Source organism: Kribbella sp. NPDC050820 (genome assembly GCF_040653975.1).
Taxonomy (GTDB): Bacteria; Actinomycetota; Actinomycetes; order Propionibacteriales; family Kribbellaceae; genus Kribbella.
Window position 1 is genome coordinate 110,604 of sequence record NZ_JBFAHB010000013.1, and the last position, 51,153, is coordinate 161,756.

The 51,153-nt window shown below is 69.0% G+C and carries 43 protein-coding genes (1 of these 43 cut by a window edge); 23 read left to right on the top strand and 20 right to left on the bottom strand.

Annotated elements, in window-relative coordinates; all coding sequences use genetic code 11:
- Window positions 1–976: the 3' portion of an SMI1/KNR4 family protein gene (locus tag AB0H36_RS14810; RefSeq protein WP_360521971.1), read on the top strand. 182 nt of this gene lie to the left of the window's left edge; 976 of the gene's 1,158 nt are visible here — the last part of the coding sequence; its start codon lies beyond the left edge, outside the window; it ends in the stop codon at window positions 974–976.
- 1 nt (window position 977) lies between these two features.
- On the opposite strand, the gene AB0H36_RS14815 is transcribed toward AB0H36_RS14810, so the two are convergent.
- Window positions 978–2,507 carry an acyl-CoA carboxylase subunit beta gene (locus AB0H36_RS14815; RefSeq protein WP_360521974.1) on the bottom strand — a complete coding sequence of 510 codons (1,530 nt, stop codon included), beginning with the start codon at window positions 2,505–2,507 and terminating at the stop codon, window positions 978–980.
- Between the two features lie 7 nt (window positions 2,508–2,514).
- Window positions 2,515–3,678, bottom strand: a complete 1,164-nt coding sequence (locus AB0H36_RS14820) for an acyl-CoA dehydrogenase family protein (RefSeq protein WP_360521976.1) — start codon at window positions 3,676–3,678, stop codon at window positions 2,515–2,517.
- Window positions 3,679–3,746: 68 nt separating this feature from the next.
- On the opposite strand from AB0H36_RS14820, the gene AB0H36_RS14825 reads away from it, so the two are divergent.
- Window positions 3,747–4,151, top strand: a complete 405-nt coding sequence (locus AB0H36_RS14825) for a MerR family DNA-binding transcriptional regulator (RefSeq protein WP_360521979.1) — start codon at window positions 3,747–3,749, stop codon at window positions 4,149–4,151.
- A 78-nt stretch (window positions 4,152–4,229) separates the two neighbouring features.
- Here the strand turns inward: AB0H36_RS14825 and AB0H36_RS14830 are convergent, their stop codons facing one another.
- The 6 genes from AB0H36_RS14830 to AB0H36_RS14855 all read right to left on the bottom strand — a co-directional run bounded on the left by AB0H36_RS14830 (window position 4,230) and on the right by AB0H36_RS14855 (window position 13,831).
- Window positions 4,230–4,916 (bottom strand): CbiX/SirB N-terminal domain-containing protein, encoded by a 687-nt coding sequence (locus AB0H36_RS14830; protein ID WP_360521982.1) that lies wholly within the window; start codon window positions 4,914–4,916, stop codon window positions 4,230–4,232.
- The gene (locus AB0H36_RS14835) at window positions 4,913–6,040 is read right to left on the bottom strand and encodes a uroporphyrinogen-III synthase (protein ID WP_360521985.1); all 1,128 of its coding nucleotides are present in this window, start codon (window positions 6,038–6,040) and stop codon (window positions 4,913–4,915) included. Before AB0H36_RS14835 ends, AB0H36_RS14830 begins: the two co-directional genes overlap by 4 nt.
- The gene (nirD, locus tag AB0H36_RS14840) at window positions 6,030–6,353 is read right to left on the bottom strand and encodes a nitrite reductase small subunit NirD (protein ID WP_360521988.1); all 324 of its coding nucleotides are present in this window, start codon (window positions 6,351–6,353) and stop codon (window positions 6,030–6,032) included. Before nirD ends, AB0H36_RS14835 begins: the two co-directional genes overlap by 11 nt.
- A gap of 91 nt (window positions 6,354–6,444) precedes the next feature.
- Window positions 6,445–10,350, bottom strand: coding sequence for a nitrite reductase large subunit NirB (gene nirB / locus AB0H36_RS14845; RefSeq protein WP_360521991.1), 3,906 nt, complete (start codon window positions 10,348–10,350; stop codon window positions 6,445–6,447).
- On the bottom strand, window positions 10,347–12,467 hold the full coding sequence (locus AB0H36_RS14850) for a molybdopterin oxidoreductase family protein (protein WP_360521994.1): 2,121 nt from the start codon (window positions 12,465–12,467) through the stop codon (window positions 10,347–10,349). The genes nirB and AB0H36_RS14850 overlap by 4 nt, the downstream gene beginning before the upstream one ends.
- Window positions 12,464–13,831, bottom strand: a complete 1,368-nt coding sequence (locus AB0H36_RS14855) for an MFS transporter (protein ID WP_360521997.1) — start codon at window positions 13,829–13,831, stop codon at window positions 12,464–12,466. The genes AB0H36_RS14850 and AB0H36_RS14855 overlap by 4 nt, the downstream gene beginning before the upstream one ends.
- A gap of 179 nt (window positions 13,832–14,010) precedes the next feature.
- Here AB0H36_RS14855 and AB0H36_RS14860 point away from each other — a divergent pair, with 179 nt between their 5' ends.
- From AB0H36_RS14860 to AB0H36_RS14870, 3 genes are all read left to right on the top strand, one after another.
- Complete coding sequence (locus AB0H36_RS14860; RefSeq protein WP_360522000.1) at window positions 14,011–16,233, top strand: MMPL family transporter; 2,223 nt, start codon at window positions 14,011–14,013, stop codon at window positions 16,231–16,233.
- 218 nt (window positions 16,234–16,451) lie between these two features.
- Entirely contained in the window at window positions 16,452–16,892 is a 441-nt protein-coding gene (locus tag AB0H36_RS14865; RefSeq protein ID WP_360522003.1) for a YdeI/OmpD-associated family protein, read from the top strand.
- Window positions 16,893–16,978: 86 nt separating this feature from the next.
- Entirely contained in the window at window positions 16,979–18,418 is a 1,440-nt protein-coding gene (locus AB0H36_RS14870) for an Nramp family divalent metal transporter (RefSeq protein WP_360522006.1), read from the top strand.
- A 50-nt stretch (window positions 18,419–18,468) separates the two neighbouring features.
- On the opposite strand, the gene AB0H36_RS14875 is transcribed toward AB0H36_RS14870, so the two are convergent.
- Together AB0H36_RS14875 and AB0H36_RS14880 are read right to left on the bottom strand one after the other, a co-directional pair.
- A complete protein-coding gene (locus AB0H36_RS14875; RefSeq protein ID WP_360522009.1) occupies window positions 18,469–19,437 on the bottom strand; it encodes a hypothetical protein in 969 nt (322 codons plus the stop codon).
- A 117-nt stretch (window positions 19,438–19,554) separates the two neighbouring features.
- Window positions 19,555–20,484 carry an SMP-30/gluconolactonase/LRE family protein gene (locus AB0H36_RS14880; protein WP_360522012.1) on the bottom strand — a complete coding sequence of 310 codons (930 nt, stop codon included), beginning with the start codon at window positions 20,482–20,484 and terminating at the stop codon, window positions 19,555–19,557.
- A gap of 163 nt (window positions 20,485–20,647) precedes the next feature.
- Here AB0H36_RS14880 and AB0H36_RS14885 point away from each other — a divergent pair, with 163 nt between their 5' ends.
- Window positions 20,648–22,051, top strand: a complete 1,404-nt coding sequence (locus AB0H36_RS14885; protein WP_360522015.1) for a three-helix bundle dimerization domain-containing protein — start codon at window positions 20,648–20,650, stop codon at window positions 22,049–22,051.
- On the opposite strand, the gene AB0H36_RS14890 is transcribed toward AB0H36_RS14885, so the two are convergent.
- Window positions 22,052–22,957 carry an SMP-30/gluconolactonase/LRE family protein gene (locus AB0H36_RS14890; protein ID WP_360522018.1) on the bottom strand — a complete coding sequence of 302 codons (906 nt, stop codon included), beginning with the start codon at window positions 22,955–22,957 and terminating at the stop codon, window positions 22,052–22,054.
- A gap of 70 nt (window positions 22,958–23,027) precedes the next feature.
- Here AB0H36_RS14890 and AB0H36_RS14895 point away from each other — a divergent pair, with 70 nt between their 5' ends.
- The 3 genes from AB0H36_RS14895 (at window position 23,028) to AB0H36_RS14905 (ending at window position 26,567) form a co-directional block, all read left to right on the top strand.
- Window positions 23,028–23,474 carry an Lrp/AsnC family transcriptional regulator gene (locus tag AB0H36_RS14895; protein ID WP_360522021.1) on the top strand — a complete coding sequence of 149 codons (447 nt, stop codon included), beginning with the start codon at window positions 23,028–23,030 and terminating at the stop codon, window positions 23,472–23,474.
- Window positions 23,475–23,539: 65 nt separating this feature from the next.
- Entirely contained in the window at window positions 23,540–25,336 is a 1,797-nt protein-coding gene (locus AB0H36_RS14900; protein WP_360522024.1) for a biotin carboxylase N-terminal domain-containing protein, read from the top strand.
- Window positions 25,337–25,889: 553 nt separating this feature from the next.
- Window positions 25,890–26,567, top strand: coding sequence for a hypothetical protein (locus AB0H36_RS14905; RefSeq protein WP_360522027.1), 678 nt, complete (start codon window positions 25,890–25,892; stop codon window positions 26,565–26,567).
- Here the strand turns inward: AB0H36_RS14905 and AB0H36_RS14910 are convergent.
- Window positions 26,564–27,553: a WYL domain-containing protein gene (locus tag AB0H36_RS14910; RefSeq protein ID WP_360522030.1), complete on the bottom strand. Its 990-nt coding sequence runs from the start codon at window positions 27,551–27,553 to the stop codon at window positions 26,564–26,566. The two genes, AB0H36_RS14905 and AB0H36_RS14910, sit on opposite strands and share 4 nt — an antisense overlap.
- Window positions 27,554–27,650: 97 nt before the next feature.
- On the opposite strand from AB0H36_RS14910, the gene AB0H36_RS14915 reads away from it, so the two are divergent.
- From AB0H36_RS14915 to AB0H36_RS14925, 3 genes are read left to right on the top strand one after another with little or no spacing between them, the layout of a single operon-like run.
- Entirely contained in the window at window positions 27,651–28,046 is a 396-nt protein-coding gene (locus AB0H36_RS14915; RefSeq protein WP_360522101.1) for a RidA family protein, read from the top strand.
- A gap of 60 nt (window positions 28,047–28,106) precedes the next feature.
- Window positions 28,107–28,610 carry a DUF488 domain-containing protein gene (locus AB0H36_RS14920; protein WP_360522033.1) on the top strand — a complete coding sequence of 168 codons (504 nt, stop codon included), beginning with the start codon at window positions 28,107–28,109 and terminating at the stop codon, window positions 28,608–28,610.
- A 49-nt stretch (window positions 28,611–28,659) separates the two neighbouring features.
- On the top strand, window positions 28,660–29,211 hold the full coding sequence (locus AB0H36_RS14925) for a hypothetical protein (protein WP_360522036.1): 552 nt from the start codon (window positions 28,660–28,662) through the stop codon (window positions 29,209–29,211).
- Window positions 29,212–29,231: 20 nt separating this feature from the next.
- Here AB0H36_RS14925 and AB0H36_RS14930 read toward each other — a convergent pair whose 3' ends face one another.
- Window positions 29,232–29,921, bottom strand: a complete 690-nt coding sequence (locus tag AB0H36_RS14930) for a TetR/AcrR family transcriptional regulator (RefSeq protein WP_360522039.1) — start codon at window positions 29,919–29,921, stop codon at window positions 29,232–29,234.
- Between the two features lie 53 nt (window positions 29,922–29,974).
- On the opposite strand from AB0H36_RS14930, the gene AB0H36_RS14935 reads away from it, so the two are divergent.
- The 5 genes from AB0H36_RS14935 to AB0H36_RS14955 all read left to right on the top strand — a co-directional run bounded on the left by AB0H36_RS14935 (window position 29,975) and on the right by AB0H36_RS14955 (window position 34,375).
- Window positions 29,975–32,665, top strand: coding sequence for a LuxR C-terminal-related transcriptional regulator (locus AB0H36_RS14935; protein ID WP_360522042.1), 2,691 nt, complete (start codon window positions 29,975–29,977; stop codon window positions 32,663–32,665).
- 100 nt (window positions 32,666–32,765) lie between these two features.
- Complete coding sequence (locus AB0H36_RS14940) at window positions 32,766–33,446, top strand: hypothetical protein (protein ID WP_360522045.1); 681 nt, start codon at window positions 32,766–32,768, stop codon at window positions 33,444–33,446.
- Window positions 33,443–33,943, top strand: a complete 501-nt coding sequence (locus AB0H36_RS14945) for a DUF2306 domain-containing protein (protein WP_360522048.1) — start codon at window positions 33,443–33,445, stop codon at window positions 33,941–33,943. Before AB0H36_RS14940 ends, AB0H36_RS14945 begins: the two co-directional genes overlap by 4 nt.
- A complete protein-coding gene (locus tag AB0H36_RS14950; RefSeq protein WP_360522051.1) occupies window positions 33,940–34,140 on the top strand; it encodes a hypothetical protein in 201 nt (66 codons plus the stop codon). Before AB0H36_RS14945 ends, AB0H36_RS14950 begins: the two co-directional genes overlap by 4 nt.
- A 1-nt stretch (window position 34,141) precedes the next feature.
- Window positions 34,142–34,375, top strand: coding sequence for a hypothetical protein (locus AB0H36_RS14955; RefSeq protein WP_360522054.1), 234 nt, complete (start codon window positions 34,142–34,144; stop codon window positions 34,373–34,375).
- On the opposite strand, the gene AB0H36_RS14960 is transcribed toward AB0H36_RS14955, so the two are convergent.
- Together AB0H36_RS14960 and AB0H36_RS14965 are read right to left on the bottom strand one after the other, a co-directional pair.
- Window positions 34,372–35,316 carry an alpha/beta hydrolase gene (locus tag AB0H36_RS14960; protein ID WP_360522057.1) on the bottom strand — a complete coding sequence of 315 codons (945 nt, stop codon included), beginning with the start codon at window positions 35,314–35,316 and terminating at the stop codon, window positions 34,372–34,374. The genes AB0H36_RS14955 and AB0H36_RS14960 overlap by 4 nt on opposite strands.
- Before the next feature lie 114 nt (window positions 35,317–35,430).
- Window positions 35,431–35,985, bottom strand: a complete 555-nt coding sequence (locus AB0H36_RS14965; RefSeq protein WP_360522060.1) for a hypothetical protein — start codon at window positions 35,983–35,985, stop codon at window positions 35,431–35,433.
- 371 nt (window positions 35,986–36,356) lie between these two features.
- Here AB0H36_RS14965 and AB0H36_RS14970 point away from each other — a divergent pair, with 371 nt between their 5' ends.
- Window positions 36,357–37,205 carry a peptidylprolyl isomerase gene (locus tag AB0H36_RS14970; RefSeq protein WP_360522063.1) on the top strand — a complete coding sequence of 283 codons (849 nt, stop codon included), beginning with the start codon at window positions 36,357–36,359 and terminating at the stop codon, window positions 37,203–37,205.
- Between the two features lie 60 nt (window positions 37,206–37,265).
- Here the strand turns inward: AB0H36_RS14970 and AB0H36_RS14975 are convergent, their stop codons facing one another.
- From AB0H36_RS14975 to AB0H36_RS14985, 3 genes are all read right to left on the bottom strand, one after another.
- Window positions 37,266–38,417 (bottom strand): glycoside hydrolase family 76 protein, encoded by a 1,152-nt coding sequence (locus tag AB0H36_RS14975; protein WP_360522066.1) that lies wholly within the window; start codon window positions 38,415–38,417, stop codon window positions 37,266–37,268.
- Between the two features lie 77 nt (window positions 38,418–38,494).
- The gene (locus AB0H36_RS14980) at window positions 38,495–39,703 is read right to left on the bottom strand and encodes a SpoIID/LytB domain-containing protein (protein WP_360522069.1); all 1,209 of its coding nucleotides are present in this window, start codon (window positions 39,701–39,703) and stop codon (window positions 38,495–38,497) included.
- Window positions 39,700–41,103, bottom strand: a complete 1,404-nt coding sequence (locus AB0H36_RS14985; protein WP_360522072.1) for an N-acetylmuramoyl-L-alanine amidase — start codon at window positions 41,101–41,103, stop codon at window positions 39,700–39,702. Before AB0H36_RS14985 ends, AB0H36_RS14980 begins: the two co-directional genes overlap by 4 nt.
- A gap of 186 nt (window positions 41,104–41,289) precedes the next feature.
- Between AB0H36_RS14985 and AB0H36_RS14990 the strand changes: the two genes are divergently transcribed.
- Window positions 41,290–42,117, top strand: coding sequence for a hypothetical protein (locus tag AB0H36_RS14990; protein ID WP_360522075.1), 828 nt, complete (start codon window positions 41,290–41,292; stop codon window positions 42,115–42,117).
- A gap of 57 nt (window positions 42,118–42,174) precedes the next feature.
- On the opposite strand, the gene AB0H36_RS14995 is transcribed toward AB0H36_RS14990, so the two are convergent.
- Window positions 42,175–43,101: a hypothetical protein gene (locus tag AB0H36_RS14995; protein ID WP_360522078.1), complete on the bottom strand. Its 927-nt coding sequence runs from the start codon at window positions 43,099–43,101 to the stop codon at window positions 42,175–42,177.
- A gap of 358 nt (window positions 43,102–43,459) precedes the next feature.
- On the opposite strand from AB0H36_RS14995, the gene AB0H36_RS15000 reads away from it, so the two are divergent.
- Genes AB0H36_RS15000 through AB0H36_RS15010 form a run of 3 tightly spaced genes read left to right on the top strand, consistent with a single transcriptional unit; the run spans window position 43,460 to window position 46,125 of the window.
- Window positions 43,460–44,341: a hypothetical protein gene (locus tag AB0H36_RS15000; protein WP_360522081.1), complete on the top strand. Its 882-nt coding sequence runs from the start codon at window positions 43,460–43,462 to the stop codon at window positions 44,339–44,341.
- A gap of 10 nt (window positions 44,342–44,351) precedes the next feature.
- The gene (locus AB0H36_RS15005) at window positions 44,352–45,218 is read left to right on the top strand and encodes a hypothetical protein (RefSeq protein ID WP_360522084.1); all 867 of its coding nucleotides are present in this window, start codon (window positions 44,352–44,354) and stop codon (window positions 45,216–45,218) included.
- A gap of 10 nt (window positions 45,219–45,228) precedes the next feature.
- A complete protein-coding gene (locus AB0H36_RS15010) occupies window positions 45,229–46,125 on the top strand; it encodes a hypothetical protein (RefSeq protein ID WP_360522087.1) in 897 nt (298 codons plus the stop codon).
- Window positions 46,126–46,206: 81 nt separating this feature from the next.
- Here AB0H36_RS15010 and AB0H36_RS15015 read toward each other — a convergent pair whose 3' ends face one another.
- Window positions 46,207–46,494, bottom strand: a complete 288-nt coding sequence (locus AB0H36_RS15015; RefSeq protein ID WP_360522089.1) for a hypothetical protein — start codon at window positions 46,492–46,494, stop codon at window positions 46,207–46,209.
- 120 nt (window positions 46,495–46,614) lie between these two features.
- Here AB0H36_RS15015 and AB0H36_RS15020 point away from each other — a divergent pair, with 120 nt between their 5' ends.
- Complete coding sequence (locus AB0H36_RS15020; protein ID WP_360522092.1) at window positions 46,615–50,877, top strand: BTAD domain-containing putative transcriptional regulator; 4,263 nt, start codon at window positions 46,615–46,617, stop codon at window positions 50,875–50,877.
- Window positions 50,878–51,153 lie beyond the last annotated feature (276 nt).

Consider the following 51,153-nt stretch of genomic DNA (forward strand, 5'->3'; position numbering starts at 1 on the left):
GCGGTTCGACTACGGCGACTGGCTGAAGGACACGCATCGGCTCTGCCGGAGCTGGTCCCGTTCGGCGCCACCGAACACGCCGCCGCCGTTTCATCCGGAACCCGGTGGGTTGCTCGCCTGGGGTCACACGCGTCGATCGGCCTACCTGTTCTGGGACACGTCGGCCTCACCGGATCCGGACCAGTGGCCAGTCGTCGTCTTCGACGCGGACACGGCGCATGCGGGCAACAATCCCTGGCAGAACCTCGGCATGCCGCTGCTGGAGATGCTCGACGCAGCCATCCAGGAGTCGCTACCGCCGACGGCCCGACGCACCGCGTTCCTGCCGGACCCGCGTCCCTGGACGCCTCCGCCTCCGCCCGCACCGGTCGCCCCCTCACGCCGGGCCGCCCTCACCGAAGGCACGGGCCTCGACGCATTGCAGCAACTCGTACCGCCGCCGGCGACGCCGTACCTCGGCGACGACAGCTGGGAACGGCTCTACGAGCGTCTGGGCACGCGACTGCCCACCGAGTACGTCACGCTGATGGAGACCTACGGCGCCGGAAGCTGGCGGTCCTGGCTGGGATTCGTCACGCCACTCCGCGACCCCGAGACAGCACGATCGAACGGCTACCGCGGCCTGGCCGCCTACGTCACGGACATCCTCGACATCTATCGCGAGCTCCGGGCCGCGCATCCGGAGTTCCAGCCGCTGGCGGTCTGGCCCGAGCCGGGTGGTTTCCTGCCGTTCGCCGACTCGATCGACGGCGACGTGTTCGGCTGGCTGACGCTCGGCGACCCCGACGACTGGCCGGTCATCATCTATCCCCGGCACCACGACCAGGGACCACCGCTTCCCGACGGCCTGGTCGACACCCTGCTGGCCTGGCTGCGCGCCCAGCCGGTGTCCCCCGTGTTCGAGCGGCTCGACGAAGCCGACGATCCGCTCGAGTACGCGACCTTCGAGCCGTGGACGGACGAGTCGTACCTGTGACTCAGACCGGCGGGACGCCGTGCCGCCGGGTGCTGAAGTGGCGGTCCTTGGACTGGGCGGCGGCCAGCCGGGCGATCAGGTCGGTGCGCAGGTCCTCCGGCTCGACGATCGCGTCGATGACCAGGTCGGCGGCCAGCCGAAGGATGTCGATGTCGGTCTCGTACTCCTCGCGCAGCCGGGACACGTACTCGACGCGCTCGGTCTCGTCCGCGATCTCCTGGATCTTGTTGTAGTACACGGCGTTGATCGCCGCCTCCGGCCCCATCACCGCGATCTTCGCGGTCGGCAGCGCGACACACGCATCCGGCGAGAAACCGGGTCCACACATCGCGTAGAGCCCGGCGCCGTACGCCTTGCGGACGATCACCGACACCGTCGGCACGGTCGCCTCCGAGACCGCGGTGATCATCTTCGCGCCGTGCCGGATGATCCCGGCCCGCTCGACCTCGCTGCCGATCATGAAGCCGGGAACGTCGCACAGGTACACCAGCGGCACGTTGAACGCGTCGCACAACCAGATGAACCGGGCCGCCTTGTCCGCCGAGTCGACGAACAGCACGCCGCCCTTCACGGCCGGCTGGTTCGCGACGATCCCGACCACCTGCCCGGCCAGCAGTCCGAACCCGGTGACGAGTTCCGGCGCGTACGACGGCTTGACCTCGAAGAACGTGTCCGCGTCGACCAGCGCGTCGATCACGTCGTGGATGTCGAACCCGACACTCTCCTCGGCCGGCACCAGGTCCCGGGTGAAGTCGCGGGCCGGCGGCGCGGCGTCGTACGACGGCGGCCGGGTCTGCCACGAACCGGGCAGGTAGGAGAAGTACTGCTTGGCCAGGTCGATCGCCTCGGCGTCGTCGGTGGCGAGCAGGTCGCCGCAGCCGGACACGCTGGTGTGCATCCGGGCGCCGCCCATCTCCTCCAGCGTCACCTTCTCGCCGACCACCATCTCGGCCATCCGCGGCGACCCCAGGTACATCGAGGCGTTGCCGTCGACCATGATCACCAGGTCGCAGAACGCCGGGATGTACGCGCCGCCGGCCGCGGACGGGCCGAACAGGCAGCAGATCTGCGGCACCTTGCCGGACAGCGCGACCTGGTTGTGGAAGATCCGCCCGGCGCCGCGCCGGCCCGGGAACAGCTCCACCTGGTCGGTGATCCGGGCGCCGGCGGAGTCGATCAGCCAGAACACCGGCAGCTCGTCGCGGATCGCCACCTCGGTGATCCGGACGATCTTCTCCACCGTCCGGGCGCCCCACGACCCGGCCTTGACGGTCGGGTCGTTCGCGACCACCAGCGCCGGCCGGCCGTCGACCAGCCCGCGGCCGGTGACCACGCCGTCGGCGGGCAGGCCCGGGTTCAGCGCGTTCGCCAGCTGCGCGTCCTCGACGAAGCTGCCCTCGTCGACGAGCAGGGCGATCCGGTCCCGCACGTAGAGCTTGTTCTGACTCGCGAGCTTGGCCGCAGCCTTCTCGGGCGGGCCGAGGGTCGCCTCACGGGCTACCTTGACCTCGGTCCAGTGATCGTGGGTCATGCGGCCATCATTCCACCGGGAGCCCAAGGCTCCGGGCGATCAGCATCCGCTGCACTTCCGACGTGCCCTCGCCGATCTCGAGGATCTTGGCGTCCCGGTAGAACCGGGTGACCGGGTACTCCTCCATGAAGCCGTAGCCGCCGAACACCTGGGTCGCGATCCGGGTCGCGGTCACCGCGGACTCGGTCGCGTACAGCTTCGCCACCGACGCGGCCTGCTTGAAGTCGGCCATCGACGCCCCGGCGTCCTTCAGCGCGGCGGCCCGGTAGACCAGCATCTCGGCCGCGTCCGCCATCACCTTCAGGTCGGCGATCTGGAACGCGACCCCCTGCTTGCGGCCGATCGGGACCCCGAAGGTCTTGCGCTCACCGGCGTACTGGACCGACATCTCCAGGCAGGCGCGAATGCAGCCGAGCGCGACGGCCGCGATCGCGACCCGCCCGTCGTCGAGGGTGGCCAGGAACTGCGCGAACCCCTTGCCGCGCTCGCCTAGCAGGTTGGCCTCCGGCACCCGGCAGCCGACGAAGGACAGCGGGTGCGTGTCCGACGCGTGCCACCCGAGCTTGTCGTACGACGCCTCCGCCGTGAATCCCGGCGTCCCCGCCGGGACGATGATCGTGGAGATCTCCGCCTTGCCGTCCGGTTTCTCGCCGGTCCGCGCGGTCACCGTCACGCAGGACGTGATCGTCGAGCCGGAGTTCGTGATGAACTGCTTCGAGCCGTCGATCACCCACTCGCCGCCGTCCAGCACCGCGCGGGTCTTGGTCGCGCCCGCGTCCGACCCGGACTCCGGCTCGGTCAGGCCGAACCCGGCCAGCTTCCGGCCGGCCACCAGGTCGGGCAGCCAGGTCGCCTTCTGCTCCTCGGTGCCGAAGGTCAGGATCGGGTTGATGCCGAGCCCGACCGCCGCCTCCAGGGTGATCCCCATCGACTGGTCGACCCGGGAGATCTCCTCGATCGCCACGCACAGGCTGGTGAAGTCGCCGCCGGCGCCGCCGTACTCCTCCGGCGCGGTCAGCCCGAACAGTCCCAGCCGGCCCATCTTCTGCACGACCTCCACCGGGAAGTAGTGCTTGCGGTCCCACTCCGCGGCGTGCGGGGCGATCTCCGCCTCGGCGAAGTCGCGAACGCTGTGCCGGAACTCGCGGTGCTCCTCGGACAGTTCGAACATGAGCGGACTCCCTGTGCTTGACGCTTACGTAAACGTAAAGCAACCTGGGGTGTGTGCACAATATCCGGGTGCCCGCTGAGACCTGGTCGATCGCCGAACTGGCCGCCGAGTACGACGTCACGCTCCGGACGATCCGGTTCTACGAGGACCGCGGCCTGCTCACGCCCGAGCGCCGCGGCACCGTGCGCGTCTACCACCCCCGCGACCGCGTCCGCCTCGGCCTCATCCTCCGCGGCAAGCGCCTAGGTTTCTCCCTGGACGAGATCGCCACCATCGTCGACATGTACGACGCCGAACCCGGCGAGGAGGGCCAGCTCGTCTACCTCCTGGACCAGATCACCACCCGCCGGGCCGACCTCGAACAACGCCGCCACGACATCGACGAAACCCTCCGGGAACTGGCCGAGGTCGAAGCCCGCTGCGAGGCCGACCTGGCCGCGCTCCGCTCCGACCGACGTTTCGACAGGAGGTAGTCGGCCGGCGAGGGACGACACGCCGCAGGAAAGCGGTTGGCGGAGCCGAGTCCCGAGACACCTCCTGTCGAAATGCACCTAGACGGCGATCGAGGTCTCCAGGAGTGCGCTCTGGTAGCGGGTCAGGGCGAGGGTTGCCAGGCGGGGGTCGGCGCCCAGCGGTGGGGTAGCGGGACGGTGCGCGGACAGGCGGTGGACTTTGTCGGCGAAGTAGCCGGGGGCCAGGAGGTAGGTGGCTACGGCTACGCGGCCCGGGGTTCGGGCGAGGACGGAGGTGAGGTGTTCGCCGGCGCCGGAGACGTAGCCGACCTCGACGGGGCGGTCGATGCGGCGGGACAGCAAGCGGGCTGTTTGCCCGCAGTCGGCCAAAGCCCGGGGGGCGGAGGAGCCGGCGGCGGCCAGGACGACGCGGTCGATTCGGCGAAGGTCGCCGAGGTGGTCGGCCATGATGTCGGCCAGGACGGGGTCGGGGCCGAGGGCGGAGACGGCGTGGACGCGACCGGGGTACCGGGTCGACTCGGCGGCGATGTCGACGTGCACGTGGTAGCCGCTGGACAGCAGCAGGGGTACGACGACGGCCTCGCCGGCGTCGGCCATGACCCGGCCGACCAGACCGGGAAGAGCCGGTACGTCGACATCCACGAAACCCAGCGACATCGGGATGTCCGGCCGTTGACGCGCCATCTCGCGGACGAGTTCGTGCACGACCGCGATACCACGCGGGTCCGCCGTACCGTGGGCTGCTGCGATCAGGTCGATCGTCATGACGCCACTCCGGCGGGTTCCACGGCCAGGCGGTAGCCGCGTCGTACGACTGTCCGCACCAGCTCCGGCCTGCCGACCGCCGTACGCAGTCTGTTCACCGTGACCTCCACCGCGTGTACGTCCTCTGCACCAGGAAGCACCGCGAGCAGCTCCGGTCGCGACACCACATCACCACCGGCCGCGACGAGAGCGGCCAGTACGGCGCGGGGCCCCGGACCGAGTGGCAGCACCACCCCGTCCAGGACCGCAGCGCCACCACGAATCACGAGTTGCCCGAACTCCGTCTCGATCGAGCGTGCGTGGTCCTCGGTGAGCCGATCGGTGACGATCCGGATCAGCGCGCCGAGCCGGAAGCGGTCGGGCACCAGCGGCTCCATCCCCAACGCCGCAAACGGCGCGGCCGTGACCGGACCCACGCAGGCGTTCAGCACGCGCCCTGTTCGCAGTGACGTGAGCAGGGCGTCGTACTGCCCGGTCAGCGCCGCCGCGTCGAGCATCGCCTGCGCGCCAGGCGCCGACGTGTGGACCACAGCGTCCACCGCGCCCGAGCAGAGCTGGCCGATCATCCGCTCGACGAGAGCGGCGTCCGGCGCCGGACCCCAGCGGTACACCTCGAGCCCGCGTACGGACGCCCCAGCTCCCCGCAGCGAGTCCTGCAGGCCGGGGTCCGACAGTCCATGCAGCTGTACGACGATCTTCCGCCCGTCGACACCTTGGTCGCGGAGCCACTCCACCACCTCGGCGGTCGTCTCCGACCGGGCAGACCAGTGTTCGACCAGTCCGGCGGCCCGGATCGCGCCCCGAGCCTTCGGGCCGCGGGCGAGGATGCGTGACTGCTCCAGCGTGCCGAGCAGGTCCGCGGCCAGCCCGGCGGTGTCAGCGGCCTCGATCCAGCCGCGGAAGCCGACCGCGGTGGTGACGACGACGTCGTCCGGCGGGTTCGCGATCACCCGCCGGGTCGCCTCGATCAGCGCGTGGTCGTCGGCGACCGGCACGATCTGCAGGGTCGGCGCGTGCAGCACCTTCGCGCCGCGACGCTCGAACGAGGCGATCAGGTCCTCCGCGCGGCGGTGGGCGGTGATCGCGATCGTGCAGCCGCTCAGCGGCCCCGGCTTACTGTTCACCGATGAGCACCTGACCATCGACCACCTGCACCGCATAGACAGGCAGCGACACCGCGGGATCGTCCAGGCACACTCCGGTCCGCAGATCGAAGACCTGCTTGAACATCGGCGAGGCGACGGTCGGGACGTCGCCCCGGTTGCCGACGATCCCGCGCGACATCACGTTCGCGCCGCTGAACGGGTCCTGGTTGCCGAGGGCAAACACCGATCCGTCGTGCGTCCGGAACAACGCGATCTGCACTCCGCCGACCAAGGCGGCGACCCCACGCTCCGGCAGCAGGACGTCGTACTGGCAGACCACTGTCTGACTCATGGCAGTGATACTCATCCGCGTCCTCGCTTCGCTCCGGGCGCGGCTGAGGCACCAGGCACGCTGTGTTTGATGGTGAACTCGCTTCGCTCCTTCACTGGCGTACCTCCAATCGGGGACCGGCGAGCAGCACCGGCTCCAGCTGTCCGCGCTCGGCCGGGGTGGCGGGCCGCGGCTGATTGCGCTCGACCACGTACCGCAGGTCGGCGTCCGGCTGGTCCGGCGCGTTCACGAAGGAGACGAACCGGGCCAGCTTGTCGGGGTCGTTCAGGGTGGCGCGCCACTCGTCGACGTACGAGTCCACGTGCCGAGCCATCGCGGCGTCCAGGTCGCCGGCGATCCCGAGGCTGTCGTTCAGTACGACGTCCTTGACGTGCTCGAGACCGCCTTCGATCTCACTGATCCAGACCGAGGTCCGCTGCAGCCGGTCGCCGGTGCGGATGTAGTACATGAGGAACCGGTCGATCGCCTGGAACAGCTCGTCGTCGCTCAGGTCGGAAGCGAGCAGCTCGGCGTGCCGCGGGGTCATGCCGCCGTTGCCGCCGACGTACAGGTTCCAGCCCTTCTCGGTCGCGATCACGCCGACGTCCTTGCCGCGCGCCTCGGCGCACTCACGGGCGCAGCCGGAGACACCGAGCTTGAGCTTGTGCGGCGACCGCAGCCCGCGGTACCGCAGCTCCAGCGCGATCGCCATCCCGACCGAGTCCTGGACGCCGTACCGGCACCAGGTCGAGCCGACGCACGACTTCACCGTGCGCAGCGCCTTGCCGTACGCGTGCCCGGACTCGAAGCCCGCGTCGACCAGCCGCTTCCAGATCGCCGGCAGCTGCTCGATCCGGGCGCCGAACAGGTCGACCCGCTGGCCGCCGGTGATCTTGGTGTAGAGGCCGAAGTCGCGGGCCACCTCGCCGATCGTGATCAGGCCCTCCGGGGTGATCTCGCCGCCCGGGACCCGCGGGACGACCGAGTACGTGCCGTCCTTCTGCATGTTGGCCATCACGTGGTCGTTGGTGTCCTGCAGCGTCGCCCGCTCGCCTTCGAGCACGTGCCCCGCGGGGTCCAGGCTGGCCAGGATCGACGCGACCACCGGCTTGCAGATGTCGCAGCCGCGCCCGGTGCCGTGCCGCTCGACGATCTCGCTGAACGTGCGCAGCTCGGTGATCCGGACCACGTCGAACAGCTCGGCGCGGGACAGCGCGAAGTGCTCGCACAGCGCCTTGCTGACCTCGACACCGGCCTTGGCCAGCTCGGTGTTCATCAGGTTCTTCACGATCGGCAGGCACGATCCGCACGACGTGCCGGCCTTGGTCTTGCCGCACACCGACTTGATGTCGCTGCAGCCCTCGTCGCGTACGGCGCAGCGGATGGTGCCGGCCGAGACGTTGTTGCAGGAGCAGACCGGCGCGTCGTCGGGCAGCTCGAGCTTGACCGGCCCGGCGCCCTCGGGCAGCAGGAACGCCGCCGGGTCGGCGCCGAGCTCACGGCCGACCATCGGCCGGAGCCCGGAGTACGCCGATGCGTCGCCGACGAGGATGCCACCGAGCAAGGTCCGCGCGTCGTCGGACAAGACCAGCTTCTTGTAGACACCGGCGATCGGGTCGGCGTAGACGATGTCGAGCGCGCCTTCCGACGTACCGAACGCGTCGCCGAAGCTGGCCACGTCGACACCGAGCAGCTTCAGCTTCGTCGAGGTGTCCGCACCTGGGAACGTCGCCTCGCCGCCGAGCAGCCGGTCGGCCACGATCTCCGCCATCGTGTAACCGGGAGCGACCAGACCCCAGACCCGACCCTCGATGCAGGCGACCTCACCGATCGCCCAGACACCGGGCACCGAAGTCCGGCAGGCCTCGTCGACGATCACACCGCCGCGCTCACCGACGGCCAGGCCGGCCTCGCGGGCCAGCTCGTCACGCGGCCGGACACCGGTCGCGAACACCACCACGTCGGCCGGCAGATCGGGGCCGTCGGCGAGTGCCATCGCACGAGCCGCGCCCTGCGAGGTGAGCTTGACCCGGGTGCACTGCGTCGACACCATCACGTCGACGTCGAGTCCTTCGATCAGCCGGGCCAGCGCGGCGCCGCCGCCTTCGTCCACCTGCAGCGGCATCAGCCGCGGCGCGAACTCGACCACCTTGGTCGCCGCACCGAGGGCTCGGAGCGCACCAGCTGCCTCGAGTCCGAGCAGACCACCGCCGACCACGACGCCGTGGACGTCCTTGCCCTCGCTCTTCAGCCGCTCGACATACACCCGGAGCGCGGCCACGTCGTCGATGGTGCGGTAGACGAAGCAGCCCTGCGCGTCGTTGTTCTTCACCGGCGGCACGAAGGCCGACGAGCCTGTCGCCAGGACCAGTTCGTCGTACTCGATCTTCTCGCCGCGCGCGGTCGTCACGGTCTTGGCCGTGCTGTCGAACGACGTGACCTGAACGCCCTTGCGCAGTGTCACCGCCGGGTCGTCCCAGAGCTCCGGGTCACCCAGCGACAGGTCGTGCGGGTCGCGGCCGGAGAAGTAGCTGGTCAGCGCGACCCGGTCGTACGGCAGCCGCGGCTCCTCCGCCAGCACCGTGATCCGCCATTGGATCTCCGGGTCGCGGGACCGCAGCGCCTCGACCAACCGGTGAGCGACCATTCCTCCGCCCACCACCACTACGTGCCGGGCCTTGTTCAGCTCTGTCATCGTCGCCCTCCTGGTTGGTACTGGTTCGGTCTCGCCGCGGCGGAAGCGGTCGAGCAGATCGCCGACGGCGCCGGTGCAACTGCCGCACCCGGTCGTCGCCCGCGTCTTCGCGGCGATGCCGGCGACGCTGTCGGCACCTCCACGCCAAGCCGCCTCGATCGCGGCCCTGGTGACCCCGTTGCACCTGCAGACGGTGGCCACCTTCTTCTTCGGTACGTCGGGAGCCGCCAGCAGCCCCTCGGCCGCGACGGGTGTGCCCCGGTCGGCCAGCAGCACGAGCTCGGCGGCCACCTCGGGGGCGCCGACCGCGACGGCCGAGCGGACGATGCCGTCCCGCAGTACGGCGCGCACGTACCGCTCACCGTCCTCGAGCCGAACCACCTCCCCGTCATCCTCCTTGTCGCCGAGGACAAGCAGATCGAGGCCGCCCGCAGTCAGCCGAACCACCTCGAAGTCGGGTACGTCGAACTCCTCGCCGGACAGGTGCTGCGCGAGCGCCTCGGCCTGGGCCCACGCGGACGCGACCGTCCCGGTGACCCGACCGTCGATTTCGGCGCAGTCGCCGATCGCGTGCACTCGAGTGTCGTCCGGGCTCGTGAACGTGCGGTCGACGACGATGCCTGTCCGGACCGTCAGCCCGGTGGCGAGGTTGGCGCGCGGCTGCACTCCACAGGCGACGACCAGCAAGTCGCCGAATACCTGCCGACCGCCACGCAATCGCAGCGCCCGGAACCGCTCGTCGCGCAGGTCCGTGCCTTCGAGGGTCGTGTTGAGCAGCACCTCGACGCCGAGCTCACGCACCGCCCGGGTGACCCGCCGACCGGCAGTGAGCCGAATCGTCTTGTCCAGCAGGGTTTCCCCGTCATGCACGAGCGTCACCGCGACGCCGCGTTCACGCAGTGCGCAGGCCGTCTCGACGCCGAGCACGCCGCCGCCGAGCACGACGGCACGCCGTACGCGCGACGCCTGCTCCACAATCGCCCGTGCGTCGGCCGCGGACCGAAGCGTGTGCACTCCGGCCGCGTCCGGAATCCCCTTTGGAACAACGGGAGTTGCACCGGTCGCGAACACGAGCCGGTCGTAGGCCCACTCACGACCATCGGTGTCCGTGACCACTTGCCGCGAGCGGTCGACCCGGGCCGCGGTCGACACCAATTCCGAACCGATCACCGGCTCGGCTGCGCGACCGGCGACGTACTCGGTCAGCCGGCCGCGGTTGTAGGACCCCTCGTCGCCGAGGACGGTCACGTCGTACGACGGAAGCAGGCCAGCCAGCCGTCGGCCGGCCATACCGCCTCCGATGATCACCATTCGTTCGTTCATGCCGGAACTCCAGTCGCCGGGAGGCTGGCGGCTGTGACTTCGACGGCACAGGCCTTGAACTCGGGCATCCGGGACACCGGGTCGAGCGCGTCGTTGGTGAGCTCGTTGACCGCGCCGGCGCCGCCGTAGTGGAACGGCACGAAGACCGTGTCCGGACGGACGTCGGTGGTCACCCGGGCCAGGAGGACCATGGCGCCGCGGGTGGTGCGCAGCTGGACCGGGCGCCCATCGGAAACACCCAACTGCGCCGCCACCCGCGGGTGGATCTCGGCGAACACCTCCGGCTCGGCTTCGGCCAACTCCGGCACCCGCCGCGTCTGCGCGCCGCTCTGGTAGTGCTGCAGCAGCCGCCCGGTGACCAGGTACATCGGCGCCGCGGCGTTCAGGTCGTCCGCGACCGGGCGGTGGTCGACCGGTACGACGTGCGCGCGGCCGTCCGGCGTGCTGAAGGAGTCCGCGAACAGCCGCGGCGTACCCGGGTGGCCTTCGGCAGGCACCGGCCAGAACAGCGCCTCGCCGGCGTCGATGCGGTCCCAGGTGATGCCGGAGTAGTCCGCCTTGCCACCCTTGCTGGCGAGCCGCAGCTCCTCGAAGATCTCCGCCGGATCGGTCGAGAACGGAATGCTGTCCAGGCGCTCGGCGAGACCGGCGAAGATCGCCAGATCACTGCGAACCTCACCGGGCGGGGTGATGGCGGCACGACGGCGGATCACTCGGCCCTCGAGCGAGGTCATCGTGCCTTCCTCCTCGGCCCACTGCGTGACCGGGAAGACGACATCCGCGAGCAGTGCGGTCTCCGACGGCACGACATCCGCCACGACCAGCAGGTCGAGAGCGGCCAACCGCTCACGCACGGAGGAGAGTCGCGGTGCCGACACGAGCAGGTTGCTGCCGTGCACCAGCAGCGCCTTCGGGCCATCCGTCGTACCGAGTGAGTTGATCAGTTCGACCGCGCTCTTGCCCGGGCCAGGCAGGCTGTCCGGGTCCACGCCCCAGACCGACGCGACGTGAGCGCGGGCGGCGGGGTCGGCGATGCTGCGGTAGCCGGGCAACTGGTCGGCCTTCTGGCCGTGCTCGCGACCGCCCTGGCCGTTGCCCTGACCGGTGATGCAGCCGTAGCCGCTGCCCAGCCGGCCGGGCAGTCCCAGCGCCAGCGCGAGGTTGATGCAGGCCGTGACCGTGTCAGTGCCCTTGCTGTGCTGCTCTGCACCGCGCCCGGTCAGGATGAACGCTCCAGCACCTCCGTGCACGGGTGCCGCAGCCGCAAGTGCTCGCGCTGCCCGCCGGATCGTCGTGGCCGGCACACCGGTCACGCGTTCCGCCCGCTCGGGCCACCAGGAGGCGGTCGAGCGGAACAGCGCGTCCGGGTCGTCGGTGCGCTCGGTCAGGTACGCCGTGTCGGCCAGCCCCTCCTGCAGTACGACGTGAGTCAGCGCGAGCACTAGCGCCAGGTCGGTCCCGGGGGTCGCCTGGAGGTGGATGCCGGCGCCGTCCTCGGTCAGCGAGGCTGTCGCCGTACGGCGCGGGTCGACGACCAGAAGCCCACCCGAGCCGCGGACACCCTCGAGGTGCGAGACCGCGGGAGGCATCGTCTCGGCGATGTTGCTGCCGACCAGCAGGACGGCGCCGGCACCGGCCACATCGGCCAGCGGGAACGGCAGCCCACGGTCGATCCCGAAGGCGCGGTTCGTCGCGGCCGCCGCGGACGACATGCAGAACCGGCCGTTGTAGTCCACGTTCGCGGTCTTCAGCGCCACTCGGGCGAACTTGCCCAGCGCGTACGCCTTCTCGTTGGTCAGTCCCCCGCCGCCGAAGACCGCGACGGCGTCGTTGCCGTGTGCGGCCTGCAGCGAACGGATCCGGTCGGCGACGAAGTCGAGCGCCTCGTCCCAGCTGACCGGAACCAGGTCGCCGGCCGCGTCCCGCACCAGCGGAGTGGTGAGCCGGTCGGGCACGGTCAGCACCTCGGCCGCCGTCCAGCCCTTGCGGCACAACCCACCCTTGTTGGTCGGGAAGGCGCGTGGCTGCACCTCCACTGCACCCGGCCGAGCGGCCGGGTGCAGGGAGGTGGCGCACTGCAATGCGCAGTACGGACAGTGGGTGGGGACTGCCGTCACACGCGCTCCCGGCTGAGCGGGCCACCCTTGCGGAGGTAGCAGAAGTACGTCACGGCCAGGCAGACCAGGTAGAAGGCGCAGAAGACGTACAGCGCCGGGATCAGCGAGCCGTAGCTGCTCGTCGACATCGCGAATCCGCGCGGGACCAGGAAGCCGCCGTACGCGCCGACCGCGGAGGCGATCCCGATGCAGGCCGCCGCCTCCCGCTTGGCCCGGCCCGGGTCGTCCGGCGTGGTCAGCCGGAACACCGCGGGGATCATCCGGTACGTCGACCCGTTGCCGGCGCCGCTGGCGACGAACAGGACCAGGAAGCTGATCAGGAACGCCGGGAAGCTGCCCGCGTTCAGCGACACGATCGCCGACAGGATGCCCGCGCCCATCACCACGAACGCGCAGACCGTCACCCAGGCGCCGCCGAGCTTGTCGGACAGCTTGCCGCCGAACGGCCGCGCGATCGAGCCGACCAGGGCACCGAGGAAGACGATGTTGGACACCGTGATCTCGGGGAAGGTGGTCTTGATCAGCAGCGGGAAGGCCGCCCCGAAGCCGATGAACGAGCCGAAGGTGCCGATGTAGAGGAACGAGATGATCCAGGTGTGCGGCCGCTTCGCCGCCGCGATCGAGGTGAAGAACGAGGAGGTCGCGACGGACAGGTTGGACATCACCTTCCAGGCCAGGAAGGCAGCCAGCAGGACCAGCGGGATCCACAGCAGGCCGGCCCGGTTCAGCGACAGGCCGGCGCCGAGCACGATCACCACCGGCACCACCAGCTGGACCACGGCCACGCCCAGGTTGCCGCCGGCCGCGTTGATGCCGAGCGCGAAACCCTTCTCCTTCTCCGGGTAGAAGAAGGAGATGTTCGTCATACTGCTGGCGAAGTTGCCGCCGCCGACACCCGCGGTGGCCGCGACCAGCGCCATCAGCCAGAACGGCGTGTCCGGCTGGGTCATGAAGTAGGCCAGCCCGGTGGTCGGGATCAGCAGCAGCAGCGCGGACACGATGGTCCAGTTCCGGCCGCCGAACCGCGGCACCGCGAACGTGTACGGCAGCCGCAGCGTCGCGCCGACCAGGCTCGGCAACGCGACCAGCCAGAACAGCTGGTTGGTGGAGTAGCCGAATCCGGCCCTCGGCATCGAGACGACGACGATGCTCCACAGCTGCCAGACGGCGAAGCCGAGGAACTCGGCGAAGATGGACGGCCAGAGGTTGCGCCGCGCGACCGCACGTCCCTTCTCGGCCCAGAACGTGGCGTCCTCCGGGTCCCAGACATCGATCCAGCGCCCGCGCCTGGGCGCCTCGACTGTCCCCACTGCACCGCTGCCATCGCGGGTGGCGACGGCCTCAGGTCGTGCCTCGAGCGTCATGGCAAGTCTCCGATCATCCGACCTCACTGATTAGGCCAGGACGCTATGACCGGGGTGTTTCCGAGTAGTCATCTTGTTGTTACGCCGCCGAAACGGCTCCCGCACACCCATCGGCGGGCAGTGAGAGGACAACTGGCGCGGCTGGGTACTGTGCCCCTACCGACGCTGAGGGGACAACGTTGAAACAGACTGAGCAGACCACCGAAGAGGCAGGTCTGGAGACTGGGGACGGCGGCCAGGGCGGGCGCAGCGGCGGACGCACGGGTGGCCGCTGGGCGTGGCGCGCGGCGATCGCCGCCGTACTGATCGGGTGGCTCGTGCTGGCCTCGCTGGGCGGTCCGACGGTCGGGAAGCTGAGCGAAGTCCAGGAGAACGACAACGCCAATTTCCTCCCGAAACAAGCCGAATCCACGTTGGTCGCCAACGAGTCCGCGAAGTTCGTCGACTCCAACGCGCTGCCGTACTTCGTGCTGATCGTGCGGGACTCCGGGATCACGCCCGCGGACCTCGCGAAGGCCAACGAGTTCCTCGCCAAGGTGCCGACGCTGGACCTCGGCAACGGGTCGACGATCGGTGACTACCTCGTCGCGCCGGCCAAGACGGTGATCCCGTCGGAGGACAAGAAGGCCCTGCTGATCACCGTCGAGCTCGACGGCGACCGCGTCGACGACGTGGTGCACGAGGGCGAGACGGTGCTGTACGCCGCCGCCGAGGCGATGCGGGCCGAGATCAAGCAAGACCTCACACCCACTGGCCTGAACGTCTATGTGACCGGCCCGGGCGGCGTGTTCGCGGACTTCGTCGTCGCCTTCGGCGGGATCGACGGGATCCTGCTCGGCGTCGCGCTCGCGGTGGTGTTCGTCATCCTGCTGATCGTCTACCGCAGCCCGATCCTGCCGATCGCCGTACTGCTCACCGCCGTCTTCGGCCTCGCGCTGGCCGCGCTGGTCGTGTACCCGCTGGCGAAGAACGGCGTCATCGAACTGAACGGGCAGAGCCAGGGCATCCTGTTCATCCTCGTCGTCGGCGCCGCGACCGACTACTCGCTGCTACTCGTCTCCCGTTACAAAGAGGAGTTGCACGACTACACCAGCAAGTACGACGCGATGCGGATCGCGTGGCGGGCGTCGATCGAGCCGATCGCGGCCAGCGCGGCGACGGTCATCCTCGGTCTGCTCTGCCTGCTGCTCTCCCAGCTCGGCAGCACCAAGGGCCTCGGCCCGGTCGGCGCGATCGGGATCGCCGGCGCGCTGATCGCCTCGATGAGCTTCCTGCCGGCCATCCTGCTCGCGTTCGGCCGCCGGATCTTCTGGCCGTCCATCCCGCGCGTCGACCACGTGCACGCCCGCGACCAGGTCGGCGGCCGTCGGCTGTGGGGACGGGTGTCCGGTCTGGTCGGCCGCAGCCCCCGCAAGGTCTGGGCGATCAGCGCGCTCGCGCTGCTGGCGTGCGCGGCGTTCCTGCCGACGTTCAAGGCGAGCGGGATCTCGCAGGAGGACCTGTTCCTCGACAAGGTCGAGTCGGTCACCGGGCAGGAGGAGCTGGCCAAGCACTTCGACGCCGGAGCCGGTACGCCGGTCCAGATCCTGACTCCGGTCGGGCAGGCCGACCAGGTGGTCCAGACCGCGTCGCAGGTCGAAGGCGTCGGTACGGCGTCCGCGTCGGCGGCTCCCGGCGTACCGCCGAAGGTTGTCGACGGCAAGGTTCTGGTCCAGGCGACGCTGGAGGTCGCGGCCGACTCCCCCGAGGCCACCAAGGTGGTCGAACACCTGCGGACCGAGCTGGACAAGGTCTCGCCGGACATCCTGGTCGGCGGGAACACGGCGATCAACCTGGACGTGCTGGATGCGAGTGAGCGCGATCTGCGGGTGATCATCCCGGCGATCCTGGCGGTGATCTTCGTCGTACTGATGCTGTTGCTGCGCTCGATCGTGGCGGCGGTCCTGCTGGTGGTCGCGAACGTGATCTCGTTCGGCGCCACGGTCGGGGTGAGCGCGCTGATGTTCAACCACGTCTTCGGCTTCCCGGGCGCCGACCCGAGCATCCCGCTCTACGCGTTCGTCTTCCTGGTTGCCTTGGGCATCGACTACTCGATCTTCCTGATGACTCGCGTCCGGGAGGAGTCCCAGGAACAGGGCACCAGACCCGGCATCCTGATCGGCCTGGCCGTCACCGGCGGCGTCATCACCTCCGCCGGCGTCGTCCTGGCCGCCACCTTCTCCGCCCTGGCCGTCCTCCCCATCCTCTTCCTGGTCCAAATAGCCTTCATGGTCGCCTTCGGCGTCCTCCTCGACACCACCGTCGTCCGCTCCCTCCTCGTCCCCGCCCTGTCCTACGACATAGGCAAAAAGATCTGGTGGCCCAGCAAACTCGCACGGGAAGACGCGTCAGAGAAGAACTAAACAGCAGCCATCCCTGGTGGTTCCGTTGTCTGCTTGTCCCCGTCCTGTGGGGGCGGACCGCCAGGCCATCACAATTGCCCGCCGGGCCCGTGCGCGAGCGCGGCACCGGGGTGAACGGCCGATTGTGGTGGCCTGGCGGTTCGGATCTCCCGAGCTGGCAGTGGCGTAAGGCGGGCTGGCTCGGCTCCACTCGCCGCTTTGCTTTGTACCTTTGGGGGATGGAGATGTTTGTGGGGACGGTTGTGGTGAATGACGGGGGTGGGGCCTGGGTGGAGGTGCCTGGGGAGGTGATCGCCGCGCTCGGGGGTGGGGGGCGGATTCCGGTGCGGGCCTCGTTTGATGGGGTGGCGTATCGGGGGTCGATCGCGTCCATGGGTGGGTGCATGGTGATCGGGATGCTGAAGGGGATCCGGACTCAGCTGGGGAAGGGCGACGGTGATTCGGTCACCGTGACGCTCGAGCGGGACACCGCTGAGCGGACGGTCGACGTACCGGAGGATCTGGCGGCGGCGCTCGAGGAGGCTGGGCTTCGAAAGAGTTTCGATGCCCTCAGCTACAGCCATCGGCGCGAGCATGTGAACGCGATCAACGAGGCCAAGAAGCCCGAGACCCGCGCCCGGCGGATCGCCAAGGCGGTGGAGGTGCTCAAGTCTCCTTAAAGGCGCACTGTGTCGGGTCGCCCGTGTCGACAGTATTCGTTATGGTCCGGACATAGTGCGCGGGGGTCGAGGAAGTGAGGACCACGATGGCAGACACGACATCGACTGAGCACGGCAGATTCGCTCTGCCGACGCGGAACCTGCCCGCACCGCAGGTTCGCGACCTACCCGAACCACCCACCAACACCTGGAAGATCATCGGCCCCGGCATGGTCGGCGCCGGCGTCGGCCTGGCGTCCGGCGAGTTCATCCTGTGGCCGTACATCGCCAGCCAGGTCGGCCTGGTGTTCCTCTGGGGCGCCGTGGTCGGCGTGATCGTCCAGTGGTTCCTGAACATGGAGATCGAGCGGTACACGCTGGCCACTGGTGAGACAGCGTTGACCGGCTTCAACCGGTACTGGAAGCACTGGGGCCTGTTCTTCGCGATCATGACGTACTTCGCGAACATGTGGCCCGGCTGGGCGACCAGTTCGGCGTCGATGCTGACCTACCTGTTCGGGGCCGGGGACCCGCGCTGGATCGCGATCGGCATCCTGCTCGTGATCGGCCTGATCCTGACCTTCGCGCCGGTCGTCTACGTGATGCTCGAGCGGCTGATCTTCGTCAAGATCGCGGCCGTCGCGCTGCTGGTCGTGCTGGCGCTGGCCTTCGCCATCCGGGGCAAGACCTACAGCGCGCTCGGCGACGCGGTCACCAACCCGCAGTTCCCGGCCGACCAGCTCGGGTTCGCGCTCATCATGGGTGCGATCGCGTACGCCGGCGCCGGCGGCGGGCAGAACCTGGTGCAGAGCAACTGGATCCGGGACAAGGGCTTCGGCATGGGTGTGCACGTGCCGCGGCTGACCTCGCCGATCACCGGTGAGAAAGAGGCGGACCCGACCGCCAACGGCTACACCTTCACCATCGACGACGCGAACATGTCCCGCTGGCGGCGCTGGTGGAAGTTCGCCAACGTCGAGCAGGGCCTGACCTTCGTGGCGATCACGATCCTCACCATCGTGTTCACCTCGATGCTCGCGCACGCGACCCTGTTCGGGAACCCGGACGTCAAGAACAACATCAGCTTCCTGAAGATCGAGGGCACCACGCTGCAGACGCTGGTCGGCGACTGGTTCGGCTACCTGTTCTGGGCGATCGGCGCGTTCTCGCTGTTCGCGGCCGCGACCGGCATCGTCGACTACACGTCCCGGCTGACCGCGGACATGGTCAAGTCGCGCTACCTGCGGACGTCGAAGGTCAGCGAGTCCAAGCTGTACTTCTTCCTGGTCTGGGGACTCGTTGCCTTCGGCATCCTCGTACTGCTGGCCGGCCTGACCCAGCCGCTGGTGCTGCTGGTCATCTCGGCGTGTACCGCGGGCACGATGATGTTCTTCTACTCCGGCCTGCTGTGGTGGATGAACTCGCGGGCCCTGCCCAAGGCGATCCGGATCACGAAGCTCCGCACCGCGGTGCTCGCGTTCTCGTTCCTCGCCTTCGGGTTCCTGGCCGTCTTCACCGTCATCGACCAGGTCAAGAAGAACTTCTGACCCAACCCCGGGTACGGCGCCCCACGACGCCGTACCCGGGTCCGTCAGGTCTACGGCCGTACGGCGACGCCGCCCCAGCGCGGGGCGTAGGAGGGGACGGTCGAGAGGCAGTCGGCGATCGACGGCTTCTCGGCAGCCCAGCTCCAGAGCCAGGCGATCCGGTCGACCTGACCGTCCTTGAGCGAGAACGACACCGGCTTGCCGACCTGAGCGGGATCATCCGACCTGGTCACCACGCCGGTGGTGACCGCGACGGGGCCACCGGTCTGCAGGCAGGTGAGCCGGCCTTCGAGGTTCGCCTTGCCCCGCTCGGTGAAGCGGAAGCTGCCCTGGACCTGGGTCGGGTCACCCCCAGCCGGCACCCGCGCGGCGAGCTCGAAGCGCAGCGCGCTGCCGGACGGGCTCGGACCACCGAGTACGGCGGCGATCGTCGTACCGTCGCCCGTCTGCACGTCCACCGCCGGACCGTTGCCCTGAGCACCGTGATGGCGTGCTCCCCCGTCGACCCGGAAGCCGCCTTCGGTCAGGGCGAAGTACGGCGCGGTGCCCTGGAGCGGGCTCACCGGGGCACCGAAGAAGCCCCACGCCCAGCCGATCCGGTCGTGGTCGCCGCCGTCGTACACCGTCATCGCGACCGGCTTGCCGACGAACTCCCGGTCGACATCGGGATGCTCCGCCGCGTCGATCACGCCGGTCACGATCGCCACCTCGTCGACGGCCTTCAGGCTGGTGATCCGGCCGCTGAACTCGGCCAGCAGCCGGCCGTCCGGCTTGCGGTGGACGACGTGGAAGGTCCCGGACGGATGCAGCGGATCGTCGGCCTGGCCGTCGATCTCGAACCACACCGGATCGCCTTCCATCCCCGGCCATTCCGGTCCCAGCTGACCACCCGCCGCACCGGAGACCCGCATCACCGGGTCCTGGCCGGCGGCGGCCGGCGATGCCAGGACGCCGACGGCCGCCAGCAGGGCCAGTGCTCCGGCAGGAACCAGTCGACGGACGAACTTCGGGCTGAGCACGTGAACTCCTTCGGATCCGGCCCGCCCGGTGCGGGCCACCCGAAGCACGCTGTCACTCACACCCTGTCGACGTGATCCATCTGCAGGACCAACGACCTCCCTCGCAGGAGGGAACCGTCAGCGCAGCGGGCCGTACGGGCCGGGGGCGCCGTTGACGGTGGTGAACACCGAGTAGACCGACGTGGTCGCGGTCAGAAAGAGGCGGTTGCGCTTCGGGCCGCCCCAGACCAGGTTGGAGACCGTCTCCGGCACCAGGAGCTTGCCGAGCAGGGTGCCGTCCGGGTGGTACACGTGCACGCCGTCGGCGGCCGAGGCCCAGATCCGGCCCTCGGTGTCGAGCCGGATGCCGTCGAAGATCCCGTTGCCGCACTCCGCGAACAGCTCGCCGCCGGACAGCTTGTCGCCGTCCACGGTGAACACCCGCAGCGTGCCCTCCTCGGAGTCGGCGATGTAGAGCAACGACTCGTCCGGTGAGAAGGCCAGCCCGTTCGGCCGGTTGAAGTCGTCGGCGACCCGGGTCAGCACGCCGTCCGGCGAGACCCGGTAGACATGGCAGCCGCCGGTCTCGATCTCGCCCTTGTACCCCTCGTAGTCGCTGTCGATCCCGTACGCCGGGTCGGTGAACCAGACGGACCCGTCGCGCTTGACCACCACGTCGTTCGGGCTGTTCAGCCGCTTCCCGTCGTACTCGGAGGCCAGCACGGTGACGGCGCCGTGGTGCTCCGTCCGGGTGACCCGGCGGTTGCCGTGCTCGCAGCTGACCAGGCGCCCCTCGGTGTCGAGCGTGTGCCCGTTCGTGTTGCCGGCCGGGTGCCGGAAGACCGAGACCTGGTACGACGTCTCGTCCCAGCGCAGGATGCGGTCGTTCGGGATGTCGCTCCAGAGCAGGTAGCGGCCGGCCGGCGAGTACACCGGGCCCTCCACCCACCGCCCGCCGGTCCACAGCCGTTCCAGCAGCCGGTCGCCGCGGATCCCGGCGAACCGGTCGTCCAGCTTCTCCCAGACGGCCGGCGCAGTACCGGCCAGCGGCTCGAGAATGCCCGTCATCGTCACTCCTCAGAAGGTCGGCTACCCCGGAAAGCCTATTCCGTTTCGGTACGGCGTGGGCCGGAAGACCGCTCGGTGGACCTCCCGGTGCGGAACGATGTGAGCGGCGCCGGACGGGGGCGCGTGCCTTCCCCAACTGAGTCAACACAGTGGAGAAATCCCTTTGAAGCTCGACACCGTCCGCGAGGACAAGGCGATCCTGAACGTGACCAGCCGGCTCGCCGACTCCTTCGCCGACATCCACACTTCCGAAGACGTCGAGGCCGCCGTGCGGGCGGCCCGTGAACAGTTCGCCGACGACCCGGTCCGCGAGTACGTGCCGATCCTGGTCGAACGCATCGTCCGTACCCAACTCTCGCCGGCCCCCGATCCCGTCGTACCCGACACGCCTACCGAGCCGCCGACGCCCGCTGGGCCGTCGGCGCCCGCTGGGCCGTCGGCGCCCGCTGACGGCGAGCGGCGCGTGCCCCGGATCGGTGTGGCGCTCCCGGCGGCGGTCGCCGGCGTGCTCGTGGTCGCCACCATCGCCACCGTCGTGATCATCCGGAACGGCGACGACGTCCAGGCGTCCGGGATCACCACGGTCTCCGGCGTGATCGGCTCCGAGAAGCGCGCGTTCTTCGAGGACCCCGACGTCCGAGCCGCGCTGGCCAAGCACAGTCTCGCCGTACAGATCGACACGGCCGGCTCCCGCGAGATCGCGACCAAGATCGACCTGGCCAAGTACGACTTCGCGTTTCCGTCCAGCACGGTCGCGGCCGACCGGATCCAGCAGGGCTCCGCCGATCGCCCCGGTGTCGACGGCAAGCAGTACGCCGTGTTCTCGTCGCCGATGGCGATCGCGACGTACCGTCCGATCGCCAACCTGCTGTCCGCGACCGGCATCGCGAAGCAGGTGAACGGCGTCTGGTACTTCGACATGCGCCGCTACATGGACCTCGCCAAGGCCGGCTGGCGGTGGGACGACATTCGCGGCAACACGACGTACCCGGTGCGCAAGCGGCTCCTGGTCACCACGACCGACCCGCGGACCTCCAACTCGGCGGCGATGTTCCTGTCGATCGCGAGCTACGTGGCCAACGGCCAGACAGTGGTGCAGGGGACGGCGGAGGAGCGGAAGGTGCTCCCGTACGTCACGCCGCTGTTCGTCAACCAGGGCTACACCGACAACTCCAGCGAGGGCCCGTTCGACGACTACCTGGCGCTCGGGATGGGCAAGACGCCGCTGGTGTGCATCTACGAGGCGCAGTTCGTGGACGCCGCCGTCCGCGGGAAGCTAAAGAGCGACATGGTGCTGATGTACCCGTCGCCGACGGTGCAGTCCAGGCACACCATGCTGTCGCTCAAGCCGAACGGCGACAAGCTCGGTCAGCTCCTGTCGACGGACCCGGAGCTCCAGCAGCTCGCCGCACAGCACGGGTTCCGGACTGCTGACCCGGACCAGTTCGCCAAGGTCGTCAGCGCCGGCAAGGTGCCGGTGGCCGAGCAGGTGGTCGACGTGGCCGACCTGCCGACGTACGACACCCTCGAGCGACTGCTCGACAGCGTCTCCAAGGCCTACCGCTGATCAGGCCCCACTGGCGGTGAGCAGCCACGACCACACTGACGTGGTCGCGGTGATGAAGAGGCGGTTGCCCTTGGGGCCGCCGAAGCACAGGTTGGACACGATGTCCGGCAGCAGCAGCTTGCCGATCAGAGTGCCGTCCGGGTCGAAGCAGTGCACGCCTTCGTGCGTCGCCGCCCACACCCGGCCGGCGCTGTCCAGCCTGATGCCGTCGAACATGCCGGCCGTGCAGGGCGCGAACACCTCACCGCCGCGCAGCTTGTCCCCGTCCACGTCGAACCGGCGAATGTGCTTGGCCGGTGTGTCCACGACGTACAGCTGGGTCTCGTCGCGTGAGAAGGCCAGTCCGTTAGGACGAGTGAAGTCGTCCGCGACCACGGTCAGGACGCCGTCCGGCGCGATCCGGTAGACGTGGCAGCCGTCGATCTCCTGCTCGGCCGCGTGCCCCTCGTAGTTCGAGGTGATCCCGTACGGCGGGTCGGTGAACCAGACCGAATCGTCGCTCTTCACGACCACGTCGTTCGGGCTGTTCAGCCGGTTGCCGTCGCAGTGTGAGGCGAGCACCGTACGGCGTCCGTCGTACTCGGTCCTGAAGACCTGGCGGTCGCCCTGCGAGCAGCTGACCAGACGGCCCTGGCGGTCGATGGTGTTGCCGTTGATGTAGCCAGACGGTTCACGGAAGACGGACACCTGGCCGGAGACTTCGTCCCAGCGGAGCATCCGGTCGTTCGGGATGTCGCTGAAGACCAGGCAGCGCCAGGCCGGTGAGTACGCCGGTCCTTCGAGCCAGCGACCGCCGTCGTACAGGCACTCGACGTACTCGTCTCCGGCGATCTTGCGGAACCGGTCGTCGAGGACGACGAGCTCGGCCCGGATCCGATGCGGTGGCGGAGACAGCGTGATAGTCATTGGACTCCTTCGTCGAATCTCATCCTGTTATTGTTGTAGTTCATAGGATGAGGTTTGGCAAAGGGTGATAATGACCATAGACGATACCGATCGGCAGCTCCTGGAGCTCTTGCAGGAGGACGCCACCCAGTCGTACGCCGCGCTCGGGCAGGCGGTCGGGTTGTCCGCGGGGGCTGCGCACGAGCGGGTCCGGAAGCTGAAGGCGGCCGGCGTGATCCGGCGGACCACGATCGAGGTCGATCCGGCCGCGCTCGGCCGTGGGGTCCTCTCCTACGTCCTGCTCGATGCGGACGCCTGGATGGGCGACGAGCCGACGCTACGCGCGCTGCGGGACATCCCGGCGGTCGAGGAGGCGCACATCATCGCCGGTCCGGCGTCGGTGCTGGTCAAGGTCCGGACGGCGACCACCGAGGACCTCCAGGCGACCCTGCGCGCCCTGCACCAGGTGGACGGCGTGACGAGCACCCGGACGGTCGTCGTACTGGAATCCTTCTTCGAGCGATCGCTTACGGTGTGAGCAACGCCCTGTCTCCCCGAAGGGGTGGTTCACCCTAGACTCGGGCTGGCCGAAGGGAGTCAGCTGTGTCCGACAGCAAGCAGATCACCAAGGTGCTGGTCGCGAACCGGGGCGAGATCGCCGTCCGGGTCGTCCGCGCCGCCGCCGACGCAGGGCTGGGCAGCGTCGCCGTGTACGCCGAGCAGGACCGCGACGCGCTGTTCGTCCGGCTCGCCGACGAGGCGTACTCGCTGGACGGCGCGACACCGGCCGACTCCTACCTGAACATCGCCAAGATCCTCGACGTCGCGGCCCGCTCGGGCGCTGACGCCGTCCACCCCGGCTACGGCTTCCTGGCCGAGAACGCGTCCTTCGCCCAGGCCGTCCTCGACGCAGGCCTGATCTGGATCGGGCCGCCGCCGTCGGCCATCGACGCGCTGGGCGACAAGGTCAAGGCCCGGCACATCGCCGACAAGGTCGGCGCCCCACAGGTCCCCGGCACGCCGAACCCGGTCGCCGACGCTTCCGAGGTGGTCGCGTTCGCGCAGGAGCACGGGCTGCCGATCGCGATCAAGGCGGCCTACGGCGGTGGCGGCCGCGGCATGAAGGTCGCGCGGACGCTGGAGGAAGTGCCGGAGCTCTACGAGTCCGCCGTACGCGAAGCAGTCAGCGCCTTCGGACGCGGCGAGTGCTTCGTCGAGCGATACCTGGACAAGCCGCGACACGTCGAGACGCAGTGCCTGGCCGATGCCCACGGCAACGTCGTGGTCGTGTCCACGCGGGACTGCTCGCTGCAGCGCCGGTACCAGAAGCTGGTCGAGGAGGCGCCCGCTCCGTTCCTGTCCGCCGATCAACTCGAGACGCTGTACTCCGCGTCCAAGGCGATCCTGCGCGAGGCCGGGTACGTCGGGGCCGGGACGTGCGAGTTCCTGGTTGGGCAGGACGGGCTGATCTCGTTCCTCGAGGTGAACACCCGGCTGCAGGTCGAGCACCCGGTCTCCGAGGAGGTCACCGGCCTGGACCTGGTCCGGGAGATGTTCCGGATCGCCCAGGGCGAGGAGCTCGGGTACGACGACCCCGTCGTGTCGGGACACTCGATCGAGTTCCGGATCAACGCCGAGGACGCGGGGCGTGGGTTCCTGCCTGCACCGGGGACGTTGACGCGGTGGCACGCGCCGTCCGGGCCGGGGATCCGGCTGGACGGTGGGTACGACCAGGGCGAGACCGTGCCGGGTGCCTTCGACTCGCTGGTGGCGAAGCTGATCGTGACCGGTCGGGACCGGACGCAGGCGCTGGAGCGGTCGCGGCGGGCGTTGCGTGAGTTCGTGGTGGAGGGGATGCCTACGGTCATTCCGTTCCACGCTGCGGTGGTGTCGGATCCGGCGTTCGTCGGTGACGACGGGTTCAAGGTGCACACGCGGTGGATCGAGACCGAGTACGACAACCAGGTCCCGCCGTACGACGGCCCGGTTGCGGAAACAGTCGAGCCGGCGGAACGCGAGAAGGTCACGGTCGAGGTCGGCGGCAAGCGCCTCGAGGTCGTGCTTCCGGCCGGTCTTGGTGCATCCGTGGTTGCCGGCGGGGGCGGCTCGGCTGGCGCTGGCGTCGGTGCGAAGAAGAAGCCGACGCGACGGGCCGGTGGGTCGGGCAAGGGCTCTGCTGCCTCCGGTGATTCGCTTACCTCCCCGATGCAGGGCACCATCGTCAAGATCGCCGTCGAGGAAGGCGCAGTGGTTGCCGAGGGCGACCTCATCGTCGTCCTGGAGGCGATGAAGATGGAACAACCCCTCAACGCCCACAAGTCCGGCACCATCACAGCCCTGACCGCCGAAGTAGGCGCCACCGTCACCGCCGGCGCCATCCTCTGCGAAATCAAAGACTGACCACCGCCCAAAGGACACCGCTCCGCGGCGGCATTCCCAATGCCGCCTTCGGCGGGGTGCGCGCAGTGGTCTCACGCGCACCCCAATCGGCGCCAACAACTGCCCACCCGCAGCAGCCCTAAACGGACACCGCTGCGCGGCGGCTGTCTGCCGCCGCCTCCGGTGGGCGCGCGCGCTGTGTCACGTAGGTCCCGATCGGCGCCGAGGACTGCCCGCCGGCGCTGGTGTCGAAGCGGACAGCGCTGCGCGGCGGCTGACTTGTGGCTGCCTTCGGCGGGTGCGCGCATCGACATCGCAGGCGACCGGTCGGCACCGGCAACTGCTGACCGCGATTGGGGCCGGGGAGTGCGAGACACCACCCACGCCGACCGCCTTGTTTCCGGCGGTACTGGCGTCAGGTGGGGGGCGCGTTGGCAACGAAGTGGAGTCCACCTACTCGAAGCAATGCCGTCGCAGCAAAGTGCAGCGAGTGACGGCTGACACGTTTGGGCCTGTACCGGTAGTCTCCGCGTGCGCGGCCGTGGGTGACGGTCGCCTTCGTTGAGGGGACGCCATGCGCTACAAGGCTTTGCTCGCCGCTGTGGGCCTCGTTGGGTCCGGGCTGCTGTTCCAGCAGCCTGCCGAGGCTGCACCAGAACAGGTGACGGCTACCTGCTCGTTTCCGGTCCCGGCCAAGCTGGTCCTCAGTTCGAGGAGCGTGTACGTCAGCTTCCCGCTGGGCGCGGACTGTCCCATGACGACGGCCATGGCCACCTGGATCCCAGTCGACGACTACGGTCGTACGCGCATGGGGATCGGCTGCCCCTGGGAATCGTGTGGTGTCTACGTCGAGTACACCACCGTGGGACAGACCACTCGCTGGACACCGCAGGGCTACGCCCTGGACAAGGACGGTAGGAAGGTCGCCGATCTCCTGCCGGCGACCTCGGTGACCAAGGCGGCTTCGATCGCCGCGCTGGCGGGTGTGCGCCGAGGCAGCAGGGTGACGCTCACCGCCTCCGCGACGTACTACAGCCCTACCCAGAGGGCCTATGTCCGATCGCACGGGCGGATGCTGGTGCAGTACAAGGACCCGGGTACGACGACCTGGAAGAGCCTGTCCTATGTCACCCCACTTGCAAGCGGTGCGGCGACCTACACCATCACCACGAACCGCGCCCGGAGCTACCGCGTGTACCTGCCTTCGACGACTTCGGTCTGGTACACGTACAGCCGAGCAGTCGCCCTCTAAGGGGACCGGTTCTCAGAGCTGGGCTCGTAGTGGGTCGCCAGGGCGGTGGCTCGGTTGTGTAGGGCGTTGCGGAGCGACTGGGGTGTGAGGGCTTCGGCGTCGGTGTTTAGTTGCCAGAGGGCCCATTCGGCGTGGCGGGGGTCTTGGAAGGTCGCTTCCAGGCGTAGCCAGCCGTCTGGGTCGGAGGTTTCGGTCAGGACGGCGAGGGCGGTGTTTGCCAGTTCCTCGCGGCGTGCGGGGTTCATCCGGAGGAGCACGGTGAGCTGGTTGTCGCCGGCGCGGAAGCGGGTGCTGCGTTCTTGCCAGATCTGGTCCAGGTCGACCTTGTCCGGTCGTTGTGCGGGTTCGGGGAGTTCCTCGGCGGCCAGGATCCGGGACAGGCGGTATGTGCGGTCCGCGCCGGATGTTGTCGCCAGCAAGTAGCCCTTGTCTCGCACGGTGACCAGGCCGATCGGGTCTACGGTGCGCCATTTCGGGGTGCGATTCACGGCCGCGTAGTGGATCCGGAGCTTGTGTCCGGCGGCGACTGCGCGCCGTACCTCGAGCATTGTGGTGTCGGGAACCTCGTCGGTGGTCAGTCGGCGGGCGAGCAGGTCGGTCGCCGGGTCGACGAGGAATCGCTGGGCCGCGTCGCTCGCGGTGGCCCGGTGGCTTTCGGGGAGGGCGTCGACCACCTTGCGCATGGCCGAGGCGAGCGCCGAGCCGAGGCCGAACACCTGCTCGCCGCGCTTCGTTCCAGCGGTCAGCAACGCAAGGGCCTCGTCGTGGTTCAGCCCGGTGAGCTCGGTCCGGAACCCGGGCAGCAACGCGAACCCGCCGTGCCGACCGCGTTCGGCGTACACCGGTACGCCGGCCGCGGACAGCGCCTCGATGTCGCGCAGCACGGTGCGGGTGGACACCTCGAGCTCGCGGGCCAGGACGTCCGCCGTCAGCCGACCGCGTTGGCGCAGCAGCAGGACCAGCGAGACCAGCCGGTCGGCGCGCATGAAAAGACTCTACCGGAATACACGACACAGGGTGTCGTGATTGGTTGAAAGGCTCCTCGACGTACGAACCACCGAATCGAACGGAGCTGATGTGGCACTGCAACGAACGGCGGTCAACCCGGTGAAGTGGTCGGCGGAGCTGGGATTCAACCAGGGCGAGCTCGTCACCGGGCACACCCGGACCCTGTACATCTCAGGGCAGACTGCGATGAGCAAAGACGGCAAGCCCGAGCATGACGGCGACATGGCGGCCCAGTTGGCGCTCAGCCTCGACAACCTGGAGGCCGTACTCGGCGAGGCCGGCATGTCCCTCGCTGACCTCGTCCGGCTCAACGTCTACACCACGGACGTCGATCTGCTCTTCCAGCAGTACGGCGTACTGGCGTCGCGGCTCGGTGCCGCCGGGGTGGCGCCGAGCACGACGATGCTCGGGGTGACCCGGCTCGCGATCCCCGGCCAGCTCGTTGAGCTCGAGGGAATCGTCGTCGCATGATGACTCAGCTTCTCGTGCCGGTTGAACCGGCACGAGATGCTGGCAGATAGGTGATTCCCAATGCTCAAAGTGGTGACAATCGGCGTCTACGGCTTCGACGCCGAGTCCTTCCTGCAACGACTGCTCGACGCTGACGTCCGCCTGCTGGTCGACGTACGTCAGCGGCGCGGTGTTCGCGGACCCGAGTACGCCTGGGCCAACTCACTCCGGCTGCAGGCTGCACTGGCGCAAGCCCGGATCGCCTACGAGCACCACCCCGAGCTGGCGCCAACCACCGAGCTACGCCAACTCCAGTACGCCGAAGACGACCGCCAAGGCGTCGGCAAACGCTCACGCGTCCAACTCGCCCCCGAGTTCATCCACCGCTACACCACCGAGATCCTCGACCCCACCGACCTCAACTCACTCGTGTCGGCGCTGCCGAGCGCCGGGGCCGCAGCCCTGCTCTGCGTCGAACGCGACCCAGAGGCCTGCCACCGCTCACTGATCACCCAACGATTGACCGAGCAGTACGACGTAGCCGTCGACCACCTGCGCCCGCGGTCCTGCGACACGTCGTCGTAGCTGTCGAACGCGTTGACGTGCTTATCTGGATGCGGTGGAGGTGGTTGGCGTGCGTTTTCGGGAGGAGCCGGCGACGGCGTCGCCAGATCTGCCGGTTGTCCGGCAGTGGGTCGAGCGCAATCCGGGGGTGGAAGCCAGGCTCACCGAGACCGTCGAACATGGCGGCGATCGGGTGGTGCTGGTGATCAGCGTCCCGGTTCACGAGGAGATGCTGCGAGCGCGGGCCGAGATCACGCCGCTCGCGCAGTTCCCGGAACTGTTGCGCTTCAGGCGCTGGCAACCCTCCGAGCAGGAGACCGAGTGGACCCTGCAATGGGTGCTGGGCCTCATGCGCCGGCAGGAGGAGCTCGGCCTGCCGACCAAGGTCACCTCAACGGGCCCGCACCCGGATTCCGGGCTCATCATGATGACGCTCGACCGCGTCGACCCCACCTACGCCGCCGCCCTCGAAGCCCGCGGCAACGGCCTCACCGTCGTCCTGCCCGACCCGGTGAGCCCTGTCCCGCTGGCGATCGCGAGGGACTGGAGGGCGAAGGGCAATCGAGACCCGAACGCACCAACTCCAACCTGGGTCACCGTCGAGAAACCACGCGTGGACTGACCCATTTTCAGTACGGGCGTTCAACGGCCATCCGCCACGTCCGCGGTGAGGTGGGATTCGAGGCCGGTGAGGATTGTTTGGAGGCCGAAGGTGAAGGTGTTGTCGGGGGCGGCGGCGTAGTCCGTGGCGGCGGGGGTGTTGAGGCGTTTGCGGAGGGTTGGGTAGGCGGTCGCTATCTGCTTGGCCTGGGTCATCGTGTATTCGAGGGCCTGGGCGGGGTCTTGGCCGGCGCGGGTCAGGCGGCGGTTCAGGGAGAGTTGGGCGGCTGAGCCGAGGGCGCTGCCGGCTACGTAGATGAAGACGGTTGCGGCGGCGCGGTCGGCGTCAGCGGGGGTGAAGCCGGCCTTCTCGTAGAGGGAGAGCGTGGCGTCGTCGTAGCGCGCTTTGCCGGGCCCGTAAAGGAGGTAGCTGCCCAACGCCTGGCCGTACCAGGGGTGGCGCGTCAGCATCTCGTGCAGACCGATGGCCAGTGCGGCGGCGGCCTCTCGCCAGTCGCCGTCGAGGTCTGGCAATTCGATCTCCGTCCAGATCGCGTCTCCGGCGAGGCGGACCAGCTCGTCCTTGGTCTTCACGTGCCAGTAGACGGCGGTGGCCGCCGTACCGAGCCGCTCCCCCAGGGCGCGCATATTCAGCCCGTCCAGGCCTACCTCGTCCAGCAAACCGATCGCGGCCGCCACGATCTGCTCCACAGTCAGCGTGTTCCTCGGCATACCAGGCAGCTTAGTTGCACTTAGTTCAGCAGCGGCGACTTATGATCCGTAGGGTGTCGACACCGGTGCTCGCCACGAAGCTGTTCCCGCCCGCCAAGCGGCCCGAGGTGGTCGCGCGCGCCCGGCTGGCCGACCGGCTGGACAGCACCCTGCGCCCCGGGCACCGACTCACCCTGGTCTCTGCACCGCCCGGCTTCGGCAAGACCACCCTGCTCAGCGAGTGGGCCAGGACTCAGGAGCGCGTGGGCTGGCTGTCCCTCGACGAAGGCGACAACGCGCCCGCGCGCTTCATGGCACACCTCTCAGCAGCCCTCTCCCGCATCGGCCTCGACCTGGATCCCGACGCACTGAACACCGCCTCCCCCCAAGCCGCACTGATTGCCATAGTCAACGAACTGACGCAACGGCCCGACCACGCGCTGCTGGTGCTCGACGACTACCACGTGATCGAGGCGCCCGAGGTGCATGAGGCCATGACGTTCCTCCTCGACCACGCGCCGGACCACCTGCACCTCCTGGTGGCGACCCGCACGGATCCACCGTTCCCGCTGCCCCGCCTGCGCAGCCGCGGCCAACTGACCGAGGTACGCGCGGCAGACCTCCGCTTCGCCACAGCGGAGGCGCAGACATTCCTCAACGACGCAATGGGCCTGCAACTCGGCGACGACGACGTACAAGCACTGGACGAACGCACCGAGGGCTGGATCGCCGGCCTCCAACTCGCCGCACTGTCACTCCGCGGTACGGCGGACCGCGCGGACGTCGCCGAGTTCATCGCGGCCTTCACCGGCAGCAACCGCTTCGTCATCGACTACCTGGTCGACGAGGTCCTCACCCGCCAGGGCGCCGACGTACGCGCCTTCCTGCTGCGGACCGCAGTCCTCGACCGGCTGACCGGTCCGCTCTGCGACGCGCTGACCGGCAGGACGGACGGCGTCCAAGCCTTGGAGGACCTGGACCGCGGCAACGTCTTCCTGGTCCCGCTGGACGCCGAACGCTCCTGGTACAGGTACCACCACCTCTTCCGCGACGTCCTTCGCGCCCGCCTCCGGGCCGAGGCCCCCGACGAGGTGCCCACGCTGCACCGAGCAGCAAGCGCCTGGTACGCGGCACATGACCTCGTCGCGGACGCCGTACGACATGCTCTCGCCGCGGGTGACGACGACCGGGCCGCCTACCTGATCGAGGAGGCGCTACCGCAGGTACGACGTGCTCGCCAGGACAGCCTGTTGCTGGAGTGGATACGGTCGCTGCCGGAGCCCGTCGTACGGCGAAGTCCTGTCCTCAGCATCTTGTCCGGCTGGTCACAGATGCTGGCCGGCGACCTGGACGGGATGGAGCACCGGCTCGATGACGTCGAGGCGGCACTCGCGGCTGGTGCACACGACAAGGCGCTTGCGGCGACGTGGGCCGACACCGAGGACCTGCGAACCGCACCGGCGACGCTGTGGGTCTACCGCGCGGCGCTGGCTCAAGCGAGAGGCGACGTACCGGCGACTGTGCGGCATGCGCGGCACGCACTGGAGCTAGCCGGTGCTGAGGACCACTTCGTGCGCGGTGCGTCGGCTGGATTCCTCGGGCTGGCTGCGTGGGCGGCCGGTGATGTCCCGGAGGCTCTGGCTACGTTCTCCGAAGCAGTGCGCAGTCTGCACGCGGCCGGGAACCTGGTCGACGAGCTGGACAGCACAGTGGTGCTCGGCGACATGTGGATCAGTGCTGGGCGTCCGCATCGGGCACGTCGCCTGTACCAGAAGGCGCTGGCGACGGCTACTGGCTCCGGACCACCGTATCCGCGGGCCACTGCTGACCTGCATGTGGGACTTGCCGAGTTGGACCGTGAGCTGAACGACCTGGCCGGCGCAGAGCAACACCTCGAGACCGCACGGGTCCTTGGCGAGCGCGGCTCGATCACTGAGAACCGGCACCGGTGGTACGTCGCTATGGCGCAGGTGCACACGGCCATGGGCGAGCATGCGTCGGCCAAGCATCTACTCGACCAGGCCGCGGACCTCTACCGGCCGGGCTCCTACCCGGACCTCCGCCCGATCGCCGCGATGCGAGCGCGCATCTCTGTCGCTGAGGGCGACCTTGACGCGGCCGCAGAGTGGGCCGGCGACCTGAGAGCTGCCGATGAGCTGTCGTACCTGCACGAGTACGAGCACCTCACCGTCGTCCGGCTCCTGCTCGCGCGTGGCTCGACGGGGGCGCTGGACGATGCACTGGCGCTCCTGCAACGACTGCACACCGACGCGAAGCCGACGCGCGCCGGCAGCCTGCTCGAGATCGGCATGCTGCAAGCCCTGACCCAGCACGCGCGCGGTGAGCGACCCGAGGCCCTTGCTGAGCTGAACCGAGCACTCACGACCGCACCGGAGCCGGATGCCTACGTGCGTCTCTTCCTGGACGAAGGCGCGTCGATGCTCGCTCTGCTCGACGACGCCGGCTCCAGCGAGTACGACGTACTGCGCCGGCACGCCCGACGGCTCCTCGACAAGGTCGACGACCGGGCTCCGAGCGAGTCGGCCCCTGCATCCGCCGCGGTGGAGCTGCCGACCGCGCTCAGCGAGCGGGAGCTCGACGTACTGCGCCTGCTCGCCAGCGAGCTCACCGGTCCCGAGATCGCCCGCCACCTGTTCGTCTCGCTGAACACCCTGCGCACCCACACCAAGCGCATCTTCACCAAGCTCGACGTCAACACCCGCTCCGCCGCCGTACGCCGCGGACGCGAGCTCGGCCTGCTGTAGCTGTCACATCGACAGTCACCACATGTGGTGACGCCTGGTCCCCACCTCGCGGCCTACGTTCCGGACATAGCCAAGCACCACCGGAACCAAGGAGCCGACCATGACCATCACGCCAACCACCGTCACCCGGGCCGCCGGAGCTGCCGCTGCCACTGCCGGACTGCTGTTCATCGGCGTCCAGATCGGCCACCCGCACCTGGACGCCACCACCATCACCACGACGGAGGTCGTCGTACGGAACACCCTGAAGGTCGTCATGGCCGTGCTGGCGCTGGCCGGCATCACCGGCATGTACGTGAGCCAAGTACGGCGGAACGGACTGCTCGGACTGGTCGGCTACGCGGTGCTCAGCGTCGGCTACCTCTTCATCATGTGTACGGCGCTGATCGCCGGCTACCTGCTGCCCGCCATCGCCGACACCAACCCCGGCTTCGTGAACGACATCGTCGCCGTCTCCAAGGGCGACACCCCGACCGGTGACGTCGGCCTGTTCGCGACCGTCGTACGCATCCAGGACATCGGCTACCTGGCCGGCGGCCTCGTCTTCGGCATCGCGCTGTTCCGCGCCCGCGTCCTCGCCCGCTGGGCGACCCTGCTGCTCGCGGTCGGCGGCGTCGTCACCATCGCGCTCGCGGTGATGCCGGACGCGTTCTACCGCCTCCTGGCCTTCCCGAACGGCATCGCGATGATCGGCCTCGGGTATTCGCTGTGGCGAACCGCCCGCAAGACCACCGTGCCCGAACCGACCACCACCCCCGCCGTCACCGCAGGTGCGGAATGACCCAGTACGTCGCACCGCGCTCCCGGACCGCGCCGCACCGCCCGCGGCGCGGCCGGGAGGGCTCGAGCTGGCGGGTTCCGACTGGACTGCTCGCGCTCACGATCTTCCCGCTGATCGCCGGATCGCTCCGGCTGCTCGAGCTCGCCGGTGGCCCGCAGGTCCTGCCGACCAACCCGCGGGTGGACGCCTCACCTGCTCCGGTCGTCGTACACGTCGTCTCAGCCGCGGTATACGCGGTCGCCGGGGCATTCCAGTTCCCAGCAAGGATCCGTCGCCGGCACCGCACCTGGCACCGACGAGCCGGCCGCGTACTCATCCTCGCCGGCCTACTCGTCGCAGCCTCCGGCCTCTGGATGACCCTGTTCTACCCCGGCGCACCCGGCGGCGATCTCCTGTGGACCGTCCGCCTCGTCGCCGGATCCGCGATCGCGACCAGCCTCGTCCTCGGCTTCACCGCCGTACGACGCCGCAATTTCGCAGCCACCGCGCCTGGATGATCCGCGCCTACGCCCTCTCGGTCGCGGCCGGCACCCAGGTCTTCACCCAAGGCCTCGGCGAGGCCTTCTTCGGAACCACCGACCTGAGCACAGCCATCTCAATCAGCTCCGGCTGGCTACTCAACGCCGCCGCAGCCGAATGGATCATCCGCCGCCCCACCGCCCGCCGCCCGCGAGCCGCAGCCGAGAGGCCCTGAAATGCCACCCCCACCCCGAACCTACGAGCTCCGCATCGACGGCCACCTGGACCACCACTGGTCCACCTGGTTCGACGGCCTGACCCTCACCCACGAACCCGACGGCACCACCACCCTCCACACCCCCGCAACCGACCAAGCCGGTCTGCACGCCCTCCTGACCCAAATCCACAACCTCGGCGCCACCCTCATCTCCGTCGCCCCCAACCACCCGCATCCGACCGCCTTCCCCTAAGGCTTCCCCGTACCTGCTGCCGCGCTCGCCAGGAGGTCGCCGCAGTAGGACCGGATGGCGCGGTTGACAGTGTCAGGTCGCTCCCAGGCCATGAAGTGGCCGGCGCCTTTGACCCAGAACGGGCCGAGCGCTTCGGGAAAGGCGAGGGCGCATCGCTGCTCGATGTGGTTGCGTATGGTCACCTGGTCGGCGCCGATCAGCACCAGCGCCGGCTGGCGGACCGGTCGGTCGATCATCTCCGGGGCCGACAGCGCCCGGGTGCCCATGACGACCTCGTAGTCGGCGAAGGCGGCGCGCAGCCGAGCGGCGTCGCCGTACGGCTCGGTCAGGAAGGCCAGGTCCTCGTCGTCGAAGGCATCGGGCGGACACCACAGCCGGTGCCCGTAGAACTCGGCCACGTACCGCCGCCGCTGCTCGGGAGTCGCAAGCTCGGCCACCAGAGCGTCAGCGTCGTTACCTTGGCGGCGCTGGTAGTCGTAGACGGCGGGCTTGGGATCGATCGGTGGGATGCCCGCCGCCGCGAACGCCTCCCCCAGATCGGGCATCGAGTCATCCAGAATCACCAGCCGGTCGACCCGATCGGGGTGACGGTTGGCCAGGTCGATCGCGATCATCGCGCCCAGGTCGTGCCCGGCCACGACTGCGCGGTCCCAGCCGAGCCGGTCGAACAGACCGGTCAGGTCGGTGTTGAACGCGTTGAGGTCGTAGAAGTCATCCGGCGCGAAGTCGGAGTCGCCGTACCCGCGCAGATCCGGCGCCACGACGTCGAACCCTGCGTCGGCGAGCGGGACGAGATTGCGCGACCAGATGCGGCTCGTACAGGGGAACCCGTGAATGAGCAGCAACGGCACACCACCGTCCCCACGCCGCCGCACCGCCAACCGATGCCCCGCCCCCACCTCAATCCGCACCGGCGCAACGACCTCACCAGGAAGAACCATGCATCCTGGTCTACACGCCGCCCGGTCCAGCGAGCGCCGCCCAGCTCACCGGCGGTGTGGTTCTTGGCTCGGGTGAGCCGGGTTCGGCCCGGCTCACACGAGTCGGTCAGATGCTCAGAAGCACGCCTCGGCGTAGTAGCACGGTTGCTGGTACCACGGGTCGGGCGGGGGCGGGTCGTTGAAGATGATGCGGAAGTGTGCCTGGTTCTGGACGAACTGCCCGGAGTTTCCGGTCAGGTAGTTGGCCCGGACGGTCCAGACCTCGCCTGCGACGGTGTGCCTCGCCAGGTTGACGTACCTCTCGTTCGCGACGCAGTTGCCTCCGGCGACCGCGCTGTTGAAGGTGAAGGATCCGCTGACGTTGCTCTGGACGTTCCAGAACGCCGACGTGTACGGCCGCAGACCGTTGCCGCCGACGCGGAGCGATGTCCAGTCACCGGCGAACATCTGGTAGTCGTCGGTGCCACCGTCCACCGGCTGGTTCTCGAACCGGAAGCTTCCCGGATACACCGACGTCAGGTAGACGTGAGCGTTGGTACGACAAACCGACGCCTGGGCAGGCTCCGCCATGACGACCGAGACGACCCCCAGGGGGACCAGCACGGCCGCAACCGCGGCGAACCGTCTCAACGCCCGCCGCCACCGGCTGGGCGCACGCGTGTGTTGCATGACTGTTTCCTCTCTCACGCAGAACGCTTGATCGGTCGACCGGTCGATCGAATGGATCACCCGACGTTCGGCACGACCCCGCCCGCGGATGGTCCCCCGCCGGCCCACGTGGCCGGCCGGTCGCGGATGCGAGTCGCACTGCCCCTCCCGACGGATGAGCGACCGCGCAGCCGCGACGGTCAGGCACCACCACTCTCCCCGGCGCCGACCACAGGCTGCCGGCCGCGCCTCCCGCCGAAGGCGGCTAAGGAACAGTCGCCGCGGAGCGGTGTCGTTTGGGGTGGGTCGCGTAACAGTTCTCGGGGATTGACAGACAGTTCTCAGGTTGACGCTGTAGGTTCCCTGCAGACATCTCGTGAGGAGGGTTCTGCATGTCCAAGAAGACCCATCAGCAGCAGCTGGCGGCGCGGAAGGCCAAGCGGCAGGCTGAACGGGAGGCCGAGCGGCGGCGGCAGCGGCGGAACCTGACGGTCACCGTCACCGCGGTGGTCGCGGTGGTGGCGGTCTTGGTGGGGGTCTTCATCGTGCTCGGGAACGGCGACGACGACGCGCCGGCCGCGTCGGAGAGTGCCCGGACGGAGAACAAGCCGAAGAGCATCCCGACCGCGCTCGCGCCGGCGCCGAAGCGGGCGACGCCGCTGCCGGCCGAGGTGAGCTGCACGTACAAGAAGGGCACCGAGGCGGCGAGCAAGAAGGTGAACCCGCCGGCCGACGGCAAGGTGAAGGCGTCGGGTACGGCGAAGGTCAGCCTCGACACGTCGATCGGCGACCTGCAGGTGACGCTGGACAGCGCGCTCGCGCCGTGCACGGTGAAGAACTTCCTGAGCCTGGCCGGGCAGAAGTACTTCGACAACACGAAGTGTCACCGGATGACGGTCGGTGAGGGGCTGCAGGTGCTGCAGTGCGGCGACCCGAGCGGGACCGGGAGCGGCGGGCCGGGGTACAGCTTCGCGGACGAGGTGTTCCCGACGCTGAAGTACGGGCGGGGCACGCTGGCGATGGCGAACTCGGGGCCGAACACGAACGGGAGCCAGTTCTTCATCGTGTACGGCGATGGGAGTGGGCTGTCACCGGACTACACCGCGTTCGGGACGATCGACGAGCCGAGCCTGAAGCTGATCGACAAGGTCGCCGAGGAGGGCGTGGTGCCCCAGAACGGCCCGACCGACGGTGCGCCGGTCACCCCGGTGGACATCAAGACGGCCAGCGCAGCTGCCTGAGCAAGAACAAGCGTGCGGCCCCCTCCTGCAGCAGGAGGGGGCCGCACGTGTTTGTGACGGCTACGCCAGCAGGCCGTACTTGGTGCGGGGCCAGGCTAGTAGGGCTTGGATTTGGGCTATGCCGGATTGTTCCAGGAGTTGGACCGGGCCGTCTACGAAGTGGTAGAGGCCGGTGGCGGGGTCGCGGGCTTCGGTGTAGGCGCGGTCGGCGTAGGCCTGCATGGTCTGCTTGTAGCGGTGGTCGGGGGCGACCGAGTCGAGGATCAGCAGGTTCTTGAACCAGATCGAGTTGAACCGGGTCGGCTGCTTCCACAACCGGTCCTCGGCGCCGTAGAAGGCCAGTGACGCGTTCGCGACCGACTTCGCGTCGTTCAGGTACTTCCGGTCACCCGTTGCCTTGTACAACAGTACGCCGGCCCCGAGCATGACGCCCTGGTTGTAGCTCCACTGCGTCTTCTCGATGGTGCCGGCCAGGTCGATGTGATCCCAGTACAGCCCGTTCGGCGCGAGCATGCAGTCCTGCGTCCAGTCGTACATCCGCTTCGCCCAGTTCAGGTACGAGCGGTCCCGCGTCAGCAGGTAGAGGTGTGCGCCGAGCTCGGAGCCAGGACCGTTCGACACCGTGTTCCGGTCCTGGCTCCAGGGCGCCTGGGTCCAGAAGACGCCGCCCGCGCACGGGTGCGTCGGGTCCGTGTCCCAGCCGTACACGACGAGCGCGAAGATCTCCCGGGCCCGGGCGAGCGCCGCCTTGTCACCGGTCCGCTTGTAGTGCTGGACGAGGTGCAGCCCGATCCACTCGTTGTCGTCGTAGAACTTGTCACCGCCCTGGCCCAGCGGCGGGCGCACGTACGAGTCGTATCCCTTCGGCGTCGTCTCGGCGTTCCAGTACGGCGCGTACGCCGCGATCCGGCGGTCGGCCTCCTTCGACGCCTTGAGGCCGGCGCCGGGGATGCCGGCCAGGTTCTCGGCCGCGATCGCCGCCTGCGAGTACGGCCAGACGTAGGCGTACGGGTTCGGATGGGTGTTCGGGTACTCCTCGAGCAGGAGGTCCTGCCCGGCGTCGAAGTACTTGTTCAGCGCCTCGTACGACGCCTGGGCGCGGGCCGCGTTGCTGGTCACGGCATCAGCTCCGGTCACGTGCAGCGACCCGAGTACGGCGACTGCCAGCACCCCGGCCGCAATCCTGGTTGATATACCAAATTTCCTGCGCATCGACCTGCTCCTCCTGGGCGGTGGCGGTTGACATCGATGTCAAGTTCTAACCGGCGCAGGGGAATCGCGTCAATGGCTCAGCGCCCGGCAGCTTGATCCGGCTCAATTGGTATATCAAGTGGACTGGGCACGAACGCGAACCAGGACGACCGCAGCCGCAGCCGGCCGCGAAGCTGATCGCCGGTCAGCACCCGCCGGCCCTTCGACCCGACGGCCTCCAGCGTGAGCACCCGGCCCCCGCTCGGCCCGACCCCGGTCCGCTTGAGCACCCGCAGGCTCCGGATCGACCCGACGTCGAACGCGGCCTGCATCTCGGCCGCCGTCCGGGTGACCGTCCACGTCACGTTCGGGTTCCCGTTCCCCGGGTACGCGTCCCAGCCGTCCAGCTTCATCACCTGGTACGGAATCGGCCCGGTCGCCGTCGCACCGCCGTTCGACGAGGAGAACTCCGCGATGATCGGCTTGCCCTTGTACAGCCGGACCTGTCCCGCCGTCGCGGCGATCGCGGTGTTGGTCGACGCCTTCTCCGAGTCGTAGCCGCCGTACACCTGACAGGAGATCGTGTCGCACAGGTCGTAGGCCCGTTTCGCCGCCCGGCCACGATGGAAGACCGAATAGGTGCGCGCAGCAACGGACTGCGCCTGCAGCGCGGCCGGACGCCAACTGGACAAGGCCTCTCGCGGTACGACGCCCCGCAGGTAGTGCTCGAGCGCCAGCACGTTCACCGTGTCCAGATGAGCACCCGGTACGTCGATCGCCCGCAGCGCACCGCGATACCGCCGTACGGCGCCACTCGGCAGCACCAGCTCGGTCACGGACGCACCCTCGAACTGCGTCATACCGCCGAACGTCTTCCACAGCGTCCACTTCCGCGTCTTCGCGTCGTACGAGCTGACCTTGGTGCCATGGTCGCCGTACGGGTCGATCGACCACTGGTTCCGGGTCGATGCCTTGGGCAATGGATAGACCTTGCCGGTCTTCAGGTCCCGGACCTTCAGGTGGTTGACGGTGCCGACCCGGACGCCGTCGGTGGTGTCCGCGGTGATCCGGATCCGGATGCTCCCGGTCGCCTTCCCGGTCGTCGTGCCCGGGTAGTAGAAGTCGAGGATCTGCTGCGCCGACTTCCCCGCGATCGCCGCGCCCTGGGCGCCGTACTGCGACATCCCGCGCCCGTGACCGAAACCGCGGCCGCTGATCGTGGTGTCCGGCCCGATCACCCGGGCCTCGGCGGTCGCGCTGATCAACGTGGAACCGAGGACGACGACCGCGATCGCGCGCTTCCTCATCGGACGCTCCGGTACTGGACGTAGACCTTGCCGCGGTGCTGGTTGTAGGTGAGCCAGCCGTGCTGGTACTTCTGCCGCAGGCCGCCCTTGACCTTGTACATGTCGGTGATCGGCAGCCCGAGCCGCGACCGCTCCGCGCCGAGACCGGCGTACCGGGCGTAGATCAGTCCACCCACGGGGCGGGTCCCGATCGACTTCGACCAGTAGAGCGCGCCGTTGCGGAAGTACTGCACCTTCGTGCCGTTCACGCTGTTGCGGAACTCGGTCGTCGGCAGCCCGAGCACGGTGTCGGGACCGAGCTGCCGGTACCGAGCGCGAAAGACGCCGACCGTCGAATGGGTGCCGGTGGCAACGGAGTTGAAGACGTCCCGGGTGGCGAAGTACGTCGCCCAGCCGGTCCTGGTCCGGTGCTCACCCCAGAACGGCTGGCCGGTCTGCCGGAAACCGATGCGCTTGGCGAAGCGGTAGATCGGCGTCGAGACGCTGCCGCCGATCACTCGGGCGGTCTTCTCCAGCATCGCCTGGCTCGGCGCCGTCTTCTCGTAGTTGCCGATCAGCGCCACCCCGAACGAGTTCGCGTTGAAGGAGCCGGTGTGCGCGCCGAGCACCGGCAGCTGCGCACCGCCGTACCGGCCCTCGAAGACCCGGCCGAAGCGGTCGACGAGGAAGTTGTAGCCGAGGTCGCACCAGCCGCGGCTCTTCACGTGGTAGGCGTACATCGCGCGCACCATCGCCGGGACCTGCGTGCGGGTGTAGTCGTTCCGGTCGGCGGTGTGGTGGACGAAGGCGGCCTGCACGGTGGTCGTGTACTTCGGACGCGCACAAGCCTTGCCGTTGTGGCTACGCAGCCGCTCGTCCGCACCCCACGCCTTACGGCTCACCATCGCCGGCATCGGGTACGGCGCTCTGGTCGCCTCGGGCTCCACGCTCTGCACTCCCGGCTCGTCGGCGTCGGTCGCCAGTACGCCGGGCTGGATCAGCACCACCTTCGCGTCTGCGACCGTGGTACCACTGCCTGTCACCGCACTGGCCTGCACAGCGGTCGCGTCGCCGACCCACAGCGGCTCCGTGCCCGCCCGGACGCCTTCCGGCGACGCCGGGTCGGGGCCGTGCTCGTCCTCGACTGTCAGCCGCTGCCACTCGCCCCACTGGCCGGCCCGCTGCACGCGCACGCGAGCCTGCACCGCCTGGGCGCCTTTCGGCCAGGTCACTCCGACCATCGCGAACGGCTTCGTCTCGGCCGCGATCGTCGGCCCGTCGATCGCCAGTTCCTGGTACGACGCCTCGGCGGGCGCCGGCGGAGTCGTGGGAGGGACGGACTGCAGATCCGGCAGGACCTGTGGGGCGGCGAAGGCGAGCCCGGTCACCGCGAGCGTCACGAGTCGGGAGGTCTTGCTCATGGCCTTGCTCATGCGCTGCCTTCCGGCGGAGGTACAACGGTCGCTGGGCGGCAGTAATCGATTATGCGCGCTCGGTGACCGCTTTCCCGGGATTGCGTCACCCTGCGTGGCGTACGGATGTTGAGGGCTTCGGTAGGCTCTGGGTAAAGCCCTGCGAGACAGCCCTAGAGGCAGAAGAGGCCCGTCATGGAACTCATCCTGATCATCGCGCTCGTGGTGATCGCCGTTCTGGCATACCGGTCGTACCGGCGGACCCAGCTGCAGAACCGCCAGCAGCACGAGATCACCGCCGCCGAGCTCGAGTCGGTCAAGCGCACCGCCGACGAGGACATCACCAGGTTCGGAGAGGAACTCCAGGACCTGGACCTGGACATGGTCGGCAAGGACCTCGGCGACGGGGCCCGGCAGGACTACCAGCGCGCCCTGGACGCGTACGAGTCCGCCAAGGAGGCGGTCGGCAAGGTCACCCAGGCCGAGGAGATCAAGCACGTGATCGAGATCCTCGAGGACGGCCGCTACGCGGCGGCGTGCGTGCGCGCCCGGGTGAACGGCGAGCCGCTGCCGCAGCGCCGCCCGTCCTGCTTCTTCAACCCGCAGCACGGTCCGTCCGTCGAGGACGTGACCTGGGCGCCGCCTGGCGGCGCGCCGCGTGAGGTGCCGGCCTGTGCGGCCGACGCCGAGCGGGTCCGGGCCGGCGCGGAGCCGGACGTCCGCAAGGTGATGGTCGGCCCGCAGCGGGTTCCGTACTGGGAGGCCGGTCCGGCCTACTCGCCGTACGCGCAGGGTATGTTCGGCGCGCTCGGCGGTGTGATGACCGGTATGTTCCTCGGCACCATGCTCGGCGGCATGTTCGCCGGCGGTGGCTACGGCGACTACGCGGCCGGGTACGACGCCGGCCAGGCCGACGCGGGTGGCGACGGCGGTGGCGGCGAGGGCGACTTCAACATGGGTGACAGCGGCGGCGACTCCGGCGGCTGGGACTTCGGCGGCGGAGACTTCGGCGGCGATTTCTGACCCGAACGACCGAGCCCCGGCGACCACCATGGTCGCCGGGGCTCGTGCTTTTCGTGACTACTCGCCGAAGAGGTCTTCGCCCTCGCCGGTCATCGCGTAGTGGGTGACGCCGGGGAAGGTGGTGGGGACCTTGCCCAGGCTCTCGATCACCGTGGCGGTGCCGTTGGCGTGGCCGACGGCGTACAGGTAGGCGCTGTCGGTGTCGTGGTCGACGCCGGTCAGCAGGGTGCCCTGCGTGCCGCATTTGTAGGCGACGATCGACTCGAAGCCCTGCCAGGTCCGGGTCCGGACCGGCTTCACGATCGGCTTCATCGGGGACGTCAGCGGAATCCGGATCGTGTAGAGCGCGCCGCCGCGGGTGGTGGCCAGCAGCGTGTCATAGGTGCCGGTCTCGCTGATCAGCGCCATCGTCTTGACCGCGGCGAAGCCCGGGTACGAGCCGAGCGACCGGAAGCCGTTCGTGTCCCAGCGGAACAGCACGCCGTCGTCGCGCAGGCCGTACAGGTAGCTGTGCGGCTTGCTCACCCACGCCGCGTCGGACTCCTCGATCTGGGTGAACCGGTCCCAGCCGCCGCCGATCCGCTTCGAGCTGACCACCGGCTCCGGCTCGACGCCGTCCCAGCGCACCTCCGCCGAGTACAGGCCGGTGCCGCTGATCACCTTGCCGTACCACCACGACTCCGCGGTGAGGGCGCTGAAGTACCAGGTCGAGCTCTCCTTGATCGGGAACACCTTGATCGGGTCCTCGAACGGCTGTGCGGTCGGCGGCCGGGTCGCGACCACGTCCGCACCGCCGGTGTTCCCGGCCGCGTCGAACGCGCCGACGTACATGCCGCACGGGTTGGCCGCCGTACCGGCTGCCACCTTCGGCGGCCCTTCCTTCAGTTCCGGCCCCGGCTTCGGCGGGGTCGCGCTCGCCGGGATCGCGGCCGCGCCGGCCAGCAGCGCAGCCGCGAGCACGGCGGAGACTCGTTTCAAGCTCATCTGGTTTCTCCCCTCTCTTGCTGAGCTAGATACGGTCTCCGCCGTAAAAGTTGCGATCTACCTGGTGATCGTGATCGGGACCGACAGCGCCGACGGCGCCGTGGCCGGTCCGAGCAGGAGCTCACCGTGGTAGGTCTGGCCGCGGTGGTAGCGACTCCGCCGACTGTTTTCGAACCACGACTTTTGCTTGCCGCAAGCAACGATAACTATTAGTCACCAATATAAATCCCGAGCCCCGTTTCTCCCCGGAACGACGCCCCGGACCTCGATCACACCCCGTGTTCACCCACCGATCTGCGCACATGCAGGTTTCCCGTGTCTTCCGCAACTTTTCCGGAGCCGCCCGTATCAAGTCGGTATGACCCTGAAACGAACTCTCGCAGTCGCGGCGGCCGCCGGGCTGCTGGGCAGCTTCGCCACCGCCTCCGTGAGTACGGCGGCGCCGGCTGCGGCCTGCACTATGACTGTCGGCTCGATCACGAGTGGCGGCGACATCGGATACTCGGACGTCACGGCCACGGCGCCGGTGACCGCTCGGCAAGGCACCGGCGTACACATCTTCTCGCCGGGGATCGCGAAGATCAGCTCGACCTGGACCCGGAACGTCGGTGAGCCGGACGGGCCGGTCACCACTGGCGAGGTGCTGCTCAACGACACGATCTACAACGCGTGGTACGGGCCCGATCCCGACGGGCCGGTCGGCATGAGCCGGGCGGGCACGGGCTTCGGCACGTACATCGTGACCGAGCGGGCGTCGTACCTGGCGTCCGGGCCGCAGCTTGCGACGTACCGGCTGCGGGGCGACGGCGTGCTGTACCGGTACGCGCACCGATGGGACGGCAACCCGACGTCCACGGTCACCCGCTACACCGGCTTCGCCGCGGTCAAGACGATGGCGTTGATCAGCGAGACCAAGGCCTACGACACGTTCCTCGCGAACACCCGCGGCGGCGCGCTGTACACGATCCGGTTCCCGCGGACCGGCGCCCCGGTGGTCAAGAAGGTGCGCACGTCCACGTGGCAGACCTTCGAGCACCTGGTCGCGGAGAAGTGCGGCGCGCAGAGCACACTGCTCACCGCAATCGACAAGGACACCGGCTCCGCCTACCTGTACGCCGTTGGGCACGCCAACGGCACCGCCACTGTCATCAAGGGCCTCGGCAAGATCCCCGGCACCTACAAAGACCCCGTCTACTACCTCCGCACAACCGAAACCAACCCACCCCTCTTCGGCGAGTAAGGACATCAGCTTGAAGCGAGCAGTCTCGGTGGCGGCGGCCGCCGTACTCCTGGGGGCTCTGACAACGGCGCCCGCCGAAGCGGCGTCCACCGCCGCGTGTGAGATGTCGGTGGGATCCATCAACGCGAACGGCGACCGCGCGCATGCGAAGGTGACCGCCTCCACTCCGCCGACGGTCAAGCAGCGGACGGGGCAGCACATGTTCACGCCGGGCGCCGCCAGGTTGAGCACGACCTGGACCTACACGGTCCTCAATCCGGTCGGCTACTACGACTCGGCGTACGTCGTCCTCGGCTCGTCGCTCTACAAGGCGACGTACGGCGTGAACACCGATGGCAAGCCGATCAACGCGGTGACCCGAGTCGGCGGCGGCTGGGAGAACTTCATCGCCGTCGAGGAGTCGTTCTCCTGGGGACCGACGATCCGGTTCGCCAAGTACGGCCTGCGGAACGACGGTGTGCTGTTCCGCTGGACCGACGGCTTCACGAAGGTCAGCTCGTACGCCGGCTTCAGCGCGGTGAAGACGATGGCGCTGATCAGCGAGACTGCGACGTACGACACCTTCCTGGCGACCACCCGCGGCGGCGCCCTCTACACGATCCGGGTCCCGGTCGGCTCGGCGAAGCCCGTGGTCAAGCAGGTGCGCTCGTCGACCTGGCAAGGGTTCGAGCACCTGGTCGCGGAGAAGTGCGGCACGCAGAGCACGCTGCTCACCGCAATCGACAAGGACACCGGCTCGGCCTACCTGTACGCCGTTGGGCACGCCAATGGCACCACGACCGTGATCAAGGGCCTGGGCAAGGTGCCCGGCACCTACACCGATCCCGTGTACAACCTCGACACCGCCGAAGGCAACGCGCCGCTGTTCGGCGAGTGAGGAGCTCGATATGCGCATGAAGGCTTTGGCCGCGTCAGCCGTGCTGCTCGGGAGCACGGTTCCCGTCGGTACGGCGGTTGCGGCGCCGGCCGCGGCTTGTCAGCAGCAGGTCGGGTCGATCACCAGCGCCGGCGCCGCGGTGAGCCGGAGTGTGCAGGCCGGCACACCGCCAACGGCGACCGGACCGGGTGATCCATGGCCGCTGTTCTCACCCGGACTGGCTCGGGTGAGCACAAGCTGGTTCTGGTCGTTGAACGCGCCACAGGGCACCACGTACGCCGGCACCGTCATCGCGGGCTCGGCCCTGTACAACGCGAGCTATGGCTGGGACCGGGACGGGAAGCCGTTCCAGCAGACCACTCGCGTCGCCGGCGGTTGGGGCAGCTTCACAGCGGTCGCGGACACGCTCTACACGCCGTACGTCGGCGGTCCGGTTGGCCACCGCTACCTGTACGGCCTGCGGAACGACGGCGTCATCTTCCGCTGGCGTGGCGGCGACAACGGCGGCTGGCATCCGATCGGGTCGTTCCCCGGTTTCGCCGCAGTGAAGACGCTCACCGTGATCAGCGAGACGAAGACCTACGACACCTTCCTCGCAACCACCCGCGGCGGCGCCCTCTACACGATCCGCATCCCGACCACGAACTCGTCGATACCGATCGTGAAGGTGGTCCGGCGCTCGACCTGGGGCGCCTTCGAGTCGCTGGTCGCCGAGAAGTGCGGCCAGCAGAGCACCCTCCTGACCGCCATCGACACCGACGGCGGCGCCGCCTACCTCTACGCCATCAGCCACGCCAACGGCACCGCCACCGTCATCCAAGGCCTGGGCAAGCTCCTCGGCACCTTCAAAGACCCGGTAAACCACCGCGTGGCCCCCGACTCCGCAGCCCCACTCTTCGGCGAGTAGCCCGCGAGCCCCGGCAACCCCTGTGGTCGCCGGGGCGTCCCGGTTTCCGGCCCAGTCCGTCGACAGGCCCGCTCTGTTCGCTCAGGTCGTGTGCAGACCGCCGTGGTCCCGGCGGCGCTGGACTCCGAGAGTGATGCCCAGCCCCGCACCTGCAAGCGTGAAAGCCCCCAGCGCGCCGAGCGCAACCGAGCTCACGTCGAGCCCCTGGCCGGTCTCGACGGTCGGGGGCTGCGTAGGCACCGTAGTCGGTGGTGCGGTCCAGGGCGGCTCCGGCGGCACGCCTGCAGCGGCCGGCGAGGCCGTCATCGTCACCAGCGCCGCGCACACCCCGGCAGCTGCCACTGTCGCCCGGGTCAGTTTCTTCTTCATGCGAATCACCTCCTTTCGGACTCCCGTTGTCGCACCGGGCGGTATCGCGGCGAGCGCGCGCGGTATCGCCGCGGTATCGCGGCCCTTGACCGCGGTCCCGGGCAGGCCGACAGTCGAGGGGTGGGTATCGCCGTTCTCGGCCCGCTCACGATCGAGGGGGAACAGAAGGTCCTCGGCCGGCGTGACCGGGTCGTGCTCGCAGCTCTGTCCGTGCGCCCGGGAGAGGTCGTCAGCGCGGACCTGCTCACCGATGTCCTGTGGGGCGAGCACCCGCCGGCGTCGGCTGCCAAGGTGATCCAGGGTTGCGTCGTCCGGCTCCGCAAGCTCCTCGGCAACCACGCGATCGAGACCTCCCCCCTCGGCTACCGCCTGGCCGTGCCCGCTGATGAGATCGACGCGCGCCGGTTCGAGCGCGCGATCGCCCGTGCGGGTGAACTCCTCGCCGCGAACGAGGCCGAACGGTCGGAGCTGGTGCTCGCAGACGCACTCACGCTCTGGCGCGGCCGGCCGCTCGACGACCTCGACGGATGGGACGTCGCCCAGATCGAGGTGTCGCGACTGGAGGAGCTGCGGCGAACGGCAGAGGAGATGTACGTCGACGCCGCGCTGCGTGCGGGTCGGCATGACTCGATCCTCGCCAAGGCTCAGGCCCTCGTGGCCGAGGCGCCGCTGCGCGAACGTCGCTGGGGGCTGCTGGCCACCGCGCAGTACCAGGCGGGACAACAAAGTGAGGCCCTGCGCACGATCCACCGGCTGCGTGCCGTGCTCAGCCGGGAGCTCGGACTGGATCCGAGCCCGGAAGTCGACACGCTCGAACAGGCGATCCTGCGCCAGGACCCGGCGCTGGTAGTCGCGACCGCGCTGCCGGAGCCGAGCCCACGGTGCCCCTACCCGGGCCTCAAGCCGTACGACGTAGCGGACGCCGACGGCTTCTTCGGACGCGACCACGAAGTCGCCGCCTGCCTGCGCAAGCTTGCCGAGACGCGCGTGCTGGCCGTCATCGGCCCCTCCGGCTGCGGCAAGTCCTCGTTGATCCGGGCGGGCGTGGCCGCCGGCCTGCGTCGCGACGGCCGGGTCGTCGTGGTGATGACTCCTGGAGCACACCCGGTTGCTGCGCTGACCGCCGCCGTGCCGAGGGGCGGAAACGCACCGACTCTGATCGTCGACCAGTGTGAGGACCTGTTCACGCTGTGCCAGAACGCCGCTGAGCGCGAAACCTTCGTCAGTGCCCTCGCAGCCCACCGGCAGGTGGCTCCGCTCATCGTGTCGATGCGGGCAGACCGGCTCGCCGACGTCGCCTCGCACCCGGCATTGGCCCGGATTGTCGAGGAGGGCCTGTACCTGCTGACCGGAATGGCGGACGACGACCTGCGCAGCGCGATCGTGGAGCCGGCCCGACTGGCCTGGCTCGTGATCGAACCGGGACTGGTCGACCTGCTGGTCAACGACGTCGCCGGCCGTCCCGGCGCCCTCCCGCTGATGTCCCACGCCCTGGTCGAAACCTGGCAACGCCGCGAGGGCCGCACCCTGACCGTCGCGGGTTACCAGGCATCGGGCGGAATCCAGGGAGCCATTGCCCAGTCGGCGGAGGAGGTCTACGGGCGTTTCGGCGCCGAGCAGCAGTCGATGCTGCGCGACCTCCTGCTGCGCTTGGTCACGCTTGCATCGGACGGTGAACCAGTGCGAAGCCGGCTGCCACGGCGGGTGGTGGTTACCGGGCCCGAGCAGGACGCAATGGTCGATCTGCTGGTCGCTGCGCGCTTGGTGACCAGCGACGACGACGCGCTGGAGATCGCCCACGAGGCGCTGACGCGAGCCTGGCCGCGGTTGCGGGAGTGGCTGTACGACGACTTGGACGGGCAGCGGATCCTGCACCATCTCGCGGCGGCGGCCGACTCGTGGGACGGTCTCGGGCGACCGGACAGTGAGCTGTACCGGGGGACGCGACTGGTCAAAGCGCTGGAGTGGCAGGCAACCGGCCGAGCGGCCCTGACCGCCACCGAGCAGGATTTCCTTGCCGAGGGCAAGCGGTTGTCGGAGGCGGAGCTTCGTGCGGCCGAGGACCAGGCGCGGCATCAGCTCCGGGTGAACCGGCGGCTGCGAGCTGCGCTGTCCACGGCCGCAGTACTGCTGGTCGGTGCACTGATCGCCGGATTCGTCGCCGTCGACCAGGCAGATCGCGCCGACCGCCAGGCCGGCACCGCCCAGCAGTTGGCCATCGCAGCCGACGCCCAACGCGTCGGAGCGCAGGCGCAACTGTCGGAGGACATCAGCCTGTCCTTGCTGCTCGCGACCGCCGGCCTGCGGCTCCACGACTCGCCGGCAACCCGAGTCAATCTCTTGTCCGTCCTCGGCAAGCACCCGCAGCTCGTACGTTCAGCACCCGCGGCCGGCGGTTACCTGGAAGGGATCGAGTTGAGCCCGGACGGACGACTGCTCGCGTCCGGCGACGACGCGAACCGGATGCACCTCTACGACACCACCGACAACAGCCTGATCGGCACCTACGCGGGCTTCGCCGAGTCCGGCACCCAGGCGTTCGTCGATCCGGTCTTCAGCCCGGACGGCCGGCTCCTGGTGGCCGCGGCGGAGACGCCCGATCCCGACCCGCTCCGGCTGCTCGACCCCGCGACGATGCAGGAGTCCGGGCCTCGGCTGGCCCGGCCGAGCCTGCCGGGACGTTCACAACGGTACGGAATCGCCACGGCGAGATTCAGCCCCGATGGCCAGTTCCTCGTTGCTACGGCAGTCGAGGATCACGCTGTGGATGCGCCGCTCGTCGACATGACCGGGTTCGCGCTGGTGTGGGACCTGCGGGCACGCCACCGGCCGCCGCTCCGGTACCCGCTCGGCAAGGGCTTCCACAGCCTGGCGCTGAGCCCGGACGGCCGCACGATGTACACCACCTGGCCGATGACGGCGTACGAGGTCGCGACCGGGCGGACGATCTGGCGGCGGCCCGACGTCTGGACCGCCTTCTCGCTCGACGCGAGCCCGGACGGAACCCGCCTCGTCGGCGAGTATCACTACCACGACCGGGACAGCACCATGCACGTCCTCGACGCCCGAACCGGAGACGATGTCACCCGGCTTCGCGGGCACACCCAGCAGCCACGAGGGCTGCGGTTCTCCCACGACGGGACGATGGTGGCCTCGGCGTCCCACGACGGCGAGGTGATCGTCTGGGACACCACCACGTGGAAGGTGAAACAGCGCTGGCGGACGTTCGAGCAGACCTGGAGCATCAACTTCAGCGTCGACGACCGGCTGGTCTTCACCGGAGGTGACGACGGCATGCTACGCACGTGGGACCTGGACGCCCAGCACACTTACCTGCGCCGCACCGCGGCCGCCGACAGCGTGCCGGTCCTGACACACGCGGACCTCTCACCCGATGGACAGCGGGTGGCGTACCGGTGGATTGCCGGCGATCAGGGCTGGATCAGATTCGCCGACACCAGCGGTGCGGATGCGACTCCTCCCCAGCGCCTTCCGACCTGGGAAGGCGAGTGGGTGCCAGGCATCTGGCGTTCCGACGGAAAGCGCTACGTGAGCCACGCAGGCTGCTCCGGCGAGTGCGGCGAGGGCGGTGCGATCACCGTGCTCGACCCAGCCACGGGCAAGGTCCTGGCCGAGCGGCGGGTGACCGCGGCCGAGATCGAGTCGCTGGCCTACGTCGACGGAAGCCGCAGTCTGCTGGCTGGCGACGCCGACCAGCAACTTCGGCTGCTGGATGCCGAGACACTGCAAGTCAGGCAGACCCTGCGCACCGGTGCAGCGGACTGCTGCACCGCGGCATCGGCCGACGGCCGGACCGCGCTGCTCCTCGACAATGCGCCAGACGCTGCGTCGGAGCAGTGGCGCGTGGTCGACACGGCGAGTGGCGAGGTCAGGAGCGATGGAGTCATCGAGTTCCAGGTCTACGGCGCGGCCGCCTCGCCGGCCGGTGACCGCGTCGCGCTCACCGGGCAGAGCGGCGACGTCGTCACGATCGAACTCGCGTCAGGACGTATGCAGCAAGCCTCGACCGGACTCGGCACGGAGGTTCTTCGAGTGCGGTACTCCGACGACGGCACCCGGCTGGTCACCGGAGCCATCGACGGCAGCGTCAGCCTCTGGGACGCCGCGACACTCGAGCTCCTCGGCACGGCTCGCCCACCGCAAGGCCAGGGCGAACCGTTGCCCGCGATGGCCGAGTTCGCGTCGGGTACGCACACCGTTGTCATCGCGACGTACAACGGGCAGATCTTCCACTGGGACACCAGCCCGGCCCGCGCACTCGAAACAGCCTGCCAAATGGCAGGCCGAAACCTGACATCACAGGAATGGTCGCAGTACCTACCACAACAGCCGTTCCAGAAAGTCTGCTCGAACCTCCCCTGACCGCGAAGGTGGAGTTGGCGGGCGGCTTGAGCGGGTCGTCGCTGGAGCAGCATTAGCCGCCTCTACCTCGCTGCGCGGCCACATCAGCCAGAGACCAAATCAAATCCTCTTTTGTTTTCTTTCGTCTTGTTCTTGTCTTGTTTCTGGCTCTGCTGCTCTTCCTCGGGCTTGTCAGTCCCGCAGGTGGAGTTGGCGGGCGGCTTCGGCTATGGAGCCGGAGACTGAGGGGTAGACGGTGAAGGAGGCGGCCACCTGGTCGACGGTGAGGCGGGCGGC

Excerpts from the sequence above, each read along its gene's own strand:
- AB0H36_RS14880 (WP_360522012.1), bottom strand. The coding sequence starts at position 20,484 with ATGACGGGCATTCTCGAGCCGCTGGCCGGTACTGCGCCGGCCGTCTGG.
- AB0H36_RS14995 (WP_360522078.1), bottom strand. The coding sequence starts at position 43,101 with ATGAGCTTGAAACGAGTCTCCGCCGTGCTCGCGGCTGCGCTGCTGGCC.
- AB0H36_RS14985 (WP_360522072.1), bottom strand. The coding sequence starts at position 41,103 with ATGAGCAAGACCTCCCGACTCGTGACGCTCGCGGTGACCGGGCTCGCC.
- AB0H36_RS14815 (WP_360521974.1), bottom strand. The coding sequence starts at position 2,507 with ATGACCCACGATCACTGGACCGAGGTCAAGGTAGCCCGTGAGGCGACC.
- AB0H36_RS14830 (WP_360521982.1), bottom strand. The coding sequence starts at position 4,916 with ATGACGATCGACCTGATCGCAGCAGCCCACGGTACGGCGGACCCGCGT.
- AB0H36_RS14975 (WP_360522066.1), bottom strand. The coding sequence starts at position 38,417 with ATGCGCAGGAAATTTGGTATATCAACCAGGATTGCGGCCGGGGTGCTG.
- AB0H36_RS14965 (WP_360522060.1), bottom strand. The coding sequence starts at position 35,985 with ATGCAACACACGCGTGCGCCCAGCCGGTGGCGGCGGGCGTTGAGACGG.
- AB0H36_RS14970 (WP_360522063.1), top strand. The coding sequence starts at position 36,357 with ATGTCCAAGAAGACCCATCAGCAGCAGCTGGCGGCGCGGAAGGCCAAG.
- AB0H36_RS14940 (WP_360522045.1), top strand. The coding sequence starts at position 32,766 with ATGACCATCACGCCAACCACCGTCACCCGGGCCGCCGGAGCTGCCGCT.
- AB0H36_RS14890 (WP_360522018.1), bottom strand. The coding sequence starts at position 22,957 with ATGACTATCACGCTGTCTCCGCCACCGCATCGGATCCGGGCCGAGCTC.
- AB0H36_RS14855 (WP_360521997.1), bottom strand. The coding sequence starts at position 13,831 with ATGACGCTCGAGGCACGACCTGAGGCCGTCGCCACCCGCGATGGCAGC.
- AB0H36_RS14930 (WP_360522039.1), bottom strand. The coding sequence starts at position 29,921 with ATGCCGAGGAACACGCTGACTGTGGAGCAGATCGTGGCGGCCGCGATC.
- AB0H36_RS14910 (WP_360522030.1), bottom strand. The coding sequence starts at position 27,553 with ATGCGCGCCGACCGGCTGGTCTCGCTGGTCCTGCTGCTGCGCCAACGC.
- AB0H36_RS14920 (WP_360522033.1), top strand. The coding sequence starts at position 28,107 with ATGCTCAAAGTGGTGACAATCGGCGTCTACGGCTTCGACGCCGAGTCC.
- AB0H36_RS14950 (WP_360522051.1), top strand. The coding sequence starts at position 33,940 with ATGATCCGCGCCTACGCCCTCTCGGTCGCGGCCGGCACCCAGGTCTTC.
- nirB (WP_360521991.1), bottom strand. The coding sequence starts at position 10,350 with ATGAACGAACGAATGGTGATCATCGGAGGCGGTATGGCCGGCCGACGG.
- AB0H36_RS15015 (WP_360522089.1), bottom strand. The coding sequence starts at position 46,494 with ATGAAGAAGAAACTGACCCGGGCGACAGTGGCAGCTGCCGGGGTGTGC.
- AB0H36_RS14820 (WP_360521976.1), bottom strand. The coding sequence starts at position 3,678 with ATGTTCGAACTGTCCGAGGAGCACCGCGAGTTCCGGCACAGCGTTCGC.
- AB0H36_RS15000 (WP_360522081.1), top strand. The coding sequence starts at position 43,460 with ATGACCCTGAAACGAACTCTCGCAGTCGCGGCGGCCGCCGGGCTGCTG.
- AB0H36_RS14905 (WP_360522027.1), top strand. The coding sequence starts at position 25,890 with ATGCGCTACAAGGCTTTGCTCGCCGCTGTGGGCCTCGTTGGGTCCGGG.
- AB0H36_RS14865 (WP_360522003.1), top strand. The coding sequence starts at position 16,452 with ATGGAGATGTTTGTGGGGACGGTTGTGGTGAATGACGGGGGTGGGGCC.
- AB0H36_RS14990 (WP_360522075.1), top strand. The coding sequence starts at position 41,290 with ATGGAACTCATCCTGATCATCGCGCTCGTGGTGATCGCCGTTCTGGCA.
- AB0H36_RS15010 (WP_360522087.1), top strand. The coding sequence starts at position 45,229 with ATGCGCATGAAGGCTTTGGCCGCGTCAGCCGTGCTGCTCGGGAGCACG.
- AB0H36_RS14895 (WP_360522021.1), top strand. The coding sequence starts at position 23,028 with ATGACCATAGACGATACCGATCGGCAGCTCCTGGAGCTCTTGCAGGAG.
- AB0H36_RS14870 (WP_360522006.1), top strand. The coding sequence starts at position 16,979 with ATGGCAGACACGACATCGACTGAGCACGGCAGATTCGCTCTGCCGACG.
- nirD (WP_360521988.1), bottom strand. The coding sequence starts at position 6,353 with ATGAGTCAGACAGTGGTCTGCCAGTACGACGTCCTGCTGCCGGAGCGT.
- AB0H36_RS14945 (WP_360522048.1), top strand. The coding sequence starts at position 33,443 with ATGACCCAGTACGTCGCACCGCGCTCCCGGACCGCGCCGCACCGCCCG.
- AB0H36_RS14980 (WP_360522069.1), bottom strand. The coding sequence starts at position 39,703 with ATGAGGAAGCGCGCGATCGCGGTCGTCGTCCTCGGTTCCACGTTGATC.
- AB0H36_RS14960 (WP_360522057.1), bottom strand. The coding sequence starts at position 35,316 with ATGGTTCTTCCTGGTGAGGTCGTTGCGCCGGTGCGGATTGAGGTGGGG.
- AB0H36_RS14955 (WP_360522054.1), top strand. The coding sequence starts at position 34,142 with ATGCCACCCCCACCCCGAACCTACGAGCTCCGCATCGACGGCCACCTG.